The sequence below is a fragment of the Prochlorococcus marinus genome (genome assembly GCF_001180245.1).
Classification (GTDB): Bacteria; Cyanobacteriota; Cyanobacteriia; order PCC-6307; family Cyanobiaceae; genus Prochlorococcus_A; species Prochlorococcus_A marinus_F.
The window spans coordinates 54,396-112,066 of record NZ_CVSV01000075.1 but is presented as its reverse complement, the minus strand read 5'-3'; the positions used below and the strand labels follow the sequence as shown (position 1 = coordinate 112,066).

Sequence of the window (57,671 nt, the reverse complement as noted above, 5' to 3'; positions counted from 1 at the left end):
ACCCTGCAGGTCTAGCTCCTTTCTTTACTTTAAACTGGGGGGCATATGCCCAAAATCCTGATTCTCTAGATCAGGTGTTTGGAACAGCTGAGGGAGCTGGTACAGCAATCTTTACTTTCTTAGGTGGTCTTCATCCTCAAAGTGAAGCATTATGGCTTACTGACATTGCTCATCATCATATCGCGATTGGAACAGTTTTCGTAATTGCTGGTCATATGTATAGAAATACATTCGGTATTGGCCATAGCCTCAAAGAAATTACAGAAGCTCATAATACAAGACATCCTAATGATCCTCATAAAGGTAGTTTCGGAATTAACCACGATGGAATATATGAAACTGTAAATAATTCATTACATTTCCAACTTGGACTAGCATTAGCATCACTTGGTGTAGCAACTTCTCTAGTAGCGCAACATATGGGTGCACTTCCTTCTTATGCTTTCATTGCAAGGGACTACACCACACAATCTGCTTTATATAGTCATCATCAGTACATAGCAATGTTTTTGATGGTTGGTGCTTTCGCACATGGTGCTATTTTCTTTGTTAGAGATTACGATCCAGAATTAAACAAAGATAATGTATTAGCAAGAGTGCTTGGAACAAAGGAAGCTTTGATAAGCCACCTTAGTTGGGTAACAATGTTGCTTGGATTCCATACTCTTGGAATTTATGTTCATAACGATGTTGTTGTGGCTTTTGGTAATCCTGAAAAGCAAATTCTAATCGAGCCAGTATTTGCTCAATTCGTTCAAGCTGCTCAAGGTAAGATGATGTACGGCTTTAATGCTTTATTATCTGATCCTACAAGTTCAGCAACTCTCGCAGCTAATTCATTACCAGGTAATCATTACTGGATGGATCTTATCAATAGGCAAGATGCATTAAGTGCTTTCTTACCAATCGGGCCAGCTGATTTCTTAGTTCACCATGCTATCGCTTTAGGTCTTCATACAACTGCATTAATTCTTATCAAAGGTGCTCTTGATTCTAGAGGAACAAAATTAATTCCTGATAAGAAAGATTTAGGTTATGCTTTCCCTTGCGATGGACCCGGACGTGGAGGCACTTGTGATAGCTCATCTTGGGATGCTATGTACTTAGCTATGTTTTGGGCATTAAATTTACTAGCATGGGTTACTTTCTACTGGCATTGGAAACACCTAGCAATTTGGCAGGGTAATGTAGCACAATTTAACGAATCAGGAACTTATCTAATGGGTTGGTTCAGAGATTATCTTTGGTTAAACTCTGCTCAACTTATTAATGGATATAATCCATTTGGAGTAAATTCTCTATCTCCTTGGGCTTGGATGTTCCTATTCGGTCACTTAGTTTGGGCTACTGGTTTCATGTTCCTAATATCATGGCGTGGTTATTGGCAAGAGTTAATTGAAACATTAGTTTGGGCACATCAGCGTACTCCAATTGCTAACCTTGTTGGCTGGAGAGATAAGCCAGTTGCACTTTCAATTGTTCAAGCTAGATTAGTTGGACTAGCACATTTCACGATTGGGAACATACTTACATTTGGGGCATTTGTTATAGCATCCACATCAGGTAAGTTTGGTTGAATTTCCCTTAAATAATTTAAATCACCACATTTGTGGTGATTTTTTTTGTTTAATTTTTATGTTCTAAATTAAGTTAAAATTGTGTAATTATTATTAAATATAAATGTCAGATATAAAACAATTAATTTCTATTATCGTCCCTGTTTTCAATGAAAGCGAGAGTGTTGGTCTTTTATTGGATGAAGTTATAAATGTAATGTCATCTCATAAATTTAATTTTGAATTGATTGTTGTAAATGATGGTTCTAAAGATAATACTCATCAAGTATTAAAGCAACTAACTCTCAAAATTAAAGAATTGTCAGTAATTTCCCTTCGCAAAAATTATGGTCAAACTGCAGCAATGTCAGCTGGCTTTGATAATTCTAAGGGCGACATTGTTATTACTTTGGATGGTGATTTACAGAATGATCCAAATGACATTCCATTATTAATTTCAGAAATTAATAATGGTTATGATTTGGTTTGTGGTTGGAGGTTTGATAGAAAAGATAAATTAATTAATAGAAAGATACCATCAAAAATAGCGAATAAGTTAATAGCTCACGTAACAGGTTTGAAGTTGCATGACTATGGTTGCTCATTAAAAGCGTTTAAGAAAGAAATAATAGAAGATATAAAGTTATATGGGGAACTTCACAGGTTTTTACCCGTTTTAGCAACTATTGAAGGTGCAAGAATCAAAGAAATTAAAGTAAATCATAGGAGCAGGCAATATGGATCTAGTAAATATGGAATTGATAGAACTTTTAGAGTTTTAATGGATTTACTAACTGTTTGGTTTATGACTAAATTTTTAACAAGACCGATGTATGGATTTGGTTTTGTTGGGATTATAAGTATTTTTTTTAGCCTTGCGATAAGTTCTTATTTGATAGTTTTAAAAATAATGGGTGAGGATATTGGAAATCGTCCTTTGCTGATGTTTGCATTAATATTAGGAATTGCTGGTGTTCAATTATTTAGCTTTGGATTATTGAGCGAACTTTTAATTAGAACATATCATGAAAGTCAAAGTCGTCCAATTTACAGAATTAGATCAATAAACAATGCTAAGCAAAATTGATTTTTTACTTGAACTTTCTTATTAATAAAGCTGAAATTTCAACGACTTTAGGCGAAATATCTCTTAAGCCTTTTCGTAAAATCGGTAATGTTGATTTATCAGACAATTCTTCTGCAATTTTTAAGGCCTTTAATTTATTTTCTGTATCACCCTGAAAAAGACTAATCATTTTATTTCTTTGAGAATTTTTATAAAATACTGAGTACTTTTTTTCTTCGTTATTGTATAAATAACTATTTTTTTTAGACAGAAATTTATTATTACTTTTTTTATTTTTGTTTAATTTAATAGAATTTAAATTGCTTTGATTTATTAACTTTTTAAAGCTTCTTTTTTTAAAAACTAGAAGTAATATTCCTATAAAAATAATAAGTAAAATTGCGAAAAAATTTAACATGTAAAAAGTTAATAATTTTTATATCATCCAGTAATAAAATTAACATTATTTCGCTGATAAATACTAAAGTGTTTAAAGATGTTTAAAGAACTATGCCATCTGATTTACCAAGTCTTTTACCCTCAATTTTTGTTCCATTAATTGGTATAGCAATGCCTGCTGTTTTTATCGTATTGATTGGAAGATTAATTACAGCAACTGAATAAATTATCAAACACTAAACTATTAAAAAAATGAGCGACTTTCAAAAATCATTCTCTGAATCAACAAGTTCTATTAAGTTTGATGAGAAATACATAGATACTTCTGTACAACCAAATGATATTGGCGTAGCAGAACAATGGGCAGTAAAAACAGTTGCTGATCCTTGTGTTGGTAATTTAGCTACTCCAGTTAATAGTGGTTATTTTACAAAAGCCTTTATAAATAATTTACCTTTTTACAGAGAAGGTATTTCCCCTAATTTTAGAGGTTTAGAAACTGGAGCAGCTTTTGGATATCTTCTATACGGACCTTTTACCATGACTGGCCCATTAAGAAATTCTGAATTTGCTTTAACAGCTGGACTTCTCGCTACTATTGGAGCTGTTCATATTTTGACAGCACTTTTTGTTTTATACAATGCACCTGGTAAAGCACCTAATGTTCAACCTCCAGATGCGACTGTTAATAATCCGCCAAAGGACTTATTTACAAGAGCTGGTTGGGCTGATTTTACAAGTGGATTTTGGTTAGGTGGATGTGGAGGAGCTGTTTTTGCTTGGTTACTTGTTGGGACATTACACTTAGATACCATAATGCCAATCATTAAAAATATTTGGACTGCTGGTTAATTTCTAAATAAAAGAATAAGTAATATTCAAATTTAATTTAAAATTTTAAGGTGAGCTCTATTAATTAACGTATAGTGCGGTCCCATCTATAATTTCTAACTACTCTGCCTGCCGAAATAAGTTTAGATTTATAATGCAATGAGATTTTATCAGTAGACTTTTTTAGGGTATCTAAACCTATTCCATTTCTGCCAAAATCCTTTCCAGAGCTATGGTAATAGAATCCGTCTCCTTTGTAGATTCCAATATGATCACATTTTTCTTCATTTCCAAAAAATAAAAGATCGCCGGGTCGCAGAGCTGCATATGATTCTTTGTAATAAAAAAGGTGCTTACAAAAACTTTTTATTTGAAAAGAGTCTCGAGGTATATAAATTTGATGCTTTAAAAAAGCAGTCTGAATTAATCCAGAACAATCAAAATTGGGTCCTAATGTACCTCCCCAAAGATATTCATTATTTAACTCAGATTGATCCTTGATCCATTTTAAAATTGAGGTAACTTTATCTTTTATAAAGAATTGTTCATTTCCTAAACTGTAATTTTTTTTGAATTCGTATTTCTCAATAATTAATCCATCTAAATTTATCCAACAGACGTAACCATCTTCATATAGTTGAACTAGTATTCTTGAAAATTTATGGTTGTTTTGATAAATATTTGGATAAATAACCCTAAAAATTCTATTTTTAAATATTTCAGTAACTAATTTATCTTCTATTTCATTTTGATATCCCGAAATATTAACTTTTAATTTCCACCAAATAGTTTTTGAAAAATTAGTTTGTTTAAATAGTGAAATAGGATTTTTATAATTTTCCATACAATGTCCTTTTACTATTTAAGTGAAGAGATGAGTCTAGCCTTAAATGATATTTTAGGGAGAGTATGCTCTTACAATCAGGATTTTTCAAGTGAAGATATTGCCATAACTTGGATTAATTATAAAAGTGAGAATAAAAGTGTATTTAAAGGTTTTGGTACTGGCATAAATAATAAAAAAATGGTTTACCCTGCCAGCATAGTCAAGTTGGTTTATGGTCTTGCTACATATTATTGGATTAAAAAAGGAAGTTTATTATTATCGGATGAAATTATTGATGCTGTTAGAAAAATGTTATCTTTCTCAAGTAATAATGCAACAAGCTTCTTAATTGATTTACTTACTGGAACAACTAGTGGGCCTTGTATTGAGGGCGAATCATGGGAAAATTGGAAATATCAAAGAAGTATAATAAACGATTGGCTACATGATTTACATTGGGAGGAATTGAGTGGTTTAAATTGCTGCCAGAAGACTTGGGATGATGGACCATTTGGTCGTGAAAAAGAATTCTATGGAGATAATAATAAAAATAGAAACGCTATGAATTCTGATTCGGCTGCAAGGGTTTTGGAGGAAATTATGATTCATATTGATTACCAAAAAAATGATTTAAATTTACGAAGTTTTTTAAAAAGAAATTTAGATAAAGTTGTTCTTCAAAAAGATTCTCTTAATCAAATAGATGGTTTTTTGGGTGCAGGCTTACCAGAAAGCATTAATCTTTGGAGTAAAGCAGGCTTAATGTCAGAAGTTAGACATGATTCTGCTTGGTGGACTAATAGTCAATCTCTACACACTTTATTAGTTGTTTTTTGTGATGGTGAAAAATATTCTAAAGATTCTTCTTTCCTACCATTAATATCAAAAGAAGTATATGAATTTAATAAAAAATATACTATTTAGGACTAAATTGAATCTTCTAAGAAATTAGAATCTAATTTGTCAGTATATGCTTCGTAAGGCAACATCATTACTTCTTCAAAATCTAAATCATTCATAATCCATTCTCTATATTCAGCTAATAAACTTTTTCTATCTTCATTATTTAATTCATAAATACGCAACGCTGTATCTTTAAAATTTTCTTTAATTAAATTTTCAATGTCTTTCCTCTTCATTTTATGTTAGTTCTCCTTCCAAAATTACTCTTCTTATTGTTGACAACGCAATTCCTGTTTGTGATCTGATTGATCGATAAGAATATCCTTCATTACGCAATCTGATTACTAAAGATTCTTTTAGAGGACTTATTTTGGGTCTTCCTCCCAAATTATTTCCAGATAATTTTCTGCGTAATAGTTGTTCTTTTTTTCTTTCACCTAAACTTTTGTCTTCTAAATTATCTAATTCATATAAAATCTTAAAAATTGAAGAATTTGAATTATAAGATTCATTAGCAGCAAAAAAACCAGTCGAAGTTCGCAATTGAATATCCTTATTAATAAGTTTATTTATTGTTATCAAACATTCTTTTTTGTTTTTAAATGCTCGATCAAGCTGAGTAATTATTAATTGATCGCCTTTTGATAGGGAATTTATAGCTTTATTGAGTTGGGGTTTGATTTCTTCATCTAAACTTATAAATTCAGAGAACACTATACTGCAACCCTCTTCCTTCAAAAATTTTATTTGCTCTTCTAAATATTCATATTCATTATGAGAAGCTCTAGCATAACCTATTGCTTTAAAGTTTTTATTTTTTTCCGATAATAAAATACGTTTTCTTTTAAATTTAAAAGTCAATGTTTTATTACATATATTTTTTACTGTATCAAATAATATTAAAAAAAACACTTTTTAGTACAAAATAATCAATGTAATATTAATTTTTTAGCTATATTTAAGAAAAAGTATGTTCTGATTACTATAATAAAAATAACGTTATGAAATCTGATTCAATTTTAGTTAATGAAACACGAACGTTGTGTTACGAGTAAATTTAATTTAGATTTTCTAAATCGCAGAAGGATTAGTTGAATCCATTTATTTATTTACTTCTGTTGAATGTGCTTCGTCTTTGAAATTATAAATAGTTAATTCATCTTGTTTTTAGTAAAATAAAATTACAGGTCAAGAAGATTTAATGTGACTAATAATCCTAATAGTTTAATTTCAAAACCTGAATGGTTAAGGGTCAAAGCACCACAAGTTGAGCGTATTGGTAATACTGCAAATTTATTAAATGATTTAAATCTCAATACCGTATGTCAAGAAGCAAGCTGTCCAAATATCGGCGAATGTTTTGCTAGTGGAACTGCAACTTTCCTCATAATGGGTCCTGGTTGTACTAGGGCATGTCCATATTGCGATATTGATTTTGATAGATCTAAGAGAGACTTAGACCCAACTGAACCATATCGTTTAGCCGAAGCTGTTTTTAGAATGAAGCTTAAGCATGTTGTAATCACATCAGTTAATAGAGACGATCTTGAGGATGGTGGCGCATCTCAATTTTTTCAATGTGTGCATCTAATAAGAGAAAAATCTCCTGAAACTACAATTGAGCTTCTAATACCTGATCTTTGTGGCAACTGGAAAGCGCTTGAAAAAGTTCTTGATTCAAATCCAAACGTTTTAAACCACAATATTGAGACTGTGTCTTCGCTATATAAAAAAGTAAGACCTCAAGGCAAATATGAAAGAACTCTTGAGTTGCTTAAAAGAACCAGAGACTATTCTCCCAAAATATATACAAAGTCAGGCTTTATGCTTGGTTTAGGGGAAAAAGACGAGGAGGTCTTGAGTCTGCTTAAGGATTTAAAAAGTAATTTCGTTGATATTGTTACTATTGGCCAATATTTATCTCCTGGCCCTAATCATTTACCTGTGAAAAGATTTGTAAGTCCTTCAAAATTTAACTACTTTAAAGCGTTCGGGGAAAAAGATTTAAACTTCATGCAAGTAGTTAGTTCTCCTTTAACTCGTAGTAGCTACCATGCTGAAGAGATTCAAAAACTTATGAAAAAGTATCCAAAATAGTTATATTTATTTATTTGGATCTACCCACTCATTTAATTTCCATTCAACTAGATCATTTTTAATCATTGGATCATTCTTAATTATTTTTAGTGCATTTCTATAATTATCCATCTCAAGAATAAGTAATCCGCCGTCACCTGGCCTATTTAACTTATCTACCAAAAATCCAGTTTTTATATTAATTCCCTCTTTTTTTGATTTTTTTACCCAATAAATATGTTCGTTAATTATTTTTCGTTTTAAATCATTATTAATTAAGTATTCTTTTTTTATAATTTCAGTTTTTACAAAGAAAGGCATTTACATTTTTTTTATACCAAGCATCTCTTCTTCGCTTGGGGGAACAATCAGTTTGAAAGTACTCTTAAAATGAGACCAATTTTCAATTATTTTGGCAGCCTTTAAGCTATTTGTTTTTGCTTGATATTCTCTAATAATTTCCAATAAGATATTTTCCTGCTTTGATGAAGTTATTTGATGAATGCTTACTATTTCTTTATTTACTTTATTACTTAAATCATTATTTTCATCGATTATAAAAGCTATTCCACCAGTCATGCCCGCACCAATATTCCTTCCTGTGGAACCTAGAATAACAACTTTCCCACCAGTCATGTATTCACAACAATGATCACCTGCTCCTTCTGTTACCGCTGTAGCACCACTATTTCTAACAGCAAATCTTTCTCCCGATTTTCCTAATGCAAATAATTTTCCACCTGTTGCTCCATAAAGACAAGTATTTCCCAGGATGACTTGTTCGGAGGAGATTTCATTTATTTTTGGTGGAATTATTGTGAGGATTCCTCCATTCATTCCTTTACAAACATAATCATTAGCTTCTCCAATTAATTGAACATTCATTCCCTTCAATAAAAATGCACCAAAGCTTTGTCCTGCATATCCTTTGAAATTTAAGTTGAGTTCGCCATTGAAGCCAGTGTTGCCATGAAGTTCTGCGATTTCGCCTGATATTTTCGCACAAACACTTCTATCTGTATTTTTTATCTCAATTTCTTTGGTTAATATTTCGTGATTTTTAATTGAATCTATAAATTTAGGATCAGACAAAAACTCGTCTTCTAATACAGAACCATTAGTATGGGCAGTTTTTATATGATTTAACCATGATCTATCAGGGGTTGAGTGTTTATTTACTAAAGAAGAAAGATCGATATTAGAGGTTTTTGGAAGATCGATATTTCTTTCAGAAAGAAATTCTTGATTACCAATCAGTTCTTCCATATTAGAAACACCGATACTACTCATTATCTGTCTTACTTCTTCAGCAATATACAAGAAAAAATTTACGACATTTTCTGGAATACCTTTAAATCTTTTTCTTAATTCTTCTTTTTGAGTGGCAACTCCAACAGGACACTTGTTGGTATGACAAACCCTAGCCATTATGCATCCTTCAGCAATCATCGCAACAGAACCAAAACCGTATTCTTCAGCACCTAGTAAAGCTGCAATAACTACGTCCCAGCCTGTTTTAAGGCCTCCATCTGTTCTCAAAATTACTCTTTCGCGTAAGTTATTCTCTAAGAGAGATTTATGAACCTCAGCAACACCAAGTTCCCATGGCAAACCTGCATGTTTAATAGAACTCAGGGGTGAAGCACCTGTACCTCCGTCATGGCCTGATATTTGAATTACATCTGCATTAGCTTTGCTTACTCCAGCGGCAATAGTGCCTATACCAATTTCAGAAACAAGTTTAACGCTTACTTTCGCTTTTGGATGAACTTGGTGTAAGTCATGGATAAGTTGAGCTAAATCTTCAATTGAATATATATCATGATGCGGGGGAGGAGATATTAAAGCTACTCCAGGTTTACTATTTCTTAGTTTTGCGATGTAAGAATCAACTTTTGGACCAGGTAATTGTCCTCCCTCTCCGGGTTTCGCACCTTGAGCCATTTTTATTTCGAGTTGTTTTCCACTTCTTAGATATTCAGGTGTAACTCCAAATCTTCCGGATGCTATTTGTTTAATAGCTGAGCATGCTGTATCTCCATTCTTTAATCCTTTAATAAATGGCAAAGTCGCTGACTGAGTATTATCATCGATATCATTTAAAACATTAAAACGAGCTGGATCTTCTCCCCCTTCTCCACTATTACTTTTTCCACCTATTCTATTCATTGCAACTGCTAAAACTTCATGCGCTTCTCTGGATAAAGCACCTAAACTCATTCCTCCAGTACAGAACCTTTTGCAAATTGATTCAACACTTTCAACGTCCTCTAATGGAATACTTTTTCTTTTTGAATTAATTGTAAGTAAATCTCTAAGAGATGTTGTCGGTCTATTACTAATAAGTTTTTTGTAAGTTTCAAAATGATCGTATCCTGGCCCTTGTTTTACCGCTGAATGTAAAACTTTGGACATCTCTGGGTTATTGGAATGATATTCTCCATTATTTCTAAATTGTACAAATCCCAAAAATTCTAATTTCTTTAAATCGATCTCTGGATAGGCTTTCGTATGTATTGAAAGTGTTTCATTAGTTAATTCTTTTAGTGTTATGCCAGCGATACGACTTGTTGTACCATCAAAAGCAATTTTTATTAAGTCAGATCCAAGGCCTACAGCTTCAAAAATTTGTGCACCATGGTAACTAGATAAAAGTGAGATGCCTATTTTTGAGAGAATTTTTCTTAGACCGTCTTCTAGAGCTTTTTTAATATTTTCTTGAACATCAACTATTGATAATGGATTTATTTTTTTGCTATCAATGAGTTTTTGTGTTTTTGGATGTTTTAACCAGTGTCTACCTGCTTCGAAGGTCAACCAAGGGCAAACTGCACTTGCTCCATAACCAATTAAACAAGCTAAGTGATGTGTGCTCCAACATTGACCAGTCTCAATTATTAGAGAAGCTTTTAGTCTGATTTCTTTTTTAAGAAGATAATGATGAATTGCTCCAACAGCAAGTAAAGGAGGTATGAAAGTCTTTTTAGGATTAATTCCCTTATCAGAAATAATAATTAGAGAGCAACCTTCTTTTATAGACAGCTCACTCTGTTTACAGATTAGTTTTAATTGGTTCTCTAAGCCTTGAATACCTTCCTCTAAATCAAACAAACTTGAAATTGTCTGAGATTTAATTTTTGATTTTTTGATGGAAATGAGTTCTTCCTCATTTAGAATCGGACTTTGTAAATGAATAAAAGGTTTAGCATCTTTAATTTCAAAAGGTGTACATCTTTCTCCTAGATGCATCTCTAAACTCATTACAAGTTTTTCTCTCAGAGGGTCAATAGGAGGATTAGTAACTTGCGCAAATCTTTGCTTAAAATAGTCGTATAAAATATGCGGCTTAGATGAAAGAACTGCTAATGGGATGTCGTCACCCATGCAATAAGTAGGCTCTTTAGCTAATGAAGCCATTGAATCTAAGACAAGGTCATTATCTTCCGCTGAAAAACCGTATGCAGTTTGTTGTTGCAACAACTCAAGGTCTTTTAGTTTGCAGTCTTTAACCCATTCATTATTTTCAATTTTTATAGTTCTATTACTGAGAAGATTTTTATAATTATGCCTTTGAGCGGCTTCAGATTTTACTTCCCAATTTCTTAGGATTCTATTCTGATGAAAATCAACTGCCAACATTTGTCCCGGACCTAATCGACCTTTTTCTATTACTCTTTCTTCTTCAAGGTCTACTACTCCTGTTTCAGAACCCATTATTACAAAACCATCATTTGTGATTGAATATCTTGCTGGTCTTAGGCCATTTCTATCAAGCGTTGCTCCGACAAAATTTCCATCAGCAAATACAAGTAGTGCTGGACCATCCCAAGCTTCTTGTAGGCTTGCAGAATATTCATAAAAAGCTTTTATATACTCTTTCTCCTCAAGTTCTGGTTGATCTCTAAATGCTTCAGGAACAAGTTTTAATAATGAGTCAGTAATGGGCTGACCTGAACGAATATTGATTTCAAGGGTTGCATCAAGATTTGATGAATCACTTTTGTTTACATCTACAATAGGCTTAATTTCATTGGATAACTCTCCCCAAAAATCATCTATATGTGTTTCTGAAGCTTTAGCCCAATTAATATTGCCTAAGAGAGTATTTATTTCGCCATTATGACCCAAAAATCTCATGGGCTGAGCTAGTGGCCATTTTGGAAGTGTATTGGTACTAAATCTACGATGATAAACAGAAAATGAAACTTTAAAACTCTCTTCTTTAAGATCTTGATAAAACTCGGATAATATTTCAGAGCGAACCATACCTTTATAAACAACTGTTTGAGAACTTAGTGAGGCAAAATAAAACTCACAATCCCCAACATCATTTTTGAAAGTTTCTCTTATTTTTTTCTCAATTCTTTTCCTTAATTGAAATAGAAGCCTTTCAACATCCTTATCATCTTTTTTATCTATATATATTATCCACTGACAGATGAATGGAGCATTTGCTTTAGCTAAAGGACCTAAGATTTCATTATTAACGGGTACTGTTCTCCAAGATGTTTTGTTGACGTTTAATTTTTCTGCTTCTTCATCACATATTGATTTACATATTTCAATTTTTTCTTTTTTATTGGGCATAAAAACCATGCCTAAACCTCTATTAAATTCTTGAGTATTTTTAAGATTAAGTTTCTCTTCTAGATATCCCCATGGAATTGAACATAAAATACCTGCTCCATCTCCTGAGTCACTATCTCCTCCACAACCTCCTCTATGCTCCATGCAGTTGAGGCCCTTTAGAGATTGTTTAAGGATCCAGTTGCTTTCTATTCCTTCAACATTTGCTACGAAACCAACTCCACATGCGTCTTTCTCCCCACTTATTCCATTTGGGGAATAACTATCTTGATATGGGCCAACGATTCTTTTGATACTCTCTCCCATAGATTATTTAATTCTATTTAGTTATTTATGTATTTCTATTATAAAAATAAATATGAAAATAAATCTAAAGATAATTAATATTTACCAAATAATTTTAATTTGACAAATTTTAAAAAAAATATAATAAAAAACTTTTAGTAAGTGCTCTTAAAAGGTTATGATGGTTAGATATTTATTTTTATCTAAGTTTTAATAAATGCCCACCATCTCACAATTAGTAGGTTCAGAAAGAAAACGTCTGACAAAGAAAACAAAATCTCCTGCATTAAAATCTTGCCCTGAGAGAAGAGGGGTATGTACAAGAGTCTATACATCAACACCTAAAAAACCTAATTCAGCTCTGAGAAAAGTTGCTAGGGTTAGATTAACTTCTGGTTTCGAAGTAACTGCTTATATTCCTGGTATTGGTCATAATTTGCAAGAACATTCTGTAGTGCTCCTTAGGGGTGGAAGAGTAAAGGATTTGCCAGGAGTTAGATATCATATAATAAGAGGAACATTAGATACCGCTGGAGTCAAAGATAGACGTCAATCCAGATCTAAGTATGGAGCAAAAGCTCCAAAAGATTAATTTGTAAACATTACTTTTAAAAATCATGTCACGTCGTAATGCAGCAGTAAAAAGACCAGTCCTTCCTGATCCTCAATTTAATAGTCGTCTCGCTTCAATGATGATTTCTCGATTGATGAAGCATGGTAAAAAATCTACAGCTCAAAGAATCTTGTCTGATGCGTTTTCTTTAATAAGTGAGAGAACAGGAGGGAATGCAGTGGAATTATTTGAAACAGCTGTAAAAAATGCTACTCCTCTTGTAGAAGTTCGAGCTAGAAGAGTTGGTGGTGCAACATATCAAGTACCTATGGAAGTTCGCCAAGAGAGGGGTACGGCTATGGCATTAAGATGGCTTGTTACATTCTCACGAGCAAGAAATGGCAAGAGTATGTCCCAAAAACTTGCTGGTGAGTTAATGGATGCTGCAAATGAAACTGGTAGTGCCGTTAAAAAAAGAGAAGATACTCATAAAATGGCAGAAGCTAATAAAGCTTTTGCACATTACAGATATTAATTTCATCAAAAGGTACTTAAGTAGTTTATTATTATTAAAGTTTGCTTTTAGGGTGAACTACACTTATCAAAAATTATTTTATTTGGAGCTTTAAAATTGGCACGCGACTTTCCCCTAGAACGAGTAAGAAACATAGGTATAGCCGCTCATATCGACGCAGGTAAGACAACAACAACTGAAAGAATTTTGTTTTATTCAGGTGTAGTTCATAAGATAGGAGAGGTTCATGATGGTGCTGCTGTAACTGATTGGATGGCTCAAGAAAGAGAAAGAGGAATAACTATTACTGCTGCTGCAATATCTACTAGTTGGCAAGATCATAGGATTAATATTATTGATACTCCTGGACACGTTGATTTTACTATTGAAGTTGAAAGATCAATGCGTGTGTTGGATGGAGTTATAGCTGTATTTTGCGCAGTTGGTGGAGTTCAGCCTCAATCCGAAACTGTTTGGCGTCAAGCAGATAGATACTCTGTTCCAAGAATGGTTTTTGTTAATAAAATGGATAGAACTGGTGCGGATTTTTTAAAGGTTAATAAGCAAATTAAAGATCGACTAAAGGCAAATGCACTTCCAATTCAGCTACCTATTGGGGCTGAAGGTGATCTCACAGGTATTATTGATTTAGTGGCCAACAAAGCATATCTTTACAAAAACGATTTAGGTACTGATATTGAAGAAGCTCCAATACCATCTGACATGGAGGAGGAAGCTGCTGAGTGGAGATTTAAGCTAATGGAAAGTGTTGCAGAAAATGATGAAGAGTTAATAGAAATATTCCTCGAAACAGGAGAATTATCTGAAGAACAACTTAAAAAAGGTATTAGGGAAGGGGTTTTAAAACATGGATTAGTTCCAGTATTGTGCGGTTCAGCCTTTAAGAATAAAGGTGTCCAACTTGTATTAGATGCTGTAGTTGATTACTTGCCAGCTCCAGTTGATGTGAAACCAATACAAGGTGTTTTGCCAAGTGGTAAAGAGGATGTAAGACCTTCAGATGATAACGCTCCTTTTAGTGCATTAGCATTTAAAGTGATGTCAGATCCTTATGGGAAATTAACTTTTGTAAGAATGTATTCAGGTGTTCTTTCAAAGGGAAGTTATGTAATGAATTCTACTAAGGATGCTAAAGAGAGAATTTCTAGATTGGTAATTCTTAAAGCTGATGAAAGAGAGGAGGTTGATGAATTGAGGGCTGGGGATTTAGGGGCTGTATTAGGCCTTAAGAACACAACAACTGGTGATACTTTGTGTAACACAGAAGATCCAATAGTTTTGGAGACATTGTTTATTCCTGAACCAGTTATCTCAGTTGCTGTTGAGCCAAAAACTAAAGGCGATATGGAAAAATTATCAAAAGCTTTAACTGCTTTGTCTGAAGAGGATCCAACCTTTAGGGTAAGTACAGATCCTGAGACAAATCAAACTGTTATTGCAGGTATGGGTGAGTTGCACCTAGAAATCCTTGTAGATAGAATGTTAAGAGAATTTAAAGTCGAAGCAAATATAGGGGCTCCACAGGTTTCATATAGAGAAACTATTAGGTCTAGTTCTAAAGGTGAAGGGAAATATGCAAGACAGACTGGAGGTAAAGGTCAATATGGTCATGTAATTATTGAAATGGAACCTGCTGAAGTTGGTAAAGGTTTTGAATTTGTGAACAAAATTGTTGGTGGAGCCGTACCAAAAGAGTACATTGGTCCTGCATCTAATGGTATGAAAGAGACTTGTGAATCGGGTGTTCTTGCCGGTTATCCACTCATTGATGTAAAAGTAACACTAGTCGATGGTTCATTCCACGATGTAGACTCATCTGAAATGGCCTTCAAAATTGCAGGTTCCATGGCTTTTAAAGATGGGGTTAAAAAATGCAATCCTGTTCTCTTAGAGCCTATGATGAAAGTTGAGGTCGAAAGTCCTGATGACTTTCTTGGATCTGTAATTGGTGATCTCTCCTCCAGAAGAGGTCAAGTAGAAGGACAATCTGTTGATGACGGATTGTCTAAGGTACAGGCCAAAGTGCCCTTAGCCGAAATGTTCGGTTATGCCACTCAACTCCGATCAATGACTCAAGGTCGGGGTATATTTTCAATGGAGTTCGCAAATTATGAGGAAGTTCCTCGTAATGTTGCTGAAGCTATCATTTCCAAGAATCAGGGCAATTCCTGATCTCTAAACTAAAACACTCTTAAACCCTCGATTCTTTAATTCAAAATGGCTCGCGAGAAGTTCGAAAGAAACAAACCACATGTCAACATAGGTACTATCGGCCATGTTGATCATGGAAAAACAACATTAACAGCTGCTATTACAAATGTATTAGCTAAAAAAGGTCAAGCCCAAGCTCAAGACTATGGAGACATTGATGGTGCTCCAGAAGAAAGAGAGCGTGGCATTACCATTAACACAGCTCATGTTGAATATGAAACTGAAGGCAGACACTATGCTCATGTCGACTGCCCAGGACATGCTGATTATGTGAAAAACATGATCACAGGGGCCGCCCAGATGGATGGAGCTATTCTAGTTTGCGCAGCTACAGATGGTCCTATGGCTCAAACAAAAGAGCATATTCTTCTAGCTAAACAGGTTGGAGTTCCTGCTCTTGTAGTTGCTCTAAATAAGTGCGATATGGTCGATGATGAAGAAATTATTGAACTTGTCGAAATGGAAATTAGGGAACTACTAGATAGTTATGACTTCCCAGGAGATGACATTCCTATAGTTCAAGTTTCAGGTTTAAAAGCTCTCGAAGGTGATTCCACTTGGGAATCAAAGATTGAAGAATTAATGAAAGCAGTTGATGCTAGCATTCCTGAACCAGAAAGAGAAGTTGATAAACCATTCTTGATGGCAGTTGAAGACGTTTTTTCCATTACTGGTAGAGGAACTGTTGCAACTGGAAGAATTGAGAGAGGTAAAGTTAAGGTTGGAGAAGAAGTAGAAATAGTTGGAATAAGAGATACAAGAGTAACAACTGTTACTGGAGTTGAAATGTTCCGAAAACTTCTTGACGAAGGTATGGCTGGTGACAATGTCGGTTTACTTCTACGGGGTGTCCAGAAAGAAGATATTGAGAGAGGAATGGTTCTTGTGAAAAAAGGATCTATTACACCTCATACTCAGTTTGAAGGAGAAGTTTACGTTCTCAAAAAAGAAGAGGGCGGAAGACATACTCCTTTCTTTGCGGGATATAGACCTCAGTTCTACATCAGAACAACTGATGTGACAGGTCAAATAACCGCATTTACTTCAGATGATGGCTCCAACGTTGAAATGGTTATGCCAGGAGACAGAATTAAGATGACTGGAGAATTAATTTGTCCAGTAGCTATTGAACAAGGTATGCGATTCGCTATACGTGAAGGTGGACGTACTATCGGTGCTGGAGTTGTTTCTAAAATACTCAAATAATAAATTTGAATTTTAGAAATTTAACCTCAATCATCTAGTATAGGTTTATCGATAAGGGTCATTCTAATCAATGACCCTTCATTAGAAGTTACTTGAAACTATGACCGCATCAATTGCACAACAAAAAATAAGAATAAGACTCAAAGCATTTGATAGAAGAATGCTAGATTTATCTTGCGACAAAATAATTCAAACGGCTGATACTACTTCTGCCTCAGCAATAGGTCCAATACCTTTACCTACAAAAAGGAAAATTTATTGTGTCCTAAGATCACCACATGTTGATAAAGATTCTAGAGAGCATTTTGAAACAAGAACACATCGAAGAATAATAGATATCTACAGTCCTTCTGCAAAAACTATTGATGCTTTAATGAAACTAGATCTCCCTAGTGGTGTAGATATAGAAGTTAAACTTTAATAAATCCCGAAATCGACCTAAATTGATTAGTATGAATAAAGTGAGATGAGGTTTAAATGGGAGAACTCTCAGTAAGGGAATTACCTCTATTTCCTTTACCAGAGGTAGTCCTTTTTCCTCAAGAAGTATTGCCTTTACATATTTTTGAATCGAGATATAGGATTATGCTTCAATCCGTTCTTGAAAGTGATTCTATGTTTGGAGTAATTAAATGGGATCCAACTACTAAAAGTATGGCTAATGTTGGATGTTGTGCACAAATTTTAAAACATCAAACTGCAGAGGATGGGAGAAGTAATATCATCACTCTCGGCCAACAAAGATTTCAAGTCTTAGAAATAACTCGTTCTACGCCATTTTGTTCTGCTATGGTTAGTTGGATCAGTGATAATAATATTGATGACTTGCAAAAATTAGATTCTCTAAAAGATTCAGTAAAAGAAGCACTTAGTGATGTTATTAATTTAACGAGTAAATTGACTAATACTAAGAAAAATTTACCAGATAAATTACCTGACAACCCAATGGATTTATCATTTTGGATAGGAGCTCATTTGGGCGGTCCTGTTGCTGAAGAACAGCAAAGGCTCCTTGAGGAGAGAAATACTTTTACTCGTTTGCAAAGAGAATATGAAATGCTCGATCATACAAGAAAACAACTTGCAGCAAGAACAGCATTAAAAGAGAGTTTCCCTGACATAAAAGAAAATTAAATGTTTGAATTATTATTCTCTTTTTTTTTAATAGTTTTATTCATTCTAGTCCTAGCGATAATTTGGAGAAATAATGCTAGAAAATATATTTCTTCTGGTACGGTAGCTTCTGCATATGATGCTTGGACCCAGGATAAATTACTTGAGAGATTATGGGGAGAACATATACATTTGGGTTTTTATCCCTCAGGGGGGAGGGATATTGACTTTAGAAAAGCTAAGGTTCAGTTTGTTCACGAATTAGTCAAATGGAGTGGTTTAGATAAATTACCAAAGGGATCCAGAATACTTGATGTAGGTTGTGGAATAGGGGGTAGTTCTAGGATTCTTGCAGAATATTATGGGTTTAATGTTACTGGTATTACAATTAGTCCTGCTCAAGTTAAAAGAGCAAGAGAACTTACATCTCATGGTCTAAATTGCAACTTCCAAGTTATGGATGCTCTGGATTTGAAATTTGAAGATGGATCATTTGATGCCGTCTGGAGTGTTGAAGCTGGTGCACACATGAATGATAAAACTAGATTTGCAGATGAAATGCTGAGAACTCTAAGACCTGGAGGTTATTTAGCATTGGCTGATTGGAATTCAAGAGACCTCGGGGCATACCCTCCATCATTTTTTGAAAAGTTAGTTCTTAAACAATTACTTGAACAATGGGTACATCCTAATTTTATTAGCATTAACGAATTTAGTAACATTCTTAGAACTAATGAAAATAGTTCAGGAGTAGTTATTTCTGAAAATTGGAATTCTTATACAAATCCTTCATGGTACGACTCCATTATTGAAGGATTTAGAAGACCCTTCGTAATTTTGTCACTTGGTCCATTTGCGATAGTGAAGTCTATTAGAGAGATTCCAACAATACTTCTCATGAATTGGGCATTTAGAAAAGGTTTAATGGAGTTTGGAGTGTATAAATGTAGAGGATAAATTAATCAAGTTCAACATTTTCAGAAAAATAATTTCCAAAATCTACAAAATTCTTGCAAAGTGGCTTTAACTTATTTTTTAATTCAAGAAAATTTTTAATGTTATTTCGATTATTGATTTCTAAATCAATATAAATTATATATTCGCCTAATTCTCTTTTTGAAGGTCTCGATTCAATTTTACTCATATTAAATCCAAAATCTGCAATATAATTTATAGCTTTAAGTAAAGCACCAGGTTTATTTGAGATTAATGAGAAAGCAAAACTGGCAATATTAGCTAAATTTGAATTTGATTCCTTGCTCAATAAAACAAATCTAGTGCAATTACCTGGAACATCATTAATAGGAAAGGCTAATTCTTTAAGTCCTTCGATTTGAATTAACGATTTTGAACCGATAGCAGCTCTGAATTTACTCCCCTTGATCATATTGACTGCTTCTGATGTTGAATTTGTCGGGAGAGGAATTGCATTTGGAAGATTCTCAGATAACCATTCTGAACATTGAGCTAATGCTTGAGGATGAGATAAAACTTCTGAAATGTTTGAAAGTTCTCCATCACTGATTAATGCATGCTTTATAGGTAAAACAATTGCTTTATTTATAAAAATTTCAGGAAATTTCCATAGTGCATCTAGAGTAGCTGTAACTCCCCCTTCTACAGAATTTTCTATAGGGACTACAGCAGCATCACAATTGTTGCACGCTATTGCTTTAATCACCGAATGTAACCCATTACATGGTACAAATATAGGTGTCTGAAAATTGGCAAGCTTTGATAATATATGGGCTGCTTTTTCTGCGTATGTTCCTTGAGGACCTAAATATGCAACTTGTTTGCGCATGATTAATTGTAAAAAAAAAAGAGATCAAATAAGCATTGGAGGAATATAGAAAATGCTATTGTCTTTTGATGCTAAACAGAAACTAAAGCTTTCTGTAACACGTAATAAAGAATATCTTTCTAAATATCTTTTGGAAGAAGAAAGAGTTGTTGGAGCAATGCTTGACTCCAAAAAATTAGTACCAGAAGGAGTAGGTAGATACAAGTATACAGTAACAAGTTTTAAGGTTTTTCAATTAGATATTAACCCTGTTGTCTCAATTGCGGTAGAAAATAAAGATGGAATTTTAAAAATGAGTGCCCTTGAAAGTACATTGGATGGTTTAGGGATGATAGATGATTTTAATCTTATTTTGAAAGCGAATTTGGAAGCAACTGATATTGGTTTAGAAGGTGAGGCACTTCTTGGGGTATCTGTAAGTCAACCCCCTTTACTAAAGCTTATACCAAGGAAAATTTTAGAATCTACTGGTCATTCGGTATTAAATGGGATTCTGTTGGGTATAAAGTCAAGGGTTCAGCAGCAACTCGTAAAAGATTTTTTAGATTGGTGTGAATTAAATAAGATTTGATTTCTTTAAAAAACTTTTCCTATGAAGTTTAGTTATTCCATTTTTTTTGATTAATAAAAGATGCTCTTTGGTTCCATAACCTTTATTTTTAAATATCATGTATCCTGAGAATTTTTTTTCTAACCTCTTCATTAGATTGTCGCGATGAACTTTGGCAACAATGCTTGCTGAAGCTATCGAGATAAACTTTGAGTCTCCAGATACTATGTTTTTCTGATTTCCGTCCCATGGCCTTAATAATAATGGACCATCAATTATTAATTCAGATGGCTTTTCTTTTAATTTTTTTAAAGCCCTTATCATTGAAAGTTCTGTCGCAACCCTGATACCTAACTTATCAATTTCTCTGGCCGAAGATTGCCCAATTCCATAATCTGAAGAGAGTAATAAAATTTTTGGTAAAAGTAATTTTCTTTTTTTGGGAGTTAGTTTTTTACTATCTGTTACTCCAAATTGTTTTAAGATTAATTTATTTTTTTCAGTTAATACTACAGCTGCTGCAAAAACTGGACCAAAAATTGCTCCCCTTCCAACTTCATCTATTCCAACTTCGAATGCTTTATTCAATGCTTGCTGAAGATCTTCTTCTTTTTTTTCTTGCATTGTTTAGTTCATCTTTAAGTTCAATTTCATCTTTTTTATCTGTAAATACAACTTCATTATTTTCATTAGTTTTATCTGTTGATTGATCTTTAGAATTTGCATTTGCTTCAATTTTAATTTCATTCTTTTCTTCTCCCAATGGTGAGATTTTTTGAATTTGTTTTGTTTTTGTTTTTTTATTATCTAAGGGTTTTTCCGTTTCTTTATTACTTTCTTTTAAACGCACAAAATTATTGCTGGTGAGATATTCTTTACCCAACTTTATAAGTGGATTAATACCTAATTGACTGAAAACAATTTTTTCTTCATTTGTAAGATCAACTGTTATTATATTTTTTTCTTTTGAATTTGATTGGTTCAAATTATCATTATCATTTTCTTTTTCTTTTTTATTAGAAGCATTCTCTTTACTTAGGTCTTTGGAGTTAATTATTTCCTTATCAATTATTTTTTCTTGCTCATCTATTGATTGAGAAGTATCTGTATCTGGAGATTTTAGATTGTTTGATTGATTAGGCTTATTTTCAACATTTTTAATTTTTAAGTTTGAAATTTCGTGATTTAATATATTTTCTACATGTCCGGTACCATCGCATGTAGAACATTTTTTACCGAATAATTCATATATATTTTGGCCTTGTCTTTTTCTGGTTAACTCTACTAAGCCTAATTCAGTAAGCTGAGCTATTTGAGGCCTTGCAGAATCATCTTTTATCGCTGAGGCAAAATGCTCCAGTAATTGAAATTGATCTCTTCTAGATTCCATATCGATAAAATCTATTACTATAACTCCACCAATATTTCTTAATTTCATTTGCCTTGAGATTTCAACTGCTGCTTCGCAGTTTGTCCATAAAACGGTTTGTCTTGAATTTGCGGATCTTGTAAATGATCCAGAGTTTACATCGATTACTGTTAAAGCTTCAGTAGGTTCGATAATGATATAACCTCCCGAAGGAAGATCTACTCTCGGTTGGAGAGCTTTTTGAATTGTTTTCTTAATTTCGTACTTTTCAAATATATGTTGGTTTAAATTGTTATCGTGAAATTCAATATCTACATCAGATTCATAATTTTTTAAAAAATCTTTTGCCCTATCAACTGAAAATTTACTATCAATAATTATGCTTTTAGTTGATTCTTTAATATAGTCTCTTAAGATCTTAAGAGAGAAATCATCATCTCTTTTTATTAAATTAGGTGGATTAGAAGCTTCGGAAACTTTTAGTATATTTTCCCATTGTTGAATTAATTGTTCTAAATCTTCAATTAGAAGTTCTTCTTTTATTTTTTCAGCCTCTGTTCTAAATAATAAGCCTGTGCTGGGTGGTTTTATTAAAACCCCAAGAGCTTTCAAACGGCTTCTTTCTGTTTCTGTATTTATTTTCCTTGAAATATTTACTCCTTGGCTATATGGCTGTAATATCAAGTATTTCCCTGGTATTGAAATACTTCCAGTTAGTCTGGGACCTTTAGATCCTGTAGGTTCCTTTATCACCTGTACTAGAACTTTCTGTTTTGGTTCTAGTAATTCAGTTATTCCAAATGCCCCTTTTTTGAGTCTTAGTGGACCTAAATCTGAAACATGAATAAATCCATTTTTTTCACTTTCACCAATATTTATAAAAGCGGCATCAATGCCAGGGAGAACATTTTCAACTGTTCCTAAAAAAATATCGCCAATTTGATATTGACCTTGTGCGACGATTAATTCATCAACTCGATCATCTTTGAGTAGTGCTGCTATTCGAGCCTGCTCAGCGATGATAATTTGCTGAGACATATATTTGATTCTGAATGATTTGGAGTTTGAAAATCGTCTAAATTAAAGAATTAGATTTTGTCTTTTATTAAAGCAAGTTTTTTATAGCTTTTATTATTTACTTTTTAAAATTAATAAAGTTAAAAGTGATTGAATTCTGCTATTTATAGAGCTTTAAACGATTTTCAAACTAATTGAAATTGAATTCACAGCTATGACTATATCTGAAATTAATCATAACTAAAATAATTCTAACATCTAATCACCACTAAAGCACGTTGATACATTATTCTAATATTGGTGAAATTTTTATCTAAAGTGGTCCAAGTAAACGAAAATTATTTAAAACTCAAAGCAGGTTATTTATTCCCTGAAATTGCAAAAAGGGTAAAAATATATTCTCAAACAAATAAAAGTGCTGAAATTATTAAGCTTGGTATTGGAGATGTTACAGAACCATTACCTAGAGCATGTATAGAGGCTATGGGAAAAGCTTTAGATGATATGGGAACAATAGATGGTTTTAGAGGTTATGGACCAGAACAGGGTTATTCTTGGCTCAGAGAAAAAATATCTGAGCATGATTTTATTTCGAGAGGATGTCAAATTTCACCTGAAGAAATTTTTGTTTCTGATGGTTCTAAATGTGATAGTAGCAATATTCTAGATATTCTTGGCAAAGATAATTCAATTGCTGTAACAGATCCTGTTTACCCAGTTTATGTAGATAGTAATGTTATGACAGGCAGAACTGGTGATTCTCTTGAAAATGGTACTTATCAAGGATTGACATATCTTGCAATAAACGAGGGAAATAACTTTTTGCCAGAACTACCTGAAAAAAAAGTTGATATTTTATATCTTTGTTTTCCTAATAATCCTACTGGAGCAACGATTAATAAAACAGAATTGAAAAAGTGGGTTGACTATGCTCTTCAAAACAAATCCCTAATACTTTTTGATGCAGCTTATGAAGCATTTATTCAAGATAATGATATTCCACATTCAATATATGAGATTGAGGGAGCAAAGGATTGTGCTATTGAATTTAGATCTTTCTCAAAGAATGCAGGATTCACAGGAGTTAGATGTGCTTTTACTGTAATACCAAAAAATCTTAAAGGTTTTAGCTCAACAAATGAGGAAATTGAATTATGGCCTCTTTGGAATAGGCGACAATCTACAAAGTTCAATGGAGTAAGTTATGTGGTTCAGAAAGGAGCAGAGGCTGTTTATTCTCTTGAAGGGAAGAAGCAGGTGAGAGGTTTAATTGATTTTTATATGGAAAATGCAAAAATAATGAAAAATAAACTTCAAAATTCAGGATATAAAGTTTATGGTGGGGACAATGCTCCTTATATTTGGATTAAAGTTCCAGATCAAATGACATCTTGGGACTTTTTTGATTTCCTTCTCCAAAAAGTTAGTGTAGTGGGAACACCTGGGAGCGGATTTGGATTAGCAGGAGAGGGTTATTTTCGCTTGTCAGCATTTAACTCACGATCAAACGTTCTTGATGCAATGGAAAGAATAATTAATATATAATTGTTAGTACAATCTAAACTCTAATAAATTTAATGCTTCCTTTAAAGTTAGAACAAACTGTAAATAATAATTCAGTAGTGATTGAAAGGAAATCTGCTGAATTAAAAAATAAATCTCCAAAATATAAGGTTTTACTTCATAATGACCCAGTTAATTCTATGGAGTATGTCACTATTTCGCTGCGAGAAGTTGTGCCGCAATTAAGCGAACAAGATGCTATTGCCATAATGCTTGAAGCACACAATACGGGTGTGGGTTTAGTAATTGTTTGTGATTTAGAGCCAGCAGAATTCTATTCAGAATCATTAAAATCTAAAGGAATTTCTAGTTCAATTGAGAAAGAGGATTAATAACGGTTGAATTTATTATTTAGAATGAGCTAATTTCCTTTCTGATAAAGGACGGACTTTTAGGGATTCTTTTAAGGAGGACTTTCCATATTCTCTCTCAAGAATATCGATGACTGTTTTACCAAATTCGTCTTCTGGATTATCAAAAGCTTCTAAGCAAACTTGGCCAAGTTTTTTCCCTAGTGTGCCTGGATTCCAAAGAAGTTTTCTCGCCGTCCAGGGCATCATGCTCATTGGATTATAATTTGGCTTCAAAATTTTATGCTCCAATGCATACTTCTCAAGAAGAGTGTGAGGTTGCAAACCTATAAAGAATATAGCTGGATCGACTAAGCCTTTACCAAAAATATTTTCTAATTCTCTATGGTAAGCAATTGTTTGTCTTATGGTGCTAGGCGTTTCATCAAAAACATTAAATGAATAATTGACTGAAACATGATTCTTGAAACCTGATTTGACTAGCATTCTGCAATTATTTAATACAGTTTTAAGGTCATACGCTAATCTCATTTTTCTAACAAGTTCTTGCGATCCCGACGTGATACCTATTTCAAAATAGCTCATACCTGTATCAACCATAAGCTGAGCTAGCTCAGCATCAATATTATCTGCTCTGATGTATGCAGCCCAATTAATATCATCCCAGCCTTGGTCCTTAATTGCTTGTAAAAGTTTTTTTGCATCTTCAATATGTTTTTTGGCTGGAATGAACTGTGCATCTGTGAACCAAAATCCCCTTACTCCAAGATCATATAATTGCTTCATTTCTTTAATTATTTCATTAACAGGATTAACGCGAACCTGCTTGCCCTCCACAACTGTGTAAACACAGAAACAACAATTATGAGGACAACCTCTTTTTGTTTGTACCCCTACGTAATAATCGCCACCTTTTATATACCAATCGAATTCAGGCCAAATTGATTTAATATATTTATAGTTGCAGGCAGTTTTAACAGTTCCTGAAGGTTGTTCATGTATTAATTTGTTGCGAGGTTTTTGTCCAGCTACATAACATCTTTCTTCTTCTATTGAATCTCCTCTAATGATTTTTTCTATGAGATTTTCTCCTTCTCCAACTGAAATGATAGTTCCTTTTGGGAGTAGATTACCCAATTGTTCATAGAAGACACTAACAGCACCACCTCCTAGAATAACTTTTACATTTTTATTGTATTTTTGTGCTCTTTTTAGTCCCATCTTGACTAAAGAAGTATTTTTATATATTTCTCCATAATGAGATGCAATTAATTGTAATCCTCCCCAGGAACCTCTAATTTTTTTAAGGATATTTTTTGAGTAGAAGACTTCAAAAGAGTTTTGTAGGGGATTCCCACTTCTACCATCCACAGGAGCATAAATTTGTATATCTCTCCATGAAAAAATTATTAGATGTGGTCTAAATTGATCAATTTTTCTGGCTAAATATTTGGAAACTTTATTTGATGGAACTATAGCTAGATCAATGAGTTGTTGCTCTAAACTTGGAAAACATTTATGAATGTGGTCAGCTAAATAAATAGGTCCTATTGGAAATATTGGATTACATGGCAATCTTACAGTTAGTATTTTTCCATAGTGCTTTCTTTGGTAATTTTTTTTATTTAATTTTTCGAACTTCAAATTAAAATTCATGTCATGAAATTTAATGAATTTATTCTCTTATGAATCTAACTACTTTATTACTAATTTGGAGAAATTAAAAATCCTAAGAAAATAAGCGCAAAAATTTTATTGTATTCAGATATCAGAAATCATATAAATCCAGCATACTTTAAGAAGTTTTAATCCATCTACCCATCTAGATATATTTGGTGCTCCAGATTTTCTAGCGTAATATCTAACAGGATAATTTAATATTTTTATGTTATTGTTCGCAGCTTCAAATATTATTGTAAAGTCTCCAAATGGGTCAGACTTGGAATCCCAACTTCCGTTTTGCTTCATAAGTTTAAAGAATTTTCTTGAAAAAACTTTTGTTCCACAGAGTGAATCTGATACAGGTTTATTTATGAGAATTGATAGAAAAATTGCGAAGAGTCTATTTCCTATATAATTTGCCCATCTCATCGCATCTTTTTCCATTGGAAAAGTTGTGCGAGCGCAATTAATTAGGATATTTTTATTTTTGGTTGATTCTATAATTGCTGCAATACTGTCATCAATATCTACAGTAAAATCACTATCAATTATGGCGAGGGTCTCACCTGAACAAATATTAAATCCCTCTACTACTGCATTTTTCTTCCCTTTAGAAGTTTGTTTTAAAAGAGATATCTTGAAGAAATTTGAGAAATTTTCTTTTATTTCTTTCAAAATGTCATATGTATTATCATTGCTATTACCTTCAACAAATATAATTTCTAGTTTATTGGGTATATTTTTGAATTTATTTAAAGCATTAATTAAAAGTTCTTTATTACCAGCTTCATTTCTTGCGGGGATTACTATTGATATTAAATGTTCAGAAATATTTTCACTATATTTATAAAAAACTATTTCGAGTTCATAGGCGAGTTGTCTTATAATTGGTATTTTCCTAAAAATATTTTTTATAGATTCTGGAATTACCTTAGTGGGCATTGGAGTTAGCTTTTTGGCTTTCCATCTAATTGATCTGTAGTTATAAATTTCTGCCAAAGATTCGATATCGCATAAAGTTATTCTTGCTTTGCTAGTAGTTTCTCTAAAAATTCTTGAATCTAATCTGAGCCATCTAGTGATTGGTTCCCAAGTATTACCACGGACTTTAATAGAAATAAATTCGTTATTGTCTTTGAATAATTGATGAAGTTCATTATTTGTTAAATTCCAACTATTTACAGATCTCATTATTAATGATTACAAACGACAATTTATTATATATGGATTATTTACTTTTTTAATATTAATTTCCATGGATTTAAAACATCATTTTCGTAGATCACTTCATAAGAATCTTCATTATTTTTTATCGTTTTAAGGTCAGTTGTCCATGCTAATTCAGATTTTTTTAATTGATTAATACTTTCTAATCCCGCTCCTAATTTAGGAGTTGATAAAGAAATCCTTATAATTTTTGATTGCGATCGAGAGTTTTTGATTCCTTTTTTATCAACCATGATCGTTTGATTTTTTACTAAATCAAGTGATGAAACATATTCCATTTTCTCTCTTAGTTCTCTTGATCTATCAGTGAACAAACCTGATTGCAAAATAAATGAAGTAAATAAGTAAGGCCCAATTATGAGGGTTATTAATATTTCTTTGAACGAACTTTTATGTTTTATTAATGACCAAGATAAGCCGAAAGATAATAATCCAAGAATTAAAAATGTATTTTCCTTTGTATTAAAATTAATTGAATCTTTAAAGAAAAAATAATAAATGAAAGTTAGGGCAAATATAAATAATGGAATTATTTTTGAAGTCATAAATATAAAAAATCGACCAAATTTATAAGAATTGAATAGATATTTTATTCCTACATATGTATTTAATGAAAAAATAGATGAGATTTGTAGAGTGTAGTAGGGTGTTTTTGTAGAGAAAATGCTTAGGGTCGCTAATAAAATTAAGGGAAAAAAAGCAAGTATATATTTATTCTCTTTACTTTGAGAGATATTGTATATTGTGCCAAAAATTGCGAAAAAACTCCATGGCAGAAATGTTATAGGTACATTCCAGAAATAATAATAGAAAGGATTTGTAAAAGTATTTTTACTTGATAGAAAGTTAAACTTTTCAAATAAGTAAAAAATAATATTTTTTTCTAAATAAGGGTTGATTGAAAACGTCCAGAATAAAAAAGGAATAAATCCAATTAGTAGTCCTAACCAAAAGAATTTATTGAATAAAAAATTTTTTTTAAAAACAATATATGGTAAGAGTGATAATAAAGGCACAAAAACTAAAAAAGTTTTCATCATAAAAGCTAAACCAATCCAAATGCCAAAAAGTAGAATATAGAATTTGTTTTGTTTACTTTTTATTTTGACTAAAGCTAATACTCCAATAGTTACTAAAAATGAATAAATAATATCTTGAGTGGCTAAGTGTGAGTAGTCAAACCATAGAAATGTAGTAGCAAGGATTAGTGGAGATATAATTGCATAATTTTTATTAAATAATTCTTTATGTAATTTGTAAGTTGTAAAGAGCATCAATATTGAAGCGACTGTTGTTGGTAGATATGCAGAAAAAATATTTCTTCCAAATAAGTCTTGTGACTTTGCGATTAAAAACTGTAATCCTATTGTTCTATCTAAAACATATTCATCCCACCAAAGTGGAATTGTCCAATTACCTTTTTCTAATATCCATCTAGCTTGTAGTGCATAAAAACCTTCATCAAACGCAATGTAACTTCTTTTGCCAAAATAAAATAGAAGAGGAATAAAAACAAATAATTTAAAAAGATATCTAAATTTTAGAATTTTATTAACCATTTTAATTTGCTTAGTAAGTGCCGATAATTGGAATTGAACCAATGACCTACTGTTTACGAGACAGTTGCTCTACCGCTGAGCTATACCGGCAGATTAAATATTGAATTTTTCATATAGACTTAATTTTATAATTGAAAGAATTTATGTCAAAAATAGATCCTGAATTGAAAAAGAAACTATTAAAGGAATCCCAAGCTCCTTTCAAGGGGTTGCGAAGAATATTGTGGATAGCTTTTAGCGGTTCTGCATTTTTGGGACTTCTAATAATGCTTTCCAGAATTGCAAGCGGGACTGAATTACAGCAAAATAACCTTCTCATACAGTTGGGTGCTTGTGTAATATTTCCTACTTTATTAATCTTTGATAGAAATAAAGATTAATAAGCTAGATGTTTAATTATTTTGATAGGGTCCTCTTTTTGGTGACAAATTTGAATGCTTCGATTACATCTCCTTCAATCCATGAAGAGAATTTATCGCATCCAACTCCACATTCAAATCCTGTATTTACTTCTTTTACATCATCTTTAGCTCTTTTTAGAGAGTCTAAATTACCCTCAAATATTACTTTCTCTGATCTAATAACTCTCAAAGAACAATTCCTTTGTAATTTGCCAGTTTGTATATAACAGCCCGCAATAGCTCCTTTACCAACTGCGAAAGTTGCTCTAACTTCAGCTTTCCCTAATGATTCTTCGACAAGATCGGGTTCAAGTAGCCCTTCCATGGCCAACTGAATATCTTCTAAGAGTTTATAGATTACTTCATATTCTCTTATATCAACGTCGTTAGCATCAGCTGCTTTCTTCGCCCCAGAAGCCAATGAGGTATTAAATCCAATGATTACTGACCCAGATGCAGCAGCGAGATCAATATCCGTCTCAGTTATTTCTCCTGGAGCAGAAAGTAAGACTCTGACTTGAACTTCATTTTTTGGCAATTGTTCTAATGATCCTAATATAGCTTCAACACTACCTTGAACATCAGCCTTAAGAATTAAGTTTAGCTCCTTTAGTTCTCCATCATTTGCTTGAGTTGATAAGGATGATAAGCTGACTCTTCTAGAGGCCATTTGCTGAGCTAATTTTGTGGCTCTAGCATCTGTTGCCCTTTCTCCGACAATGGCTCGACCAGTTTTCTCATCTGGGTAGACCTCGAATTCATCTCCTGCAGTGGGTACTTCACTGAATCCTAGCGCTTCAACAGGGAATGATGGCCCTGCTTCTTTGATTCTATTACCATGCTCATCAACCATTGCTCTAATTTTTCCAAGAACTGAACCCGCAGCTAAAACATCTCCAGATTTCAAGGTTCCATTTTGTACTAATAATGTAGCCACGGGACCTTTTGCTTTGTCTAGGTGGGCTTCAATAACAGTACCTTTTGCAAATCTATCAGGGTTAGCTTGTAGATCTTCAACCTCTGAAACTAATAAAATCATTTCGAGTAATTTATCAATGTTTTGTTTTTTGATAGCACTTACTGGAACCATCACTGTATCTCCTCCCCAATCTTCAGCAATTAAATCTTTTTCTGATAGTTCCTGCTTTACTCTGTCTGGAGATGCCCCTTCTTTGTCAATTTTATTTATTGCAACAACTATTGGCACTTTTGCAGCTCTTGCATGACTGATAGCTTCAAGTGTTTGAGGTCTGCAACCATCATCTGCAGCAACTACAAGAACAGCTACATCTGTAACCTTTGTACCCCTTGCTCTCATCGCAGTAAAAGCTTCATGACCAGGGGTATCAAGAAAAGTTAATTTTTTCTTTTGAGATTCATGTTCAAATTCAACTTGATAAGCCCCTATGTGTTGAGTGATGCCACCTGCTTCCACTGAAGCAACCCTTGATTCTCTGATGGAATCTAAAAGACTTGTTTTGCCATGATCTACATGACCCATGACTGTAATAACAGGTGGTCTTCTTATTAGATTATCAATATCTTCAGATTCAATCATATCAACTGTTTTCTCAGCAGCTTCTTGGATATCATCCTGCAATACAGGTACCCCAAATTCTTCTGCTACTGTTTCAATAGTTGCTAAGTCGAGTGATTGAGTAACAGTTGCAGTTATCCCTTTAAAGAAAAGAGATTTGATTATTTCAGAACTTTCAAGACTTAATTTATCGGCTAATTCTTGAACTGTTAAATTATCTTCGGGCACGATTATCATTTCAGGTCTTACTTGTTTAGCTTCTTTGGCAGCCTTTAACTCCATAGCTCTTCTTTTCTGCCTTTGCCTAGTAGTCTCTTTTTTCTTTTTTTTAAATTGTTTAATAGTTTTTTGAGATTTGGATTCATCAGAGTTCTCTTTCTTTGGACGCGCCAAACTAGCTGCTAAAATTGAAATTTTTTCGCCTGAATATCCACTAGTTTCAGATGTTAATGAATCATCATTCTCACCAATTATATGAACTTTCTGTCTTTGTTTTTGGGGATTTTTGCTTCTTAATGCTTCAAGTTTTGCGCTATCATCCCAGTCTGTCTTTCCAGGTTTTTTAGAATTATTTGAAAATGCTCTGTGGGGTGGTTTTTTTGAATTAGGGGCAGTATGTGGACGAGTATTTGGTGCTTTCGCTTTTTGTTTCGTTGTCTCAATATTTTGTTTTTCATTATTCTTTATAACTTGTTTGTTACTATCAGATTTATTAGTTTTTTGAAGTTGTAAGAGTTCATTTGGTGATACTGGCTTTCTAATTCCAGGTGTCTTTTGACCATTAAATTTAGCCCCAGGCCTACTTGGATTTGATTGTCTATTGAAAGGTCCAGGTCTGCCTTGATCTGATGGTTTGTTTCTTAACCCAGGCCTATTTGGCATGCCAGGGCGGTTGGGAGCCCCAGGCCTACTTGAATTTGATTGTCTATTGAAAGATCTAGCTCTGTCTTGATCTGAAGGTTTGTTTCTTAACCCAGGCCTATTGGATATGCCAGGTCTACTAGGCCCACCAGATCTGTTGGAGAGAGTTTGTTTAAAAGAAATATTTTGCTTATTATTTTGCTGGTTGGTTTCCTCTCTTCTTATTGGAGCTCCTACGAGCTCAGGAGGGGAGATTCGATTATTAATATTTTTTGTCTTAGGTTTGTTCGAATTTTGGTCAGGTTTATTTGATATTTGTCTTCTCCCCCCTGCACTGGAGTTTTTCTGGGAAAATTCATTAGATTTTATATTATTATTAATATTTTTAGGCTTAGCAATTAGTTGGATAGGAGGTTTCGATGGGCTTTTTATAGGTGGGGTTGCGTTATTTAGGAAAGTTTTTTTATCATGTTTGAGATTTTGTGAAGTTTTACTATTTATATTTTGATTTGTGAGATTTGCTTGAGATTGGGAACTGTTGGTAATTGTGGGTTTATTGAGATTTAAAGGTTTATTTGAAATTACTTTTTGACTCTCAGGTTTATTAAGTGGTTTTATCAATAATGGTTTTTTGTTTGGATTATCTTTAAGAGGTTTCCCCTTCATAGAAGAAATAACAGAAGATTCATTTTCTTTTTTTTGTTTATAATTATCTTTTTTAATTAAAGGTTTTTTAATAGAAAGAATTTTTTTATCTGAATTTTTTTTATCTGAATTTTTTTTATTAATAAAGTTTTTTATTTTTTTTGCTTCCTCTGCACTTATTGAACTGCTATGGCTTTTTACTGAAATTGAAAGTTTTTGAGCGGCATCCAATATATCTTTATTGTCCAGATTTAAATCTCTGGAAAGTTCATAAATTCTGATTTTATCGCTGATAGTCATTTAATCTGATTTGTACTCTTTTGAAAATTAAAGAGGATTTAATTCAATTATATTCCCTGATTGGAATAGTCACTGTAGCTTGTAATTTCTTTTTTTAAAATATCAAAGAATTCAGGTTCTAAAGAAGTTTTTAAAGCTTTTTGAAGCTTTTTTTTGATCTTCGAATCTGAGTAACATTTTTTTGAATTGCAAATGTAGGCTGAACGCCCCATACCCTGTTGAAACATAATACCTTTCTTATGATCTTTAGTAATCTTTATAAGATGTTTCCGGTCATACGTTTTTCTACATGATATGCATATTCGCAAAACAGTGGTTTGTCGTATCACCGTTTTCTCTCCTCTTTGGCGGATATATCATCATCTTGAACAGCTTCTAATTGATTACTATCTGAGAAGTTTTCTTCTTCATACAATTCTTGTCCATATTCATCATCATCTTCAGGTAGAGGATAAAGTTCTCTTAATCTTGCATCTTCCGCAGCACGCTCAGCTTGTTCTGCTTCTAATCTAAGCTCAGCTTCTCGCTGGAGATTCTCTTCATCTTCCCTTTGAATGATTAATTCAGAGACTGCAGCATCTTCTGCTTCCTGATCGTATTCATGTGAGTTTTTAACATCAATTTTCCAACCAGTTAATCTTGCTGCAAGTCTTACATTTTGTCCTTCTCTACCTATTGCGAGACTTAATTGATCGGGAGGAACTAGTACATGCGCATGTTGACCTTCAGGGTCAACAAGTCTCACGAGATCGACTTTCGCAGGACTTAAAGAGTTTAAAATATATTGTATTGGGTCAGATGACCATTTAATAACATCAATTTTTTCTCCTCTTAGTTCATTTACTACTTGTTGGATTCTTGCCCCTCTCGCTCCAATACAAGCACCTACAGGGTCAACTTCTTGTTCGACGCTATCAACAGCTACTTTTGTTCTTGGCCCAACAGATCTTGAAGGCGGATTCGCTTCTCTTGAAACAGCAACAATTTTTACTGTACCTTCTTGAATTTCGGGGACTTCATTTTCAAATAAATACACAACTAATCCAGCATTTGCTCTGCTTACAAAAAGTTGTGGTCCTTTTCTGGCTATTTCGCTAACTTCTTTCAAGAATACTTTAAAAGTTGCATTAGCCCTATAATTGTCATTTGGTAATTGATCTCTTTTAGGAAGTTCGGCCTCTACTTCTGGTCTACCAATACCAGAACTAACTCCCATTATTACTGATTGTCTTTCAAATCTTATAACTCTTGCAGTTAAAACAGGATCTTCCAAATCTGCAAATTCTTCTTGGATCATTTTTCTTTGTTGATCTCTTAATTTATGAGCTAAAACTTGCTTTGTTGTTGAAGCAGCCATTCGTCCAAAATCTTCTTTTTCTGGAGTAACGTCTAAAACAACCGTGTCACCTATTTGAGCATCATCAGCTACTTGTTTAACTTCTACTAAAGATATTTGATGATCTTCGCTTTCAACTTCTTCTACAATTATTTTACTTGACAAGATCCTATAACCTTCTTCATCTAGATCTAATCCAACATCAAAATTACTAAAGTATTCTTCATCAAATGGATCTTCATTAACTCCAATGTAAAAAGTTCTTCTATATTTTTCGTATCCCTTTAAAAGAGCTTCGCGCAAGGCTGCTTCGACGATATTAGGAGGTAACTTTTTTTCCTCACTAATATCTTCAATAAGATTGTTTAAACCTGGGAGAATAACTAATGCCATCTATGATGGGAAAATTGAACAATGTTTGAAAAATGATTAATCTTTTAAGGTAGAAAGACTAATCTTTAATACTTCATCTAAAGGGATTTTCTTTATCTTACCTTTAATGTTAATGGCTAAATAATCATTAGACTTTTCATAAAGTAAACCATTCAGAAATTTTATTTTTGAATTCTTTTGGTTTAACTCAACATTAACTGGAAAACCCTTAAAAGTTTTGAAGTCTCTCTCTGAGGTTAATTCATCACTGACCCCTTGACTACTAATTTCTAAGACATATGAACAATTTAAAAGATTTGATTTTTCTATCTCGTCAGATGCTGGGGTGCTAAAGAGGGCACAATCATCTAAGGAAATGTCTTCTCTATTAGTTTTTATTATGGTTATTTCAATAACAATTGGATTTTGATTAGTTTGTATAATTAGGCCGTAGATTTCTAAACCCCTTTCATTAGCAACCTTTTCTAATAGAGCTTTTAGTTCACTTATGGTTTCTTTATTCAAATTTATTTATAAACTTATTTAAAATTTATTTTCACACATAAAGAAGTTTTTTCTATAGAAAAATTTAAAAAATTTGTATTTTATGGATGTAAACAAAAAATCAACGATAACCTTTTTCTTCAACTAGATTTATCAAATAGTAAGCATATTAATTAAATGAAGTTTCTCAAGATTAAATTTATTAATTTAATCCAAATATTCATTGTTATTTGTTTTTGTATAATCAATTTCTTTCAAAGTGCTGACGTTTTAGCTTTAACTTCTTTAGAAAATCATAATTTCGTATCATCCGCAGTTAAAAATGTTAGCCCTGCAGTTGTAAAAATTGATACTGAGCGGTTGGTAGAGAGGCAACAATTTGATCCTACTTTACTTGATCCTTTATTAAGGGATTTACTTGGCGAGCAAGGAATTACCCCTGAAAGGGAGAGAGGACAAGGCTCTGGAGTCATTATTAATGAGAATGGTTTGGTTCTTACAAACGCTCATGTGGTAGAAAGAGTCGATAATGTTTCAGTTACCTTGCCAGATGGATCTATTTGTGATGGTAAAGTTTTGGGCACAGATGCAGTGACTGATCTAGCTTTAGTAAAAATTGATGAAGATGCTTATTTTAGTTTTGCTCCACTTGGAAATTCTGAAGATCTTGAAGTTGGGGATTGGGCAATAGCTCTTGGTACTCCCTATGGACTTGAAAAAACAGTTACCTTAGGGATTGTTAGCAGCCTGCATAGAGATATCAATAGTTTAGGATTTTCAGATAAAAGGCTGGATCTTATTCAGACTGATGCGGCAATAAATCCAGGAAATTCTGGAGGGCCACTCATAAATTCCAATGGTGAGGTGATAGGAATTAATACATTAGTAAGAAGTGGCCCTGGGGCTGGTTTAGGTTTTGCGATTCCTATTAATCTGGCTAAAAGCGTTTCTGATCAGCTTCTTAAAAATGGAGAAGTTATTCACCCATATTTGGGGGTACAATTAATCTCTTTAAATCCTAGAATTGCTAAAGAACATAATAGAGACCCTAATTCTCTAGTTCAATTACCTGAAAGAAATGGAGCTCTAATTCAATCCGTAATACCTAATAGCCCCGCTGAAAAAGCTGGTTTGAGAAGAGGCGATTTAGTAATAGCAGCCGAAAATATCTCTATAAAAGAACCTAAAGCTTTACTAGATGAAGTAGAAAAAGCTCAGATAGGAAAAGTATTCCTTTTAAATATTTTAAGAGATAATAAAGAGATACAGATAAATATCAAACCAGAACCTCTTCCAGGTTTGACATAAAGCACCCATTGAAATTTAATAATCTATAAACATAAGAGAAAAAGATTTTGGATTCACAAACTCAAATGAAACAAGCAGTTGCTGATGCAGCAATAAGGGAAGTTAAGAGTGACATGATTCTCGGATTAGGTTCTGGATCTACAGCTGCGTTAATGATAAAAAGCCTTGCGGATGAAATACGTTCTGGAAAACTCAAAAATATAAGAGGTGTTGCAACTTCTTTTCAATCAGAAGTTTTAGCACTCGAACTGGATATCCCGCTTATCGATTTAGCTTCTCTATCTCAAATTGACTTAGCTATTGATGGAGCAGATGAAGTTGATCCAGGATTTCAATTAATCAAAGGAGGAGGAGCATGCCATGTTAGAGAAAAGTTAGTAGCATCTAAAGCTAATCAATTGTTGATTGTTGTTGATGAAACTAAACTTGTACAAAATCTAAATCAATCTTTCCCTTTACCTGTGGAAGTTCTTCCAAATGCGTGGAAGCAAGTAAAGGAAGTCATTTCAGAAATGAATGGAAATTCTTCTTTAAGAATGGCTACTAAAAAAGCTGGCCCAGTTGTTACTGATCAAGGCAACCTCGTCCTAGATGTATTATTTAATGATGGTATTAAGAATCCAAAAGACATTGAAATGCAGATTAATAATATTCCAGGAGTATTAGAAAATGGTTTGTTTGTTGATCTTACAGATAAAGTATTAGTTGGTAAAATTGAAGACAATATTCCAGTGGTTTACTCCCCTTCAAGAGCTAGCTAATTTTCAAATCTTATTTCTACAGATTTAGCATGGCTATGTAAGCCCTCGCTTTTAGCAAGATTAATAATATCAAGGCTATTAACTTTTAAACTTTCTTCATTAAATTCTATTATTGAAGTATTTTTCATAAAAGTTTCAACCCCCAAAGAACCGCTGAATCTAGAATTTCCTGACGTGGGTAAAGTATGATTTGGTCCAGCAAGATAATCTCCAACTGCTTCTGGGGTCCATTTTCCTAAAAATATTGCTCCTGCATTCTCTATGCCTGCAAGAATTTTTTTTGAATCTATAGTAAGAATTTGCAGGTGCTCAGGGGCAAATTTATTGCTTAGTTCAATACATGATTCGTAATTCTCGCAAATCACAATTAAACCCCAATTTTTTATTGATTGCATGCAAATTTCTTTTCTTGGATGATCATCTATTTTTTTGTAAAGTTCTTCTAAAACTTCTTTTGCCTGGTTCTTTGATGTAGTTAGAAGTATTGATGAAGCTAAAGGATCATGTTCTGCTTGCGCTAGTAGATCAGATGCTATATGAGTGCTTTGAGCTGTTTCATCTGAAATGATTAATATTTCACTTGGACCAGCCAAAGAATCAATACCTGTAGAGCCATAAATAAGTTTTTTCGCAGTTGTAACATATATATTCCCTGGACCTGAAATTACATCCACTTTATTGATTTGATTTGTGCCAAATGCTAGAGCACCAATTGCTTGAGCTCCTCCAATTCTAAATACTTTATCGATCCCTGATAAGTGAGCTGCAGCCAAAACAGTTTTGTTTATTTTCCCTTCTTTATTCCCAGGAGATACCATTATAATTTCTTCTACTCCTGCTACTTTTGCAGGTATAGCATTCATTAATACTGTACTTGGATAAGCAGCTCTACCTCCAGGAATATAAATACCTGCATTTTTAACTGGTCTCCATCTTCTTTGGACTGTATCACCATATTCACCTTTTATAGTAAAAGACTGAGGAATTTCTTTTTCATGGAATTTTTGAATTCTTTTATGTGCTATCACAAGTGAGTGCTTCAAATTGTTATCAATTTCATCCCATGCATTTTTTATTTGATCCGCATTCACTTGCATAGGGTTAGGGTCGAAACCATCAAATTTTTTTGTATATTTTTCTACCGCTGTATCACCAGAAAATTTTACCTCTTGAAGAATTTCTTCAACTATTGCATTTATCTTATTATTGTTATCTGAATTAGTTCGAGTAGAAATCCTTTTTAACTCTTCAATAGCTTCTTTTTTATTTTTTATGATCTTCATTTGCTTAATTTTTCAAAAGAGAGGCTCAAAACCCAATTTAATATCTCCTAAATTATATATGATTGATTAGTAGACATTTTATTTGTTATGATAGGGATCTTCTATTTATACACGCTCTGTGGCCAACAACAAATCAGCAAAAAAGAGAATACAAATTGCCGAAAGAAATCGTTTAGTAAATAAGTCATATAAATCAACTGTTAGGACTTTAACCAAAAAAACCTTAGAGAACTGCGAAAAATATAAAAAAAACCCTAATGAGGATAATAAAAATTTAGTAAAGACAAGTCTAAATAAAGCTTTTAGCTTAATTGATAAAGCAGTTAAAAAAAATGTTCTTCACAAGAACAACGGTGCTAATAAAAAATCGAAAATCAACAATTTTGTAAAAACTACTCTTACCACTAAGTAAAAAGACAGATCATAATTATGAGCGATATAGAACTCATAGACTCACACTGTCATTTAATATTTGAAAATTTTGAGAGAGATCTTGAAGATGTTGTTTTAAGATTGCGTTCAAGAGGTGTAAAAAAATTAGTTCATGCTTGTTGTGAATTAACAGAGATTCCAAAGTTGAAAAAAATATCTCATAAATTTAATGAAATTTACTATTCAGTTGGTTTGCATCCGCTAGAAGCAAAAAAATGGGAACAAAGTTCAAAATCTCTTCTAAGAAAATCAGTTCTAGAAGATAGACGAGTTGTAGCTATTGGGGAATTAGGCTTAGATTTTTTTAAAAATGAAAATAAAATTCAGCAGATTGAAGCACTTATTCCACAAATGGAGTTAGCTTATGAACTTCAATTGCCTGTGATTATCCATTGCAGAGATGCTGCAAATGAAATGATTGAGATATGTAGTGATCTCTCTAGAAAAGGGAAATGTCCTGATGGTGTACTTCATTGTTGGACAGGAACACCAAAAGAGATGAAGCAGTTCTTGAATCTTGGATTTTACATAAGTTTTAGTGGTATAGTTACTTTCCCAAAAGCACATGAAATTCATGAGTGTGCCAAAATAGTTCCAAATAATAGATACTTAATTGAAACTGACTCACCATTTTTAGCTCCTGTCCCTCATAGGGGTAAAAGAAATGAACCTGCGTTTGTTGAAAATGTTGCTAATTTTATGGCAGATTTAAGATCTACTGAATTAACCACAATTGCTAGAGAGTCTTATAAGAATGCTGAAGATTTGTTTAAATTTGACTTGTTAAGTAGACGTTGCAGCTGTTAGTATTAGGAATTACTGGAAATTTTTCTTAATTTTTCTGACTTTAACAAACACAGCTAATTATTTATCAGCATTAAACAAAATTTAATTTTTCTTTATTAAGGTGTTTTTTGTTGAAATCGAGATTTAATTGTTTATCTCATTTTAAGTGAAAAGTTAAAGAACTAATTATTAAGTAGATTAAAAGTAAATAGTAAATCTCACAAAATCGCAGGGTTTTCTTGGATGAGCAGTAGCGCTTTACAGGTAGCAAAAACGGCTACTTATCTACCAGATTTAGTTGAAGTACAAAGAGCAAGCTTTAAATGGTTTTTGGAAAAGGGTTTAATAGAAGAATTACAAAATTTTTCCCCAATTTCTGACTACACAGGTAAATTAGAATTACATTTTGTCGGTGAAGAGTACAGATTAAAAAGACCTAGACATAATGTTGAGGAAGCAAAAAGAAGAGATGCTACATTTGCATCCCAGATGTATGTAACTTGCAGGTTAATTAATAAAGAGACAGGGGAAATTAAAGAACAAGAGGTATTTATTGGCGAACTACCATTAATGACTGAAAGAGGAACTTTCATTATTAATGGTGCCGAAAGAGTAATTGTTAATCAAATTGTTCGAAGTCCTGGAGTATATTTCAAAGATGAATTGGATAAAAATGGTCGAAGAACTTATAACGCTAGCGTTATCCCGAATAGAGGAGCATGGTTAAAATTCGAGACTGACAAAAATAATTTACTTTATGTGAGAGTTGATAAAACTAGAAAAATTAATGCTCATGTTCTTATGAGAGCGATGGGTCTTTCAGATAATGATGTAGTCGATAAACTTAGGCATCCCGAGTTTTATCAAAACTCAATTGAGTCAGCTAATGACGAGGGTATTAATTCAGAAGATCAGGCATTACTGGAGCTATACAAAAAGCTACGTCCTGGTGAACCACCCTCCGTTTCTGGCGGACAGCAGCTATTACACAGTAGATTCTTTGATCCCAAAAGATATGATTTGGGCCGAGTTGGTAGATATAAAATAAACAAAAAATTGAGACTTACCGTCCCAGACGATGTGAGAACACTTACCCATGAAGATGTTCTTTCTACTATTGATTATTTAATTAATCTTGAATTGGATATTGGCGGAGCTAGTTTGGATGATATTGACCATCTTGGTAATCGTAGGGTTAGATCTGTTGGAGAACTACTTCAAAATCAAGTTCGGGTTGGACTTAATCGTTTAGAGAGAATTATTAAAGAAAGAATGACTGTAGGAGAGACAGATTCTTTAACTCCTGCTCAACTAGTTAATCCCAAACCTTTGGTTGCTGCCATAAAGGAATTTTTTGGCTCCAGTCAATTAAGTCAGTTCATGGATCAAACTAATCCTCTAGCTGAATTAACACACAAGAGAAGAATTTCAGCATTAGGTCCAGGGGGTTTAACTCGAGAAAGAGCAGGCTTTGCGGTAAGAGATATTCACCCTTCACATTATGGAAGATTATGTCCTATCGAGACTCCTGAAGGTCCTAATGCAGGACTTATAAATTCTTTAGCTACCCACGCAAGAGTTAATGAGTACGGTTTTATTGAAACACCTTTTTGGGAAGTTAAGAATGGTAAAGTTAATAAGGAAGGTAATCCGATTTATCTTTCTGCTGATTTAGAAGATGAGTGTAGGGTGGCTCCGGGAGACGTTGCGACTGACAAGGACGGCAATATAATTGCAAATCTAATCCCAGTAAGATATAGACAGGATTTTGAAAAAGTCCCCCCTCATCAAGTTGATTACGTTCAGCTTTCACCGGTACAGGTAATTTCAGTTGCTACTTCACTTATTCCTTTCTTGGAACATGATGATGCCAATAGAGCTCTCATGGGATCGAACATGCAACGCCAAGCCGTTCCGTTGCTAAGGCCAGAACGTCCTTTAGTTGGTACAGGTTTAGAATCTCAAGTTGCGAGAGATTCTGGAATGGTTCCCATAACAAAAGTTAATGGAACTGTATCTTATGTAGACGCTAATGAGATTGTTGTTAAAGATGAGCATGGTAATGATCATTTTCACTATCTTCAGAAATACCAAAGATCAAATCAAGATACCTGCCTCAACCAAAGACCTATAGTGAAAATTGGAGATAAAGTTATATCTGGGCAGGTTTTAGCAGATGGTTCCGCATGTGAAGGAGGTGAAATAGCCCTTGGCCAAAATGTTTTGATTGCTTACATGCCATGGGAGGGATATAACTATGAAGATGCCATACTTGTGAGCGAGAGGATGGTAACTGATGATTTATATACCTCAGTACATATTGAAAAATATGAAATTGAAGCAAGACAAACGAAGCTAGGACCCGAAGAAATCACAAGAGAGATTCCTAATATCTCCGAAGAAAGCTTGAATAATCTTGATGAGATGGGAATTATTAGGATTGGTGCTTTTGTAGAGAGTGGAGATATTCTAGTAGGAAAAGTTACTCCAAAAGGGGAATCAGACCAACCACCTGAAGAAAAACTATTGAGAGCTATTTTCGGTGAAAAGGCTCGAGATGTGAGAGATAATTCCCTTAGGGTACCTAAAACTGAAAAGGGAAGGGTTTTGGATGTTCGCATTTATACTAGAGAACAAGGTGATGAATTACCTCCAGGAGCCAACATGGTTGTTAGAGTATATGTGGCTCAGAGAAGGAAAATTCAAGTGGGTGACAAAATGGCTGGGAGGCATGGAAATAAAGGAATTATTAGCAGAATCTTACCAAGAGAAGATATGCCTTATTTACCAGATGGCACCCCTGTGGACATAGTTCTTAATCCTTTAGGAGTTCCAAGTAGGATGAATGTAGGTCAAGTTTTTGAATTATTGATGGGTTGGGCAGCCTCCAACTTAAATTGCAGGGTTAAAGTTGTTCCATTTGATGAAATGTATGGAGCAGAAAAATCACATCATACTGTTCAAGCATTTTTAGAGGAGGCTTCAAAACAGCCAGGTAAATCATGGGTTTACAATCCTGAAGATCCTGGAAAGTTATTACTTAAAGATGGCAGAACAGGGGAACCCTTCGATCAGCCAGTTGCTGTCGGATACTCTCACTTCCTCAAATTAGTCCATTTGGTTGATGATAAAATTCATGCAAGATCCACTGGTCCTTACTCTTTGGTTACGCAGCAACCCTTGGGCGGTAAAGCTCAACAAGGTGGACAAAGGCTTGGAGAAATGGAAGTATGGGCTCTAGAAGCTTATGGAGCCGCTTATACTCTTCAGGAATTGTTAACAGTTAAATCCGATGATATGCAAGGAAGAAATGAGGCGCTTAATGCGATCGTAAAGGGTAAACCGATCCCAAGGCCTGGTACTCCTGAGTCATTTAAAGTTCTTATGAGGGAATTACAATCATTAGGCTTGGATATAGGGGTTTATACAGACGAAGGGAAAGAGGTAGATTTAATGCAAGATATCAATCCGAGAAGAAATACTCCATCAAGACCTACTTACGAATCACTCGGAACCTCTGAATATGAGGAAGATTAAATACTCAATTAAAACCTTTTAATTTAAATTCTCCAAAAATGACAAACAGCAACTTAAGAACTGAAAATCACTTTGATTACGTCAAAATTTCAATAGCTTCTCCACAGAGAATAATGGATTGGGGTCAGAGGACATTGCCCAATGGACAAGTAGTTGGTGAAGTTACGAAACCTGAAACTATCAATTACAGGACACTTAAACCTGAAATGGATGGATTATTTTGTGAAAAGATTTTTGGGCCATCTAAAGATTGGGAATGCCATTGTGGAAAGTACAAAAGAGTAAGACATCGCGGCATTGTTTGTGAGAGATGTGGGGTTGAAGTAACTGAAAGTAGAGTCAGAAGACATAGGATGGGCTACATAAAACTCGCTGCGCCAGTTTCCCATGTTTGGTATTTGAAAGGTATCCCTAGTTACGTCGCAATACTTTTAGATATTCCGCTTAGGGATGTAGAACAAATTGTTTATTTTAATTGTTATGTCGTTTTAGATCCAGGTGATCATAAAGAACTTAAATATAAGCAATTACTCACTGAGGATGAGTGGCTAGAAATTGAAGATGAAATTTATGCTGAAGATTCAACTATAGAAAATGAACCTTTTGTTGGAATTGGTGCTGAAGCACTGAAGCAATTACTTGAGGATCTTGATTTAAATCAGGTTGCTGAGGAGCTTAGAGAAGAAATTACTAAAAGCAAAGGGCAAAAGAGGGCAAAGCTTATAAAAAGGATAAGAGTTATTGATAATTTCATTGCAACCAATGCAAAACCAGAATGGATGGTTTTAGATGCAATACCAGTCATACCTCCTGATCTTAGACCTATGGTTCAGCTTGATGGAGGAAGATTTGCAACTTCAGATTTAAATGACTTATATAGAAGAGTTATAAATAGAAATAATAGACTAGCTAGGCTTCAAGAAATTTTAGCCCCTGAAATTATAGTAAGAAATGAAAAAAGAATGCTTCAGGAGGCAGTTGATGCCCTTATAGATAATGGAAGAAGAGGGAGGACTGTTGTTGGAGCAAATAATAGAGCTCTTAAGTCCCTAAGTGACATAATTGAAGGAAAACAAGGAAGATTTAGACAGAATCTTCTTGGAAAGCGTGTTGACTATTCAGGAAGATCTGTAATAGTTGTGGGTCCTAAGTTAAAAATGCATCAGTGTGGTCTCCCAAAAGAAATGGCAATTGAGCTTTTTCAGCCTTTTGTAATACATAGATTGATACGACAAAATATTGTGAATAATATTAAAGCTGCAAAAAAATTAATACAAAAAGCAGATGACGAAGTTATGCAAGTACTTCAGGAAGTTATTGAAGGTCATCCAATTCTCTTAAATAGAGCTCCTACCCTGCATCGTTTAGGAATTCAAGCTTTTGAACCGAAATTAGTTGGAGGTAGAGCAATACAACTTCATCCGTTAGTTTGTCCTGCATTCAATGCTGACTTTGATGGAGATCAAATGGCAGTTCATGTCCCTTTGGCTTTAGAGGCACAAACTGAAGCACGCATGCTTATGTTGGCTAGTAACAATATTCTTTCTCCTGCAACTGGGGAACCAATTGTGACTCCATCACAAGATATGGTTTTAGGATCTTATTATCTGACGGCTTTACAACCTAATTATCAACAACCAGAATTCGGAGATAATAAGACTACTTTTGCTTCATTAGAAGATGTTATTTTTGCCTTTGAAGATAAAAGACTCTGCCTGCATGAATGGGTTTGGGTTAGATTTAATGGAGAAGTTGAAGATGAAGACGAAATGCGTAGCCCACAAAAAATACAAGAGCTAGAAGATGGTTCAAAATTAGAAATCTGGAATTTAAGAAGGGACAGATTTGACTCTGCTAATAATTTAATAAGTAGATTTGTGCTGACAACTGTTGGGAGAGTAGTTATGAACTATACCATCATCGATTCTGTATCTAAAACGTAATCTTTAAAAACTATTTTTCATTTATTTTAAAATCATGACTTCATCTAAATCTAAAAAAACATCCAGAGTACGTAAAACTACTAAAAACTCAAAAAAGGATAATCCAGTTACAATGCCTGCGCTCGCTAAAACGCCCCCATCATTTAAAAACAAAGTAGTTGATAAGAAAGCCTTAAAAAATTTAGTCTCTTGGGCTTATAAAACACATGGAACAGCTATAACTGCAGCCATGGCAGATAATCTAAAGGATTTAGGATTTAAATATGCCACCCAAGCTGCGGTCTCTATCTCAGTAGATGACTTAAAAGTTCCTGAAGCCAAACAAGATTTAATAGGACAAGCTGAAGAGCAAATATCTGCTACAGAAGAATGCTACAGACTTGGTGAAATTACCGAAGTTGAAAGACACACAAAAGTTATAGATACCTGGACTGAAACTAATGAAAGATTGGTAGACGCTGTAAAAAATAATTTTAATCAAAATGATCCACTAAATTCCGTTTGGATGATGGCTAATTCAGGAGCAAGGGGTAATATGTCTCAGGTTAGACAACTTGTTGGTATGAGGGGATTGATGGCTAATCCTCAAGGAGAAATCATTGACCTGCCAATAAGGACTAATTTTAGAGAAGGACTTACTGTTACTGAATATGTAATTTCTTCTTATGGAGCAAGGAAAGGTTTGGTGGATACTGCCTTAAGAACTGCAGATTCTGGTTATTTGACTCGAAGATTAGTTGATGTTGCTCAAGATGTAATTGTAAGAGAAGAAGATTGTGGAACAGAACGATCAATAGTTGTTGAAGCTGAAGATGGTAAATTTGGCGCAAGGCTTCTTGGTAGGCTTACCGCTGAGGATATTTTGGATTCTGAAGAAAACCTTGTTGTTCCGCACAACACTGCTATTGATCCTGCATTGTCAAGAGAAATTGAAAAAGCATCTATTAATAAAGTTAAAATTAGATCCCCATTAACATGTGAAGCTAATAGATCCGTTTGTAGGAGGTGCTACGGATGGGCGTTGGCTCATAATCATTTGGTTGATTTAGGGGAGGCAGTTGGAATTATTGCTGCCCAATCGATTGGCGAGCCAGGAACTCAGTTGACAATGAGAACTTTCCATACTGGAGGTGTATCAACTGCCGAAAGTGGAGTTGTAAGATCAAAAATTTCTGGTAAAGTTGAATTTAGTTCAAAAGCAAAGGTTAGAGGTTATAGAACTCCACATGGAGTAGAAGCTAAACAAGCAGAAGTTGATTTCATACTAAAGATTGTTCCTGGAGCAAATAATTCTGACAAAGCTCAAAAAATTGAAGTTTCTAGTGGATCGCTTTTATTTGTAGATGACGGTGAAGAAATTAGTTCTGACATAACTGTTGCTCAGATTACTGCTGGAGCTGTTAAAAAGAGTGTTGAAAAAGCAACGAAGGATGTTATTTGTGATTTAGCTGGTCAAGTTAGGTACGACAAGGTTATTCAACCAAAGGAGGTAACAGATAGGCAGGGTAATATTACCGTAAAAGCTCAAAGATTAGGTAGATTGTGGGTTTTAGCAGGAGATGTTTATAACTTGCCACCAAATGCGAGACCGGTTATATCATCTGGGAAATCTGTAGATGAAGGTACAGTTTTGGCAGAAGCAAGTCAATCAAGTGAGTTTGGAGGACAAGTTCGATTACGAGAATCAATAGGTGATTCAAGAGAAGTTCAGATTGTTACTACTTCAATGTCTTTAACTAATTTTAAATTAATTGAAGAATCTACTCACTCAGGTCAAATATATAATTTGGAATCTAGCGATGGTACTTCTTATCGTTTAAACATTTCCCCAGGAAGTAAAATCAGTAATGGTGAGGTAATAGCAGATTTAACGGATGAAAGGTTCCGTACAAAAACAGGCGGTCTTGTAAAATATGCACCGGGATTAAGTGTCAAAAAAGCGAGATCATCTAAAAATGGTTTTGAAGTTAGTCAAGGAGGGACATTGCTCTGGATTCCGCAAGAAACACATGAAATTAATAAGGATATATCTCTTCTAATGATCGAAGATATGAAATGGATTGAAGCTGGAACAGAAGTTGTAAAAGATATTTTTAGTCAAACATCAGGTATTGTTACAGTTACGCAAAAAAATGATATCCTTCGTGAAATAACTGTAAGAAATGGAACTTTTCATGAGTGTGATGATGAAGAAGTTTTGAATAGATTTACAGAAGAAGGAAATCTTGTAAATCCAGGCGAAAAGATTTTAGATGGTGTTGATAATAAAGAAATTCTATTTGTACAAAAATTAGAAACTCCTAAATGTCGAGGCTTGTTATTAAGAACTGTTGAAGAATTTACTATTCCTGACCAGGCCCAATTACCTCAACTATCACATGTTAAACAGGAAAAAGGTCCGCATCTAGGCTTAAAAGCTATTCAAAGGCTTACCTATAAAGACGGTGAGTTAATAAAATCAGTTGAAGGAGTTGAATTACTTAGAACACATTTAAGTATTGAAAGCTTTAATACTACTCCTCAAATGACTATTGACGTCGAGTCTATTGAAGATAAAAATGATGATTCAATCAATAGATTAAATTTAGTAATATTGGAGTCTATTCTTGTAAGAAGAGATACCATATCTGACTCCAGTCATGGCTCAACACATACAGAACTGCAAGTCAATAATAACCAATTAGTAAAAGCAGGAGATGTAATAGCTACTACTCAAATTCTTTGTAAAGAGAAGGGATTGGTTCAATTACCAAATGTTGTTGATGATGAGCCAATTAGAAGGTTAATTGTTGAAAGAGAAGAAGATAAGATTGAAATTAAAATTAGTGGTAAAGCAGCAGTTAAAGTTGGTGATCGTGTAGTTGATGGTGATCCTATTAGTGATTCTGTAAAATCAACTTCTTGTGGAGAAATAGAAGAAATTTCTAATAGTTCAGTAATCTTAAGACTTGGCAGGCCTTATATGGTTTCTCCTGATTCAGTTTTACATGTTAAAGACGGAGACTTGGTTCTTAGGGGAGATGGTTTAGCTTTACTTGTTTTTGAAAGGCAGAAAACAGGAGATATCGTTCAAGGATTACCTCGTATTGAAGAGTTATTAGAAGCTAGGAGACCAAGAGATTCAGCAATTCTATGTAAAAAATCTGGAATTGTTCAGATTAAACAAGGTAATGATGAAGAATCAGTTTCTTTATCTGTTATTGAAAAAGACGATTTAGTTAATGAATATCAACTATTAATTGGAAAAAATATTATGGTTAGTGATGGACAACAAGTTAAAGGTGGAGAATCTTTAACTGATGGACCAATTAATCCACATGAATTATTAGATTGCTATTTCAATGATTTAAAAGATCAAAAACCTCTTATAGATGCAGCTCGAGAATCCATATCAAAACTACAAAGAAGTATGGTAAGTGAGGTACAAAATGTTTATAAGTCGCAGGGTGTAGCAATCGATGATAAGCATATTGAAGTTATTGTTAGACAGATGACAAGCAAAGTCCGTATAGAAGATGCCGGCGATACTACTCTTTTGCCTGGTGAACTCGTAGAGTTGAGGCAAGTGGAAGATACAAACCAAGCAATGGCAATTACTGGAGGAGCTCCAGCAGAATTTACTCCTGTTTTGTTGGGTATTACTAAAGCCTCTCTCAATACAGATAGCTTTATTTCAGCAGCATCGTTCCAAGAGACAACAAGGGTACTTACAGAAGCTGCGATTGAAGGTAAATCTGATTGGTTAAGAGGTTTAAAAGAAAATGTTATCATCGGTAGATTAATACCTGCAGGTACAGGTTTTAGCGGTTTTGTAGAGGAATTATCCTCAGAAGCTGGTCCTCATCCAGATATTCTTGCAGAAGAATCTGGTGGCTACAGAAGAGCACAGAACTTAAGGCCAGACTATACAGTTGATATGCCACAATCACCCGCCGTAAGTTCTACTGCAATACTTGATGATCCTAGTGATGAAGATTTAGAGACAACGAGGAATCGTCATGGAATCGATCCTTCTTCGAGTAATTTTGCAGCTTTCGCAAGGCCTAATGCTGAAAATCAATTTTCTGAAGATCAACTGCCAGATCCTGCCGCTTTGGAGGGATTGCAGGAGGAGGGCCTTCTATCTGATGAATAAATATTATCTATTATTATTTTTAATGACTAGAATGGATTTTTCAAATTTGTAAGTGATGATCAAGCCAGAAATTGTACCCAAAAGAAAATTACCCCGTTATGGATTCCACTTTTATAATGAAAGACTTAATGGAAGAATGGCCATGATTGGTTTTATCGCTCTTATTCTTACAGAATTCTTCTTAAAGCATGGTTTACTGTTATGGTGAAAATAGTTTTCAAATAAAGACTACTAAATTTGAAAAATCTTCTTGGAAGTAGTATTAAGGATTTAGAAAATGTAGCTTTAGATTATGGTCAGGCTGCTTTTAGAGGACGCCAAATCTATAATTGGATTTATAACTATAGAAATAAGAACAAAAATATTGATCAAATAGAAGTTTTACCTTTAGATTTTAGAAAAAAGTTAAAGGATGATGGTTTTAAAGTAAGTGAGCTAATTATTAAAGAAAGAAACTTGGCTAAAGATGGTACTTTAAAATTATTACTCTCTACAGATGATAATGAAAGTATTGAGTGTGTTGGGATACCAACTGAAAAAAGATTAACTGCTTGCCTCTCTAGTCAAGTTGGTTGCCCAATGGACTGCAAATTTTGTGCAACTGGCAAAGAAGGTTTAAAGAGGTCTTTAAAAGCTAGTGAGATTTTAGATCAAATTTTATTTATCGAAAATGAAATGAATAGAAAAGTTACTAATATTGTTTTCATGGGTATGGGCGAACCCTTATTGAATATTGAGGACTTACTTTTGTCAATTAGATCTATAAATAATGATTTTCAGATCAGTCAGAGAAAGATAACCGTAAGTACAGTGGCTGTTCCAAAAATGATAAGTAAATTATCAGCAAAGTCTTTTCAAATTTTAGGTAATTGTCAATTTACATTAGCAATTAGCTTACATGCTTCAAATCAAAAAACAAGAGAGACCATAATACCTAGCGCAAAAAACTATGAAATCAAAAATATAATCGAAGACTGTAAGATGTTCGTAAGAGAAACTGGTCGAAGGGTAAGTTTTGAATATTTAATGCTAAGTGGGGTGAATGATAAATTAGAACATGCTTATGAATTGAGTAATTTGCTGAAAGGTTTTCAATGTCACGTAAATTTAATCCAATATAACCAAATTGACGAGGTTGAATTTCAACGAACCTCTTTAAAAAATCTCCATTTATTTCAATCTAGACTTGTTAACAATGGCATCGCTGTTAGCTTGCGAAAAAGCAGAGGTCTAGATAAAAATGCTGCATGTGGTCAGCTAAGACAAAATGCAAAAAATAAATAATGTTATCTAATGAAAATTTTTTAAAAGTCTCTTAAAAAGGTTATTATTGACTAAATATGATTTGATTCTTTGGGTTTTATTAAGACAAAAATTTTACCATTCGCTATCGTCGCACTTTTTGGGATTGCCTTCTTTGCGGTAAGTGCAAGAATTTGGTTGCCAGGAGATATGATGTCTCCTGCCCCCATGAATTAATATTTTTAGTTTTTTAACAATGACGAAAAATGAGGATCCTAAAAAAGAGAGCCTAGCGGAAATTGCGGTTGATCCAGATGTTTTGGCGAGAGAATTGGCCTTAGAAATTGAAATAGATCCTTTAGAACAAATTGACGAAGATGCTTTTTCAAAAAATTTAAATATTAGTCAAGAGTGTGATGAAGCTTTGAAATTGCTCAAAGGTAATAGAGAAGAGAGAATACAAGGCTTACGAATATTTTGTGAGTATAGAGATCAAAGATCTTTCCCACTTTTATTACCATTGCTTGATCAACCTTGCCCTGTTGAAAGAATGAGTGCTGTATATGCTTTAGGTCGTAATCCATGTCCTAGCGCAGTCCAGAAACTTGTCAGTCTTTTGAAAACAGATGATAATGCTTATGTCAGAAGAGCAACTGCATGGAGCTTAGCTAATTATGATAACCAAATTGTTTTAGAACCATTAATAAATGCCTTAAAGAATGATGTGGCTGCAGTAAGGTTATGGTCATCAAGTTCTTTAGCTGAAATTGGAAATGTCTCTCTTGAGAACGCTCAATTAGCAGCAGAACAACTTTTAATAAGTTTAAAGATAGATAATGAATCAGGTGTAAGAAGTAATTGTATTTGGTCGTTGTGTAGGCTGTACGAAAAATTAAACAATACATTCCAAGAGAGTTTTGTTGATGAATGTACTAAGATAGCCCTTTTCGATAAAGAGCCATCTGTTATGGAAGAAGCAAAAACTGCCCTTGATTCAATGGGGATGCAAGGTTTTTATAATTAAAAATCTTAATTTTTTACAAGATCACCAGATAAGTAAATTAATTTATCAGATATTCAATATAAAAATTAAAATTAATTAACTTGTACCAACTGAAACAAAATATTTTCGTTATTCTATATAAAGTAAAAGTACTCAGTACTTGAATTTAATGCCTCAAAAAACATTGAGATTCAAAATTCATCAAGACGGAAGAGTTGAAGAGACTGTTGAGGGATTTACTGGTAATTCATGCAATGAAGCTACAAAAAATCTCGAAAATGCTCTCGGTAAAGTAACAGTTAAGAATAAAACTTCTGATGCTTTCATCTCTAATCAAAGTGAAAACTTAACACAATTAAATAACGAATCTAATGTCACACTTTAGTACAATTAAAACTCAGCTCAAAGAAGTAGAGCCATTAATTAAGGCTTTAAATCATTTCGGTTATATTATTAATCGAGAAGAAAAGTTTGTAAAAGGATATAAAGGTCAATTCACAGCTGTTGATATAAGTATGAATTTACCTGGTGATACCCAAGTTGGATTTAAATGGGATAATAATTCTAATGCATATGAGTTAGTTACTGACCTTGATCTTTGGAAATTTGAGATTCCAGTAGAAAGATTTATCTCAAAAGTTACACAAATGTATGCTTACCAAACAATCATTTCTAAAACGCAAGAAGATGGATATCAAATCGTAGATCAAAAAAATAAAAATGATGGTTCTATTGAATTGGTCTTAACCAAGTGGGAAAACTAATGTCAAGATATGGATTTTACGGATCCATTTCATAATACTGAAGAAAATATTGGGATTACAGGCTATGAGCCTGTTTTAGGTGGTCAGCTAGCTGAAAAAGCTGTATGGGTTGATGAAGCAAAGTGTATTGGTTGTCAGTACTGTGTTCACGTAGCTTCGAACACTTTCATTGTTGATGAATTTCATGGTAGAAGTCGAGCTATTAGGCAAGATGGAGATAGTTCTGATGTCATACAAGAAGCAGTAGATACATGCCCTGTTGATTGTATTCATTGGGTAAAATTTGAAGAATTAGATGATTTAGAGAATAGTCTCGATAGGGATATGTTTCAAACATTTGGAAAGCCACCGAGAATGAATAAGCACTAATATCAACAAGATGCAATATCGTAGATTTGGTAGAACCAATCTGAAGATTCCTGTTTTATCTTTAGGTGGTATGAGATTTCAAAAAAGTTGGGATCAATTAGATTTTTCTGAGGTTTCATACGAAGAACAAAATAAAGTAGAAAATATATTAGATCTTGCCACACAATATGGCTTAAGTCATATAGAAACCGCCAAGTACTATGGAACTTCTGAAGTGCAATTAGGGATGTGTTTTAAGAATACTAAGAAAATTCCAAATATAATCCAAACAAAGATTCCACCAAATAGTAATCCAGAAATTTTTGAGCGAGATGTATTATCTAGCATTGAAAAATTGAAAGTTAAAAAAATTGATTTGTTAGCAATACATGGTATCAATACTGCTGAACATTTACATCAGGCTATTCGAGATGGAGGTTGCATTGATATTTTGAGGAATTTTCAAAAAGAAAATTTAATTGGATCTATTGGATTTTCAACCCATGGAAAATCTTCACTTATTGAAAAGGCCATATCAACAAACTTATTTGATTATGTAAATTTGCACTGGTATTTCATTAATCAGGAAAATACAAAGGTTATTAATTTAGCCAATAAGCATGATCTTGGGGTTTTCATAATAAGTCCCACTGATAAAGGAGGACATCTTCATACTCCTTCAAGAAAAATGTTGGAATTTTGTAAACCACTTCATCCTATAGTTTTTAATGATCTTTTTTGCTTAAGAAATCAAAATGTACATACTTTGAGTGTCGGTATTGCAAAAGAGACAGATTTTGCTCTGCATTTAGAAGCTGTCTCGTTGTTATCAGAATCTGAGAAGTATGTGCCAAAGATAATTAACAAATTAAGGCAAGAATCAATTAATTCCTTAGGTTTAGAATGGCATCATAATTGGAATAGAAATTTACCAAGTTGGGAATATACTCCGGGAAATATTAATATTCCTGTTCTGCTTTGGCTTTCAAATTTAATTGATTGGTTGGGTATGGAAGGATATGCAAGAGCTAGATATCAATTGCTTGGTAATGGAAGCCACTGGTTCCCAGGATTTAACGCTAATTTACTAGATGTAGATGTTTCTGAAGGGCAATTATTGAAAGTATTAGAAGGTCATATAAATCCAAAAAAAGTTATAAAAAAATTGAGAAATTTAAAAGAAAAATTTGGAGATAAGAATGCTGAAAGATTATCAAGAAAATAATTTCATAATGGATTTTTTTCTGGTTTGCCTACTTTTCTTGGGTAAATTTCAGGACAAAAATTCTTTGGTTGAATAAGAATAATATTTCGGGTGCCTTTATTTCTTGGTAATAGTATCTCTTTTTTATCTTTAACTTTACCTTCTAATATTTCTAAAGTTTTATCTAGATTGTTACTTTCTTGATTCGTCCATTTGCCACAATATAAAACTCCAATCCCTTCTTTTTTTATCATTGGTAGTATATATTCTGAAACTGTTGATGGATTACTAACCGCTCTAGTTGTTGCAATATTAAAATTATTTCTCATTGACGATTGGTGGGCTAAATTCTCAATACGATCATTGATTACATGAATATTGTTTTTGAAATTGATCTGCTCAACTAAAATTTTTATTGCATCTGTTTTCTTTTTCAAAGAATCAATTAGGTATATCTCAGAATTAGGATGAGTTATTGCATAAGCTAAACCTGGGAAGCCACAGCCTGATCCAATATCTAAAAATTTTTTATTATCAAAATTAATATTCGTGAAAGCTTTGAATGGCCAAATGCTGTCAAAAACTTGAGATACCCAATAATCATCTCCATCAGTTAATCTTGTGAGATTGGTCTTATTATTTAATTCTTTAATTTTAATTTGTAACTCTTTAAATAAATTTATTTCTTCTTCAGTTATTAAGGAAAGAATTTCTTTTGGAATGTTTTGTTTATGCATTTCGTTATAAATATGAATTTTAACCATCCATTAAATACATTCTATTTAGTAAAAATTTATTAGAATTACAATATCAATAATAGATTATTTTGAAAAGGGAAACTTCCTATTACAAAATTTTAGGTGTAAATGAAAATGCATCCAATAATGAATTAAGAAAGGCATTTTGTAAACTTTCTATTGAGTTGCATCCCGATACAACTTCATTAGAAATAGACGTTGCTAAAAGTAAATTTCAAGAAGTTCTTGAAGCTTATGAACATTTAAATAATAGTAATTTAAGGAAAATATATGATGAAAAACTAAAAGAAAACTCTAGGATTACAAATAATACTAACGTTTTAAATAATTTAGTAATCGATTCTAATAATCAAAATTTAATAGAAAATAGAAGACCTTTTTCGAATGGAGAATTGTTTTCGTTGTTTCTTTTAATTATCATCATTTCTATAAGTTTAATTGGTTCAATTTTTATTGCTTCTTTTACTGGAAAAGAATTAGAGACAATACCGCTTTGGCTAATTAAATAATTTTTTTAAAAAAGTCTGTGAATCCCTCTAAAAAACCTATCAATCAAAATTCACTGCAATCATTGGAATTGTGGCTAACTGATTTGGGTGCTGTGAAGGATATTAATAATCCATCTAAATGGTATCTGTTACTTTCAAATTGGAATGCAACAATTATTTTTGAACAAGAAGATTTAAGTGTTATGTGGGAAAGTGAAGGACAAGAAACTAAAAGACTATTTTCCTACTGCATTAATAGAGAAGATGTGGAAAATGCAATACTTCAGGGACCTTAAACTTCCATCTAAAGATTGTCTAAGATTTGCCTTATTATCCAGTAACTTTTCTCCAATTGATCATCTGTTATACAGAGAGGCGGCATGAGATAAATAACATTCCCGAGGGGCCTAATGAATAAACCTTGCTCCATTGCAAGACTCTTTATTTCTTTCCCAATATTATTAAAATAACCTTTTTTGTTCCCAATATCTAAATCGAAGGCAGCAATTGTGCCTGATACCCTTACCTTCTTTATGTAAGGTAAGTTTTTAAATTTAATTAGATGAGATAAATGTTTTTCTTCAAATGAAAGGTATTTTTGTGGTTCTTTTTCTAATAAATCAAGGCTAGCGTTTGCTGCAGCACAACCTAAAGGATTAGCAGTAAAACTATGTCCATGCCAAAAAGTTTTTCTTGGGGAATCATCAATAAAGGATTGAAAAATTTTTTCTTTACATAAAGTTATTCCCATCGGTAAAAATCCACCAGTTAAACCTTTTGAAATACTTATTAAATCAGGAATTATTTTTGCTTTTTGAAAAGCAAAAAGGTTTCCACATCTTCCAAACCCAGTCAATACTTCATCGGCAATTAACAAAGAATTATTATTTTTTATAATTTCTGAAACTTTTTTTATAAATTGAGGCCTAACCATATTCATCCCTCCTGCTCCTTGAACAAGTGGCTCAAGGATTACTGCAACTGTGGGAGTTTTAAGTAGAGTTTCTAATTTTTGGATCGCCTTATTTTCTTTATTTTCTACTTCCTCATCGTTCATCCAAGTTGAAGGCCAAGGAACTCTTCTAACTGGGAACATGAGATTATCGAAATTCTCATTAAAAATATTTCTTTCACCTAAAGCCATTGCGCCAAATGTATCACCATGATAGGCGCCATCAAAAGCTACTATTTGAGTTCTTGTTTCTCCTTTATTTTGCCATGATTGGAAGGCAATTTTTAAAGCGACTTCCACTGCGGTAGAACCGTTATCAGAAAAGAATAATCTTTCTAGTTTTGTTAATTCACTAAGTCTTTCCGCTAATTTTTTTGCCTGTGGATGTAAGAAATCAGCAAATATAACTTGCTCAAGTTTTTTTGATTGATCAAAAATGGCATCCGCAATAAATTCGTTACTATGACCATGAAGAGTTACCCACCAACTACTAATTGCATCTATTAGTTCTTTTTTAGGATCTTTAGTAAATAGGAGGGCATCTTTACCATGAGTTACTTCTATCTGCGGTTTGCTGTTATTGATTTGCGTAAAAGGTGGCCAAATATTTGGGTGCCAATCTTGAGTTGTAGCTTTTGAATCCAAAGATTTCATTTAACTTATTTTTGAGTTTAATAGTGAGATCAACTTATTCTTAATGTCTAGTTCTTTCCATAGTATATCTAAATTATTTGAGTCCATTTTTTTTATATAAGGAAATTCAGCAATTAAAGGAATACCACTAAAATCAACTAGAGTTTTTGGATTATCTAGGTGTTTTTCGCCATTGACTACTAAACCTAAAATCTCAATATTTCTTCGTTTTAAGGCCTCAATACTAAGCAGGGTATGGTTAAGAGTGCCAAGTGAGCTCTTACATACAAGTATTACCGGAAGATTCCATTTTTTTATTTGATCTATTTGCAAAAAATTGCGTGTTATAGGAACCATTAATCCACCCGCAGTTTCTATAATTAGTGAGCCATCCACTTTTGGCAATCTCAACTTGTCAAAGTAAATAGCTTTTTTATCTATTTCAGCAGCCCAATGCGGAGAAAGAGGTTTTGTAAAGACATAAGCTTCTTTGATTATTTTCTCTTTACTTACTTGTGCAAGTTTTTCAACAGTCTCACTATCAGTTTGCGATTCAATCCCACTTTGAATAGGTTTCCAATAAAAGGAATTTAATCCTTTAACGAAAAAAGAGCTTATTAAAGTTTTCCCGATATCAGTATCTGTTCCACAAATTATAAATTTGAAAATATTTTTGTGACTACTCATAATTTCTTTATGACTTGAATCTCAATTTGCCATGAAAGGTTCACCGTATTATTGTAATTCTTTGGCCAAAACTTTTGAATTTCCTTTAACTCTTTCACTGTTTTGCGTTTACAGTTTGTTGATTGTGCTCCTACATTTTTAATGCTTCTAAAAAGTTTATATACATCTTCAAAATTTTCAAGATAATTAAACTGTTTTGAATAATGTATTTCAGTTGATTTGAAATCTTTTAATAATTCTTT

Annotated in this window: 55 protein-coding genes and 1 tRNA gene (2 of these 56 cut by a window edge); 34 read left to right on the top strand and 22 right to left on the bottom strand. The window is 33.3% G+C overall.

What is annotated here, in order from left to right; all coding sequences use genetic code 11:
* Both psaB and AMO19_RS03200 read left to right on the top strand, forming a co-directional pair.
* On the top strand, positions 1-1,577 hold the 3' portion of the coding sequence (gene psaB / locus AMO19_RS03205; protein WP_075507313.1) for a photosystem I core protein PsaB. It extends 652 nt beyond the left edge of the window; the window shows 1,577 of its 2,229 coding nt (coding positions 653-2,229); its start codon lies beyond the left edge, outside the window; the stop codon is at positions 1,575-1,577.
* 103 nt (positions 1,578-1,680) lie between these two features.
* A complete protein-coding gene (locus tag AMO19_RS03200; RefSeq protein WP_075507312.1) occupies positions 1,681-2,643 on the top strand; it encodes a glycosyltransferase family 2 protein in 963 nt (320 codons plus the stop codon).
* Between the two features lie 4 nt (positions 2,644-2,647).
* Here the strand turns inward: AMO19_RS03200 and AMO19_RS08745 are convergent, their stop codons facing one another.
* Positions 2,648-2,812 carry a hypothetical protein gene (locus AMO19_RS08745; RefSeq protein WP_257008945.1) on the bottom strand — a complete coding sequence of 55 codons (165 nt, stop codon included), beginning with the start codon at positions 2,810-2,812 and terminating at the stop codon, positions 2,648-2,650.
* A 320-nt stretch (positions 2,813-3,132) separates the two neighbouring features.
* Here AMO19_RS08745 and AMO19_RS03190 point away from each other — a divergent pair, with 320 nt between their 5' ends.
* A complete protein-coding gene (locus tag AMO19_RS03190; RefSeq protein WP_011863629.1) occupies positions 3,133-3,246 on the top strand; it encodes a photosystem I reaction center subunit VIII in 114 nt (37 codons plus the stop codon).
* 27 nt (positions 3,247-3,273) lie between these two features.
* Positions 3,274-3,873 carry a photosystem I reaction center protein subunit XI gene (locus tag AMO19_RS03185; RefSeq protein ID WP_025891181.1) on the top strand — a complete coding sequence of 200 codons (600 nt, stop codon included), beginning with the start codon at positions 3,274-3,276 and terminating at the stop codon, positions 3,871-3,873.
* A 64-nt stretch (positions 3,874-3,937) separates the two neighbouring features.
* Here AMO19_RS03185 and AMO19_RS03180 read toward each other — a convergent pair whose 3' ends face one another.
* Complete coding sequence (locus AMO19_RS03180) at positions 3,938-4,696, bottom strand: C40 family peptidase (protein WP_075507310.1); 759 nt, start codon at positions 4,694-4,696, stop codon at positions 3,938-3,940.
* 3 nt (positions 4,697-4,699) lie between these two features.
* Between AMO19_RS03180 and AMO19_RS03175 the strand changes: the two genes are divergently transcribed.
* Positions 4,700-5,602 (top strand): serine hydrolase, encoded by a 903-nt coding sequence (locus tag AMO19_RS03175; protein WP_075507309.1) that lies wholly within the window; start codon positions 4,700-4,702, stop codon positions 5,600-5,602.
* A gap of 2 nt (positions 5,603-5,604) precedes the next feature.
* Here AMO19_RS03175 and AMO19_RS03170 read toward each other — a convergent pair whose 3' ends face one another.
* Both AMO19_RS03170 and AMO19_RS03165 read right to left on the bottom strand, forming a co-directional pair.
* Positions 5,605-5,817, bottom strand: coding sequence for a hypothetical protein (locus tag AMO19_RS03170; RefSeq protein WP_075507308.1), 213 nt, complete (start codon positions 5,815-5,817; stop codon positions 5,605-5,607).
* A 1-nt stretch (position 5,818) separates the two neighbouring features.
* On the bottom strand, positions 5,819-6,442 hold the full coding sequence (locus AMO19_RS03165; RefSeq protein ID WP_257008944.1) for a recombinase family protein: 624 nt from the start codon (positions 6,440-6,442) through the stop codon (positions 5,819-5,821).
* A 342-nt stretch (positions 6,443-6,784) separates the two neighbouring features.
* On the opposite strand from AMO19_RS03165, the gene lipA reads away from it, so the two are divergent.
* Positions 6,785-7,678: a lipoyl synthase gene (gene lipA / locus AMO19_RS03160; protein WP_075507306.1), complete on the top strand. Its 894-nt coding sequence runs from the start codon at positions 6,785-6,787 to the stop codon at positions 7,676-7,678.
* Between the two features lie 6 nt (positions 7,679-7,684).
* Here lipA and AMO19_RS03155 read toward each other — a convergent pair whose 3' ends face one another.
* Both AMO19_RS03155 and gltB read right to left on the bottom strand, forming a co-directional pair.
* A complete protein-coding gene (locus AMO19_RS03155; protein ID WP_075507305.1) occupies positions 7,685-7,978 on the bottom strand; it encodes a YciI family protein in 294 nt (97 codons plus the stop codon).
* On the bottom strand, positions 7,979-12,550 hold the full coding sequence (gene gltB, locus AMO19_RS03150; protein ID WP_075507304.1) for a glutamate synthase large subunit: 4,572 nt from the start codon (positions 12,548-12,550) through the stop codon (positions 7,979-7,981).
* Between the two features lie 196 nt (positions 12,551-12,746).
* On the opposite strand from gltB, the gene rpsL reads away from it, so the two are divergent.
* The 7 genes from rpsL to AMO19_RS03115 all read left to right on the top strand — a co-directional run bounded on the left by rpsL (position 12,747) and on the right by AMO19_RS03115 (position 19,104).
* On the top strand, positions 12,747-13,121 hold the full coding sequence (gene rpsL / locus AMO19_RS03145) for a 30S ribosomal protein S12 (RefSeq protein WP_011863619.1): 375 nt from the start codon (positions 12,747-12,749) through the stop codon (positions 13,119-13,121).
* A gap of 25 nt (positions 13,122-13,146) precedes the next feature.
* Entirely contained in the window at positions 13,147-13,617 is a 471-nt protein-coding gene (gene rpsG, locus AMO19_RS03140; protein WP_002806267.1) for a 30S ribosomal protein S7, read from the top strand.
* Positions 13,618-13,713: 96 nt separating this feature from the next.
* Positions 13,714-15,789: an elongation factor G gene (gene fusA, locus AMO19_RS03135; protein WP_075507303.1), complete on the top strand. Its 2,076-nt coding sequence runs from the start codon at positions 13,714-13,716 to the stop codon at positions 15,787-15,789.
* Positions 15,790-15,834: 45 nt separating this feature from the next.
* Complete coding sequence (tuf, locus tag AMO19_RS03130) at positions 15,835-17,034, top strand: elongation factor Tu (RefSeq protein ID WP_025923574.1); 1,200 nt, start codon at positions 15,835-15,837, stop codon at positions 17,032-17,034.
* A gap of 100 nt (positions 17,035-17,134) precedes the next feature.
* Entirely contained in the window at positions 17,135-17,455 is a 321-nt protein-coding gene (gene rpsJ / locus AMO19_RS03125; protein ID WP_002807536.1) for a 30S ribosomal protein S10, read from the top strand.
* Positions 17,456-17,511: 56 nt separating this feature from the next.
* Positions 17,512-18,168 (top strand): LON peptidase substrate-binding domain-containing protein, encoded by a 657-nt coding sequence (locus tag AMO19_RS03120; RefSeq protein ID WP_025937623.1) that lies wholly within the window; start codon positions 17,512-17,514, stop codon positions 18,166-18,168.
* Positions 18,169-19,104, top strand: a complete 936-nt coding sequence (locus AMO19_RS03115; RefSeq protein WP_075507302.1) for a methyltransferase domain-containing protein — start codon at positions 18,169-18,171, stop codon at positions 19,102-19,104. It begins immediately after the preceding gene.
* 1 nt (position 19,105) lies between these two features.
* Here AMO19_RS03115 and pheA read toward each other — a convergent pair whose 3' ends face one another.
* Positions 19,106-19,951 (bottom strand): prephenate dehydratase, encoded by an 846-nt coding sequence (gene pheA / locus AMO19_RS03110; protein ID WP_075507301.1) that lies wholly within the window; start codon positions 19,949-19,951, stop codon positions 19,106-19,108.
* Between the two features lie 52 nt (positions 19,952-20,003).
* On the opposite strand from pheA, the gene AMO19_RS03105 reads away from it, so the two are divergent.
* On the top strand, positions 20,004-20,522 hold the full coding sequence (locus AMO19_RS03105; protein ID WP_075507300.1) for a DUF1997 domain-containing protein: 519 nt from the start codon (positions 20,004-20,006) through the stop codon (positions 20,520-20,522).
* On the opposite strand, the gene AMO19_RS03100 is transcribed toward AMO19_RS03105, so the two are convergent.
* The gene (locus AMO19_RS03100) at positions 20,508-21,125 is read right to left on the bottom strand and encodes a ribonuclease HII (RefSeq protein WP_075507299.1); all 618 of its coding nucleotides are present in this window, start codon (positions 21,123-21,125) and stop codon (positions 20,508-20,510) included. The genes AMO19_RS03105 and AMO19_RS03100 overlap by 15 nt on opposite strands.
* Positions 21,082-22,908 carry an Rne/Rng family ribonuclease gene (locus AMO19_RS03095; protein ID WP_075507298.1) on the bottom strand — a complete coding sequence of 609 codons (1,827 nt, stop codon included), beginning with the start codon at positions 22,906-22,908 and terminating at the stop codon, positions 21,082-21,084. The genes AMO19_RS03100 and AMO19_RS03095 overlap by 44 nt, the downstream gene beginning before the upstream one ends.
* A gap of 297 nt (positions 22,909-23,205) precedes the next feature.
* On the opposite strand from AMO19_RS03095, the gene AMO19_RS03090 reads away from it, so the two are divergent.
* Positions 23,206-24,432 carry an LL-diaminopimelate aminotransferase gene (locus tag AMO19_RS03090; protein ID WP_075507323.1) on the top strand — a complete coding sequence of 409 codons (1,227 nt, stop codon included), beginning with the start codon at positions 23,206-23,208 and terminating at the stop codon, positions 24,430-24,432.
* A gap of 32 nt (positions 24,433-24,464) precedes the next feature.
* The gene (gene clpS / locus AMO19_RS03085; protein WP_075507297.1) at positions 24,465-24,782 is read left to right on the top strand and encodes an ATP-dependent Clp protease adapter ClpS; all 318 of its coding nucleotides are present in this window, start codon (positions 24,465-24,467) and stop codon (positions 24,780-24,782) included.
* A 15-nt stretch (positions 24,783-24,797) separates the two neighbouring features.
* Here the strand turns inward: clpS and AMO19_RS03080 are convergent, their stop codons facing one another.
* From AMO19_RS03080 to AMO19_RS03065, 4 genes are all read right to left on the bottom strand, one after another.
* On the bottom strand, positions 24,798-26,417 hold the full coding sequence (locus tag AMO19_RS03080; RefSeq protein ID WP_075507296.1) for a photosystem II high light acclimation radical SAM protein: 1,620 nt from the start codon (positions 26,415-26,417) through the stop codon (positions 24,798-24,800).
* A gap of 105 nt (positions 26,418-26,522) precedes the next feature.
* Complete coding sequence (locus AMO19_RS03075) at positions 26,523-27,614, bottom strand: glycosyltransferase family 2 protein (protein WP_075507295.1); 1,092 nt, start codon at positions 27,612-27,614, stop codon at positions 26,523-26,525.
* Between the two features lie 41 nt (positions 27,615-27,655).
* A complete protein-coding gene (locus AMO19_RS03070) occupies positions 27,656-29,209 on the bottom strand; it encodes a glycosyltransferase family 39 protein (protein WP_075507294.1) in 1,554 nt (517 codons plus the stop codon).
* A gap of 18 nt (positions 29,210-29,227) precedes the next feature.
* Positions 29,228-29,299: transfer RNA gene (locus tag AMO19_RS03065), tRNA-Thr, on the bottom strand.
* Between the two features lie 53 nt (positions 29,300-29,352).
* Between AMO19_RS03065 and AMO19_RS03060 the strand changes: the two genes are divergently transcribed.
* A complete protein-coding gene (locus AMO19_RS03060; RefSeq protein WP_075438764.1) occupies positions 29,353-29,589 on the top strand; it encodes a DUF3493 domain-containing protein in 237 nt (78 codons plus the stop codon).
* 16 nt (positions 29,590-29,605) lie between these two features.
* Here AMO19_RS03060 and infB read toward each other — a convergent pair whose 3' ends face one another.
* From infB to rimP, 4 genes are read right to left on the bottom strand one after another with little or no spacing between them, the layout of a single operon-like run.
* On the bottom strand, positions 29,606-32,953 hold the full coding sequence (gene infB / locus AMO19_RS03055; RefSeq protein ID WP_075507293.1) for a translation initiation factor IF-2: 3,348 nt from the start codon (positions 32,951-32,953) through the stop codon (positions 29,606-29,608).
* 47 nt (positions 32,954-33,000) lie between these two features.
* Positions 33,001-33,282, bottom strand: coding sequence for a YlxR family protein (locus AMO19_RS03050; protein ID WP_082302698.1), 282 nt, complete (start codon positions 33,280-33,282; stop codon positions 33,001-33,003).
* Positions 33,279-34,682: a transcription termination factor NusA gene (nusA, locus tag AMO19_RS03045; RefSeq protein WP_075507292.1), complete on the bottom strand. Its 1,404-nt coding sequence runs from the start codon at positions 34,680-34,682 to the stop codon at positions 33,279-33,281. Before nusA ends, AMO19_RS03050 begins: the two co-directional genes overlap by 4 nt.
* Positions 34,683-34,718: 36 nt before the next feature.
* Complete coding sequence (rimP, locus tag AMO19_RS03040) at positions 34,719-35,186, bottom strand: ribosome maturation factor RimP (RefSeq protein ID WP_075507291.1); 468 nt, start codon at positions 35,184-35,186, stop codon at positions 34,719-34,721.
* A 156-nt stretch (positions 35,187-35,342) separates the two neighbouring features.
* Here rimP and AMO19_RS03035 point away from each other — a divergent pair, with 156 nt between their 5' ends.
* Positions 35,343-36,473, top strand: coding sequence for a trypsin-like peptidase domain-containing protein (locus AMO19_RS03035; protein WP_075507290.1), 1,131 nt, complete (start codon positions 35,343-35,345; stop codon positions 36,471-36,473).
* A gap of 65 nt (positions 36,474-36,538) precedes the next feature.
* A complete protein-coding gene (gene rpiA, locus AMO19_RS03030; protein ID WP_075507321.1) occupies positions 36,539-37,234 on the top strand; it encodes a ribose-5-phosphate isomerase RpiA in 696 nt (231 codons plus the stop codon).
* Here the strand turns inward: rpiA and hisD are convergent.
* Entirely contained in the window at positions 37,231-38,517 is a 1,287-nt protein-coding gene (gene hisD / locus AMO19_RS03025) for a histidinol dehydrogenase (protein ID WP_075507289.1), read from the bottom strand. The two genes, rpiA and hisD, sit on opposite strands and share 4 nt — an antisense overlap.
* A 118-nt stretch (positions 38,518-38,635) precedes the next feature.
* Between hisD and rpsT the strand changes: the two genes are divergently transcribed.
* From rpsT to AMO19_RS02965, 13 genes are all read left to right on the top strand, one after another.
* A complete protein-coding gene (rpsT, locus tag AMO19_RS03020) occupies positions 38,636-38,929 on the top strand; it encodes a 30S ribosomal protein S20 (RefSeq protein WP_075507288.1) in 294 nt (97 codons plus the stop codon).
* Positions 38,930-38,946: 17 nt separating this feature from the next.
* On the top strand, positions 38,947-39,756 hold the full coding sequence (locus AMO19_RS03015; RefSeq protein ID WP_075507287.1) for a TatD family hydrolase: 810 nt from the start codon (positions 38,947-38,949) through the stop codon (positions 39,754-39,756).
* 222 nt (positions 39,757-39,978) lie between these two features.
* Positions 39,979-43,272 carry a DNA-directed RNA polymerase subunit beta gene (gene rpoB, locus AMO19_RS03010; RefSeq protein WP_075507286.1) on the top strand — a complete coding sequence of 1,098 codons (3,294 nt, stop codon included), beginning with the start codon at positions 39,979-39,981 and terminating at the stop codon, positions 43,270-43,272.
* 38 nt (positions 43,273-43,310) lie between these two features.
* Positions 43,311-45,215: a DNA-directed RNA polymerase subunit gamma gene (locus tag AMO19_RS03005; protein WP_075507285.1), complete on the top strand. Its 1,905-nt coding sequence runs from the start codon at positions 43,311-43,313 to the stop codon at positions 45,213-45,215.
* Positions 45,216-45,249: 34 nt separating this feature from the next.
* Complete coding sequence (locus AMO19_RS03000) at positions 45,250-49,350, top strand: DNA-directed RNA polymerase subunit beta' (protein WP_075507284.1); 4,101 nt, start codon at positions 45,250-45,252, stop codon at positions 49,348-49,350.
* Positions 49,351-49,405: 55 nt separating this feature from the next.
* Positions 49,406-49,558, top strand: coding sequence for a high light inducible protein (locus tag AMO19_RS02995; protein WP_011863593.1), 153 nt, complete (start codon positions 49,406-49,408; stop codon positions 49,556-49,558).
* A 29-nt stretch (positions 49,559-49,587) separates the two neighbouring features.
* Positions 49,588-50,634, top strand: coding sequence for a 23S rRNA (adenine(2503)-C(2))-methyltransferase RlmN (rlmN, locus tag AMO19_RS02990; protein WP_075507283.1), 1,047 nt, complete (start codon positions 49,588-49,590; stop codon positions 50,632-50,634).
* 69 nt (positions 50,635-50,703) lie between these two features.
* Entirely contained in the window at positions 50,704-50,829 is a 126-nt protein-coding gene (locus AMO19_RS08740) for a hypothetical protein (RefSeq protein ID WP_257008943.1), read from the top strand.
* A 19-nt stretch (positions 50,830-50,848) separates the two neighbouring features.
* Positions 50,849-51,616: a HEAT repeat domain-containing protein gene (locus tag AMO19_RS02985; protein WP_075507282.1), complete on the top strand. Its 768-nt coding sequence runs from the start codon at positions 50,849-50,851 to the stop codon at positions 51,614-51,616.
* 148 nt (positions 51,617-51,764) lie between these two features.
* Complete coding sequence (locus tag AMO19_RS02980) at positions 51,765-51,980, top strand: DUF2997 domain-containing protein (RefSeq protein WP_075507281.1); 216 nt, start codon at positions 51,765-51,767, stop codon at positions 51,978-51,980.
* The gene (locus tag AMO19_RS02975) at positions 51,967-52,359 is read left to right on the top strand and encodes a DUF1257 domain-containing protein (protein WP_075507280.1); all 393 of its coding nucleotides are present in this window, start codon (positions 51,967-51,969) and stop codon (positions 52,357-52,359) included. The genes AMO19_RS02980 and AMO19_RS02975 overlap by 14 nt, the downstream gene beginning before the upstream one ends.
* Positions 52,360-52,368: 9 nt before the next feature.
* Positions 52,369-52,728 (top strand): ferredoxin, encoded by a 360-nt coding sequence (locus AMO19_RS02970; protein WP_075507279.1) that lies wholly within the window; start codon positions 52,369-52,371, stop codon positions 52,726-52,728.
* 10 nt (positions 52,729-52,738) lie between these two features.
* A complete protein-coding gene (locus AMO19_RS02965) occupies positions 52,739-53,932 on the top strand; it encodes an aldo/keto reductase (protein WP_075507278.1) in 1,194 nt (397 codons plus the stop codon).
* Positions 53,933-53,934: 2 nt separating this feature from the next.
* Here AMO19_RS02965 and rsmG read toward each other — a convergent pair whose 3' ends face one another.
* The gene (rsmG, locus tag AMO19_RS02960) at positions 53,935-54,648 is read right to left on the bottom strand and encodes a 16S rRNA (guanine(527)-N(7))-methyltransferase RsmG (RefSeq protein WP_075507320.1); all 714 of its coding nucleotides are present in this window, start codon (positions 54,646-54,648) and stop codon (positions 53,935-53,937) included.
* An 89-nt stretch (positions 54,649-54,737) separates the two neighbouring features.
* Between rsmG and AMO19_RS02955 the strand changes: the two genes are divergently transcribed.
* Both AMO19_RS02955 and AMO19_RS02950 read left to right on the top strand, forming a co-directional pair.
* The gene (locus tag AMO19_RS02955; RefSeq protein ID WP_075507277.1) at positions 54,738-55,178 is read left to right on the top strand and encodes a J domain-containing protein; all 441 of its coding nucleotides are present in this window, start codon (positions 54,738-54,740) and stop codon (positions 55,176-55,178) included.
* 17 nt (positions 55,179-55,195) lie between these two features.
* The gene (locus AMO19_RS02950) at positions 55,196-55,453 is read left to right on the top strand and encodes a DUF3143 domain-containing protein (protein ID WP_025889355.1); all 258 of its coding nucleotides are present in this window, start codon (positions 55,196-55,198) and stop codon (positions 55,451-55,453) included.
* Between the two features lie 8 nt (positions 55,454-55,461).
* On the opposite strand, the gene bioA is transcribed toward AMO19_RS02950, so the two are convergent.
* The 3 genes in view from bioA to AMO19_RS02935 are tightly spaced (each overlapping or abutting the next) and all read right to left on the bottom strand, a layout consistent with a single transcriptional unit that may run on beyond the window.
* Positions 55,462-56,763, bottom strand: a complete 1,302-nt coding sequence (bioA, locus tag AMO19_RS02945; protein WP_075507276.1) for an adenosylmethionine--8-amino-7-oxononanoate transaminase — start codon at positions 56,761-56,763, stop codon at positions 55,462-55,464.
* Positions 56,764-57,429, bottom strand: a complete 666-nt coding sequence (gene bioD / locus AMO19_RS02940; RefSeq protein ID WP_075507275.1) for a dethiobiotin synthase — start codon at positions 57,427-57,429, stop codon at positions 56,764-56,766.
* On the bottom strand, positions 57,426-57,671 hold the 3' portion of the coding sequence (locus AMO19_RS02935; RefSeq protein ID WP_075507274.1) for a methyltransferase domain-containing protein. It continues 513 nt past the right edge of the window; the window shows 246 of its 759 coding nt (coding positions 514-759); its start codon lies beyond the right edge, outside the window; the stop codon is at positions 57,426-57,428. Before AMO19_RS02935 ends, bioD begins: the two co-directional genes overlap by 4 nt.

Bases quoted from the DNA above. Each gene is read 5' to 3' on its own strand.
- AMO19_RS03115 (WP_075507302.1), top strand. From the start codon at position 18,169: ATGTTTGAATTATTATTCTCTTTTTTTTTAATAGTTTTATTCATTCTA.
- AMO19_RS03185 (WP_025891181.1), top strand. From the start codon at position 3,274: ATGAGCGACTTTCAAAAATCATTCTCTGAATCAACAAGTTCTATTAAG.
- hisD (WP_075507289.1), bottom strand. From the start codon at position 38,517: ATGAAGATCATAAAAAATAAAAAAGAAGCTATTGAAGAGTTAAAAAGG.
- rpiA (WP_075507321.1), top strand. From the start codon at position 36,539: ATGAAACAAGCAGTTGCTGATGCAGCAATAAGGGAAGTTAAGAGTGAC.
- gltB (WP_075507304.1), bottom strand. From the start codon at position 12,550: ATGGGAGAGAGTATCAAAAGAATCGTTGGCCCATATCAAGATAGTTAT.
- AMO19_RS02980 (WP_075507281.1), top strand. From the start codon at position 51,765: ATGCCTCAAAAAACATTGAGATTCAAAATTCATCAAGACGGAAGAGTT.
- bioA (WP_075507276.1), bottom strand. From the start codon at position 56,763: ATGAAATCTTTGGATTCAAAAGCTACAACTCAAGATTGGCACCCAAAT.
- AMO19_RS03175 (WP_075507309.1), top strand. From the start codon at position 4,700: ATGTCCTTTTACTATTTAAGTGAAGAGATGAGTCTAGCCTTAAATGAT.
- AMO19_RS03080 (WP_075507296.1), bottom strand. From the start codon at position 26,417: ATGAATTTTAATTTGAAGTTCGAAAAATTAAATAAAAAAAATTACCAA.
- AMO19_RS02970 (WP_075507279.1), top strand. From the start codon at position 52,369: ATGGATTTTACGGATCCATTTCATAATACTGAAGAAAATATTGGGATT.
- AMO19_RS03120 (WP_025937623.1), top strand. From the start codon at position 17,512: ATGGGAGAACTCTCAGTAAGGGAATTACCTCTATTTCCTTTACCAGAG.
- AMO19_RS02965 (WP_075507278.1), top strand. From the start codon at position 52,739: ATGCAATATCGTAGATTTGGTAGAACCAATCTGAAGATTCCTGTTTTA.
- AMO19_RS02985 (WP_075507282.1), top strand. From the start codon at position 50,849: ATGACGAAAAATGAGGATCCTAAAAAAGAGAGCCTAGCGGAAATTGCG.
- AMO19_RS03180 (WP_075507310.1), bottom strand. From the start codon at position 4,696: ATGGAAAATTATAAAAATCCTATTTCACTATTTAAACAAACTAATTTT.
- tuf (WP_025923574.1), top strand. From the start codon at position 15,835: ATGGCTCGCGAGAAGTTCGAAAGAAACAAACCACATGTCAACATAGGT.
- nusA (WP_075507292.1), bottom strand. From the start codon at position 34,682: ATGGCATTAGTTATTCTCCCAGGTTTAAACAATCTTATTGAAGATATT.
- AMO19_RS03035 (WP_075507290.1), top strand. From the start codon at position 35,343: ATGAAGTTTCTCAAGATTAAATTTATTAATTTAATCCAAATATTCATT.
- pheA (WP_075507301.1), bottom strand. From the start codon at position 19,951: ATGCGCAAACAAGTTGCATATTTAGGTCCTCAAGGAACATACGCAGAA.
- AMO19_RS03095 (WP_075507298.1), bottom strand. From the start codon at position 22,908: ATGTCTCAGCAAATTATCATCGCTGAGCAGGCTCGAATAGCAGCACTA.
- bioD (WP_075507275.1), bottom strand. From the start codon at position 57,429: ATGAGTAGTCACAAAAATATTTTCAAATTTATAATTTGTGGAACAGAT.
- AMO19_RS03200 (WP_075507312.1), top strand. From the start codon at position 1,681: ATGTCAGATATAAAACAATTAATTTCTATTATCGTCCCTGTTTTCAAT.
- AMO19_RS02975 (WP_075507280.1), top strand. From the start codon at position 51,967: ATGTCACACTTTAGTACAATTAAAACTCAGCTCAAAGAAGTAGAGCCA.
- AMO19_RS02995 (WP_011863593.1), top strand. From the start codon at position 49,406: ATGATCAAGCCAGAAATTGTACCCAAAAGAAAATTACCCCGTTATGGA.
- AMO19_RS03070 (WP_075507294.1), bottom strand. From the start codon at position 29,209: ATGGTTAATAAAATTCTAAAATTTAGATATCTTTTTAAATTATTTGTT.
- AMO19_RS08745 (WP_257008945.1), bottom strand. From the start codon at position 2,812: ATGATTAGTCTTTTTCAGGGTGATACAGAAAATAAATTAAAGGCCTTA.
- AMO19_RS03000 (WP_075507284.1), top strand. From the start codon at position 45,250: ATGACTTCATCTAAATCTAAAAAAACATCCAGAGTACGTAAAACTACT.
- AMO19_RS03170 (WP_075507308.1), bottom strand. From the start codon at position 5,817: ATGAAGAGGAAAGACATTGAAAATTTAATTAAAGAAAATTTTAAAGAT.
- AMO19_RS03005 (WP_075507285.1), top strand. From the start codon at position 43,311: ATGACAAACAGCAACTTAAGAACTGAAAATCACTTTGATTACGTCAAA.
- AMO19_RS03075 (WP_075507295.1), bottom strand. From the start codon at position 27,614: ATGAGATCTGTAAATAGTTGGAATTTAACAAATAATGAACTTCATCAA.
- rpsL (WP_011863619.1), top strand. From the start codon at position 12,747: ATGCCCACCATCTCACAATTAGTAGGTTCAGAAAGAAAACGTCTGACA.
- infB (WP_075507293.1), bottom strand. From the start codon at position 32,953: ATGACTATCAGCGATAAAATCAGAATTTATGAACTTTCCAGAGATTTA.
- AMO19_RS03015 (WP_075507287.1), top strand. From the start codon at position 38,947: ATGAGCGATATAGAACTCATAGACTCACACTGTCATTTAATATTTGAA.
- clpS (WP_075507297.1), top strand. From the start codon at position 24,465: ATGCTTCCTTTAAAGTTAGAACAAACTGTAAATAATAATTCAGTAGTG.
- AMO19_RS03100 (WP_075507299.1), bottom strand. From the start codon at position 21,125: ATGCAAGAAAAAAAAGAAGAAGATCTTCAGCAAGCATTGAATAAAGCA.
- rpsG (WP_002806267.1), top strand. From the start codon at position 13,147: ATGTCACGTCGTAATGCAGCAGTAAAAAGACCAGTCCTTCCTGATCCT.
- rpoB (WP_075507286.1), top strand. From the start codon at position 39,979: ATGAGCAGTAGCGCTTTACAGGTAGCAAAAACGGCTACTTATCTACCA.
- rpsJ (WP_002807536.1), top strand. From the start codon at position 17,135: ATGACCGCATCAATTGCACAACAAAAAATAAGAATAAGACTCAAAGCA.
- AMO19_RS03155 (WP_075507305.1), bottom strand. From the start codon at position 7,978: ATGCCTTTCTTTGTAAAAACTGAAATTATAAAAAAAGAATACTTAATT.
- AMO19_RS03060 (WP_075438764.1), top strand. From the start codon at position 29,353: ATGTCAAAAATAGATCCTGAATTGAAAAAGAAACTATTAAAGGAATCC.
- AMO19_RS03190 (WP_011863629.1), top strand. From the start codon at position 3,133: ATGCCATCTGATTTACCAAGTCTTTTACCCTCAATTTTTGTTCCATTA.
- AMO19_RS03105 (WP_075507300.1), top strand. From the start codon at position 20,004: ATGCTATTGTCTTTTGATGCTAAACAGAAACTAAAGCTTTCTGTAACA.
- rsmG (WP_075507320.1), bottom strand. From the start codon at position 54,648: ATGCATAAACAAAACATTCCAAAAGAAATTCTTTCCTTAATAACTGAA.